The organism is Enterovibrio coralii (genome assembly GCF_001559595.1).
In the GTDB taxonomy this organism is placed as follows: domain Bacteria; phylum Pseudomonadota; class Gammaproteobacteria; order Enterobacterales; family Vibrionaceae; genus Enterovibrio; species Enterovibrio coralii.
This window is the reverse complement of sequence record NZ_LNTY01000029.1, coordinates 1-57,671: the sequence shown is the minus strand read 5'-3', so window position 1 is coordinate 57,671 and position 57,671 is coordinate 1. Positions and strand designations below refer to the sequence as shown.

Annotated in this window: 42 protein-coding genes, 4 tRNA genes, 7 pseudogenes and 1 riboswitch; of the genes and pseudogenes, 28 read left to right on the top strand and 25 right to left on the bottom strand. The window is 48.7% G+C overall.

Features of this window, described 5'->3' with window-relative positions:
- Positions 1-231 precede the first annotated feature (231 nt).
- The 6 genes and pseudogenes from serS to lrp all read right to left on the bottom strand — a co-directional run bounded on the left by serS (position 232) and on the right by lrp (position 7,257).
- Positions 232-1,518 (bottom strand): serine--tRNA ligase, encoded by a 1,287-nt coding sequence (gene serS, locus ATN88_RS09040; RefSeq protein WP_067414439.1) that lies wholly within the window; start codon positions 1,516-1,518, stop codon positions 232-234.
- 166 nt (positions 1,519-1,684) lie between these two features.
- A pseudogene (locus tag ATN88_RS09035) lies at positions 1,685-3,018 on the bottom strand (replication-associated recombination protein A).
- Positions 3,019-3,043: 25 nt separating this feature from the next.
- Positions 3,044-3,640: an outer membrane lipoprotein chaperone LolA gene (gene lolA / locus ATN88_RS09030; protein ID WP_067414437.1), complete on the bottom strand. Its 597-nt coding sequence runs from the start codon at positions 3,638-3,640 to the stop codon at positions 3,044-3,046.
- A gap of 12 nt (positions 3,641-3,652) precedes the next feature.
- Positions 3,653-5,198, bottom strand: a pseudogene (locus tag ATN88_RS28865) (DNA translocase FtsK); the annotation flags it as partial.
- Between the two features lie 485 nt (positions 5,199-5,683).
- Positions 5,684-6,542, bottom strand: a pseudogene (locus ATN88_RS29085) (DNA translocase FtsK 4TM domain-containing protein); the annotation flags it as partial.
- A 220-nt stretch (positions 6,543-6,762) separates the two neighbouring features.
- Entirely contained in the window at positions 6,763-7,257 is a 495-nt protein-coding gene (gene lrp / locus ATN88_RS09020) for a leucine-responsive transcriptional regulator Lrp (RefSeq protein WP_067414434.1), read from the bottom strand.
- A 165-nt stretch (positions 7,258-7,422) separates the two neighbouring features.
- Between lrp and ald the strand changes: the two genes are divergently transcribed.
- From ald to infA, 7 genes and pseudogenes are all read left to right on the top strand, one after another.
- Positions 7,423-8,538: an alanine dehydrogenase gene (gene ald / locus ATN88_RS09015; protein ID WP_067414432.1), complete on the top strand. Its 1,116-nt coding sequence runs from the start codon at positions 7,423-7,425 to the stop codon at positions 8,536-8,538.
- A 121-nt stretch (positions 8,539-8,659) separates the two neighbouring features.
- Positions 8,660-9,616, top strand: coding sequence for a thioredoxin-disulfide reductase (gene trxB, locus ATN88_RS09010; RefSeq protein ID WP_067414429.1), 957 nt, complete (start codon positions 8,660-8,662; stop codon positions 9,614-9,616).
- 134 nt (positions 9,617-9,750) lie between these two features.
- Entirely contained in the window at positions 9,751-11,499 is a 1,749-nt protein-coding gene (cydD, locus tag ATN88_RS09005; RefSeq protein ID WP_083539450.1) for a heme ABC transporter permease/ATP-binding protein CydD, read from the top strand.
- Between the two features lie 11 nt (positions 11,500-11,510).
- Positions 11,511-13,231, top strand: a pseudogene (gene cydC, locus ATN88_RS09000) (heme ABC transporter ATP-binding protein/permease CydC).
- Between the two features lie 88 nt (positions 13,232-13,319).
- Positions 13,320-14,030 carry a leucyl/phenylalanyl-tRNA--protein transferase gene (aat, locus tag ATN88_RS08995; RefSeq protein ID WP_067414424.1) on the top strand — a complete coding sequence of 237 codons (711 nt, stop codon included), beginning with the start codon at positions 13,320-13,322 and terminating at the stop codon, positions 14,028-14,030.
- Positions 14,027-14,728, top strand: a complete 702-nt coding sequence (locus tag ATN88_RS08990; RefSeq protein WP_067414421.1) for an arginyltransferase — start codon at positions 14,027-14,029, stop codon at positions 14,726-14,728. Before aat ends, ATN88_RS08990 begins: the two co-directional genes overlap by 4 nt.
- A 227-nt stretch (positions 14,729-14,955) precedes the next feature.
- Positions 14,956-15,174 carry a translation initiation factor IF-1 gene (gene infA / locus ATN88_RS08985; protein ID WP_016961517.1) on the top strand — a complete coding sequence of 73 codons (219 nt, stop codon included), beginning with the start codon at positions 14,956-14,958 and terminating at the stop codon, positions 15,172-15,174.
- 66 nt (positions 15,175-15,240) lie between these two features.
- Here the strand turns inward: infA and clpA are convergent, their stop codons facing one another.
- Both clpA and clpS read right to left on the bottom strand, forming a co-directional pair.
- Positions 15,241-17,502: an ATP-dependent Clp protease ATP-binding subunit ClpA gene (gene clpA / locus ATN88_RS08980; RefSeq protein ID WP_067414416.1), complete on the bottom strand. Its 2,262-nt coding sequence runs from the start codon at positions 17,500-17,502 to the stop codon at positions 15,241-15,243.
- Between the two features lie 59 nt (positions 17,503-17,561).
- On the bottom strand, positions 17,562-17,882 hold the full coding sequence (gene clpS, locus ATN88_RS08975; protein WP_067414413.1) for an ATP-dependent Clp protease adapter ClpS: 321 nt from the start codon (positions 17,880-17,882) through the stop codon (positions 17,562-17,564).
- Positions 17,883-18,707: 825 nt separating this feature from the next.
- Here clpS and cspD point away from each other — a divergent pair.
- The gene (cspD, locus tag ATN88_RS08970; RefSeq protein WP_002539152.1) at positions 18,708-18,929 is read left to right on the top strand and encodes a cold shock domain-containing protein CspD; all 222 of its coding nucleotides are present in this window, start codon (positions 18,708-18,710) and stop codon (positions 18,927-18,929) included.
- Positions 18,930-19,160: 231 nt separating this feature from the next.
- Here the strand turns inward: cspD and icd are convergent, their stop codons facing one another.
- On the bottom strand, positions 19,161-20,408 hold the full coding sequence (gene icd, locus ATN88_RS08965) for an NADP-dependent isocitrate dehydrogenase (RefSeq protein ID WP_067414408.1): 1,248 nt from the start codon (positions 20,406-20,408) through the stop codon (positions 19,161-19,163).
- Positions 20,409-20,633: 225 nt separating this feature from the next.
- Between icd and ATN88_RS08960 the strand changes: the two genes are divergently transcribed.
- From ATN88_RS08960 to ATN88_RS08930, 7 genes and pseudogenes are all read left to right on the top strand, one after another.
- Positions 20,634-21,293, top strand: coding sequence for a pseudouridine synthase (locus ATN88_RS08960; protein WP_067414405.1), 660 nt, complete (start codon positions 20,634-20,636; stop codon positions 21,291-21,293).
- A 93-nt stretch (positions 21,294-21,386) separates the two neighbouring features.
- Positions 21,387-22,499, top strand: a complete 1,113-nt coding sequence (gene mnmA / locus ATN88_RS08955) for a tRNA 2-thiouridine(34) synthase MnmA (RefSeq protein ID WP_067414402.1) — start codon at positions 21,387-21,389, stop codon at positions 22,497-22,499.
- A gap of 13 nt (positions 22,500-22,512) precedes the next feature.
- Positions 22,513-23,133, top strand: a complete 621-nt coding sequence (gene hflD / locus ATN88_RS08950; RefSeq protein WP_067414399.1) for a high frequency lysogenization protein HflD — start codon at positions 22,513-22,515, stop codon at positions 23,131-23,133.
- Positions 23,134-23,154: 21 nt separating this feature from the next.
- Positions 23,155-24,525, top strand: coding sequence for an adenylosuccinate lyase (gene purB, locus ATN88_RS08945; protein ID WP_067414395.1), 1,371 nt, complete (start codon positions 23,155-23,157; stop codon positions 24,523-24,525).
- Positions 24,526-24,665: 140 nt separating this feature from the next.
- Positions 24,666-25,797: pseudogene (locus tag ATN88_RS08940) on the top strand (ribosomal protein uL16 3-hydroxylase).
- A 200-nt stretch (positions 25,798-25,997) separates the two neighbouring features.
- Positions 25,998-27,062, top strand: a complete 1,065-nt coding sequence (locus tag ATN88_RS08935) for a permease (RefSeq protein WP_067414639.1) — start codon at positions 25,998-26,000, stop codon at positions 27,060-27,062.
- Between the two features lie 170 nt (positions 27,063-27,232).
- Positions 27,233-28,168 carry a permease gene (locus tag ATN88_RS08930; RefSeq protein WP_067414392.1) on the top strand — a complete coding sequence of 312 codons (936 nt, stop codon included), beginning with the start codon at positions 27,233-27,235 and terminating at the stop codon, positions 28,166-28,168.
- A 57-nt stretch (positions 28,169-28,225) separates the two neighbouring features.
- Here ATN88_RS08930 and oppF read toward each other — a convergent pair whose 3' ends face one another.
- The 6 genes from oppF to ATN88_RS26080 form a co-directional block, all read right to left on the bottom strand.
- Positions 28,226-29,221 (bottom strand): murein tripeptide/oligopeptide ABC transporter ATP binding protein OppF, encoded by a 996-nt coding sequence (gene oppF, locus ATN88_RS08925; RefSeq protein WP_067414389.1) that lies wholly within the window; start codon positions 29,219-29,221, stop codon positions 28,226-28,228.
- Positions 29,221-30,186, bottom strand: coding sequence for an ABC transporter ATP-binding protein (gene oppD / locus ATN88_RS08920; RefSeq protein ID WP_067414386.1), 966 nt, complete (start codon positions 30,184-30,186; stop codon positions 29,221-29,223). The genes oppF and oppD overlap by 1 nt, the downstream gene beginning before the upstream one ends.
- A 9-nt stretch (positions 30,187-30,195) precedes the next feature.
- On the bottom strand, positions 30,196-31,110 hold the full coding sequence (oppC, locus tag ATN88_RS08915; RefSeq protein WP_067414383.1) for an oligopeptide ABC transporter permease OppC: 915 nt from the start codon (positions 31,108-31,110) through the stop codon (positions 30,196-30,198).
- Positions 31,111-31,120: 10 nt separating this feature from the next.
- Positions 31,121-32,041, bottom strand: a complete 921-nt coding sequence (gene oppB, locus ATN88_RS08910) for an oligopeptide ABC transporter permease OppB (RefSeq protein ID WP_067414380.1) — start codon at positions 32,039-32,041, stop codon at positions 31,121-31,123.
- Positions 32,042-32,353: 312 nt separating this feature from the next.
- Complete coding sequence (locus ATN88_RS08905; protein WP_067414376.1) at positions 32,354-33,994, bottom strand: ABC transporter substrate-binding protein; 1,641 nt, start codon at positions 33,992-33,994, stop codon at positions 32,354-32,356.
- 714 nt (positions 33,995-34,708) lie between these two features.
- Positions 34,709-34,867 (bottom strand): hypothetical protein, encoded by a 159-nt coding sequence (locus ATN88_RS26080; RefSeq protein ID WP_198158353.1) that lies wholly within the window; start codon positions 34,865-34,867, stop codon positions 34,709-34,711.
- A 907-nt stretch (positions 34,868-35,774) separates the two neighbouring features.
- On the opposite strand from ATN88_RS26080, the gene ATN88_RS08900 reads away from it, so the two are divergent.
- Positions 35,775-38,285 carry a glycosyl hydrolase family 18 protein gene (locus ATN88_RS08900; protein ID WP_067414373.1) on the top strand — a complete coding sequence of 837 codons (2,511 nt, stop codon included), beginning with the start codon at positions 35,775-35,777 and terminating at the stop codon, positions 38,283-38,285.
- An 82-nt stretch (positions 38,286-38,367) separates the two neighbouring features.
- Here the strand turns inward: ATN88_RS08900 and moaE are convergent, their stop codons facing one another.
- The 5 genes from moaE to moaA all read right to left on the bottom strand — a co-directional run bounded on the left by moaE (position 38,368) and on the right by moaA (position 41,074).
- Positions 38,368-38,808: a molybdopterin synthase catalytic subunit MoaE gene (gene moaE, locus ATN88_RS08895; RefSeq protein ID WP_067414370.1), complete on the bottom strand. Its 441-nt coding sequence runs from the start codon at positions 38,806-38,808 to the stop codon at positions 38,368-38,370.
- Between the two features lie 2 nt (positions 38,809-38,810).
- Positions 38,811-39,056: a molybdopterin synthase sulfur carrier subunit gene (gene moaD, locus ATN88_RS08890; RefSeq protein WP_067414366.1), complete on the bottom strand. Its 246-nt coding sequence runs from the start codon at positions 39,054-39,056 to the stop codon at positions 38,811-38,813.
- A complete protein-coding gene (gene moaC, locus ATN88_RS08885; protein ID WP_067414362.1) occupies positions 39,053-39,532 on the bottom strand; it encodes a cyclic pyranopterin monophosphate synthase MoaC in 480 nt (159 codons plus the stop codon). The genes moaD and moaC overlap by 4 nt, the downstream gene beginning before the upstream one ends.
- Before the next feature lie 3 nt (positions 39,533-39,535).
- Entirely contained in the window at positions 39,536-40,048 is a 513-nt protein-coding gene (gene moaB, locus ATN88_RS08880) for a molybdenum cofactor biosynthesis protein B (RefSeq protein ID WP_067414358.1), read from the bottom strand.
- Between the two features lie 39 nt (positions 40,049-40,087).
- A complete protein-coding gene (moaA, locus tag ATN88_RS08875; protein ID WP_067414634.1) occupies positions 40,088-41,074 on the bottom strand; it encodes a GTP 3',8-cyclase MoaA in 987 nt (328 codons plus the stop codon).
- Positions 41,063-41,198, bottom strand: a riboswitch (molybdenum cofactor riboswitch). Its footprint overlaps the gene before it by 12 nt.
- 527 nt (positions 41,199-41,725) lie before the next feature.
- Here moaA and ATN88_RS08870 point away from each other — a divergent pair.
- The 3 genes from ATN88_RS08870 (at position 41,726) to yvcK (ending at position 44,790) form a co-directional block, all read left to right on the top strand.
- The gene (locus ATN88_RS08870) at positions 41,726-42,292 is read left to right on the top strand and encodes an LON peptidase substrate-binding domain-containing protein (protein ID WP_067414355.1); all 567 of its coding nucleotides are present in this window, start codon (positions 41,726-41,728) and stop codon (positions 42,290-42,292) included.
- Positions 42,293-42,526: 234 nt separating this feature from the next.
- Positions 42,527-43,729 carry an enoyl-ACP reductase FabV gene (gene fabV / locus ATN88_RS08865; protein WP_067414352.1) on the top strand — a complete coding sequence of 401 codons (1,203 nt, stop codon included), beginning with the start codon at positions 42,527-42,529 and terminating at the stop codon, positions 43,727-43,729.
- Between the two features lie 173 nt (positions 43,730-43,902).
- Positions 43,903-44,790, top strand: a complete 888-nt coding sequence (gene yvcK / locus ATN88_RS08860; RefSeq protein WP_067414349.1) for a uridine diphosphate-N-acetylglucosamine-binding protein YvcK — start codon at positions 43,903-43,905, stop codon at positions 44,788-44,790.
- On the opposite strand, the gene ATN88_RS08855 is transcribed toward yvcK, so the two are convergent.
- From ATN88_RS08855 to uvrB, 3 genes and pseudogenes are all read right to left on the bottom strand, one after another.
- Complete coding sequence (locus ATN88_RS08855; RefSeq protein WP_232313001.1) at positions 44,752-45,048, bottom strand: Hpt domain-containing protein; 297 nt, start codon at positions 45,046-45,048, stop codon at positions 44,752-44,754. The two genes, yvcK and ATN88_RS08855, sit on opposite strands and share 39 nt — an antisense overlap.
- A 65-nt stretch (positions 45,049-45,113) precedes the next feature.
- Positions 45,114-46,568: a quorum-sensing sigma-54 dependent transcriptional regulator LuxO gene (luxO, locus tag ATN88_RS08850; RefSeq protein WP_067414342.1), complete on the bottom strand. Its 1,455-nt coding sequence runs from the start codon at positions 46,566-46,568 to the stop codon at positions 45,114-45,116.
- 305 nt (positions 46,569-46,873) lie between these two features.
- Positions 46,874-48,896 (bottom strand): annotated as a pseudogene (uvrB, locus tag ATN88_RS08845) (excinuclease ABC subunit UvrB).
- Positions 48,897-49,299: 403 nt separating this feature from the next.
- On the opposite strand from uvrB, the gene ATN88_RS08840 reads away from it, so the two are divergent.
- On the top strand, positions 49,300-50,028 hold the full coding sequence (locus ATN88_RS08840) for an SDR family NAD(P)-dependent oxidoreductase (protein WP_067414631.1): 729 nt from the start codon (positions 49,300-49,302) through the stop codon (positions 50,026-50,028).
- Positions 50,029-50,031: 3 nt separating this feature from the next.
- The gene (locus ATN88_RS08835) at positions 50,032-50,877 is read left to right on the top strand and encodes an amidohydrolase family protein (RefSeq protein WP_067414339.1); all 846 of its coding nucleotides are present in this window, start codon (positions 50,032-50,034) and stop codon (positions 50,875-50,877) included.
- 97 nt (positions 50,878-50,974) lie between these two features.
- On the opposite strand, the gene ATN88_RS08830 is transcribed toward ATN88_RS08835, so the two are convergent.
- Positions 50,975-52,150 (bottom strand): mandelate racemase/muconate lactonizing enzyme family protein, encoded by a 1,176-nt coding sequence (locus tag ATN88_RS08830; protein WP_067414335.1) that lies wholly within the window; start codon positions 52,148-52,150, stop codon positions 50,975-50,977.
- Positions 52,151-52,231: 81 nt separating this feature from the next.
- On the bottom strand, positions 52,232-53,008 hold the full coding sequence (locus tag ATN88_RS08825) for a class II aldolase/adducin family protein (protein ID WP_067414332.1): 777 nt from the start codon (positions 53,006-53,008) through the stop codon (positions 52,232-52,234).
- 669 nt (positions 53,009-53,677) lie between these two features.
- On the opposite strand from ATN88_RS08825, the gene ATN88_RS08820 reads away from it, so the two are divergent.
- From ATN88_RS08820 to rsxC, 7 genes and pseudogenes are all read left to right on the top strand, one after another.
- Positions 53,678-53,753 (top strand) — tRNA-Asn (locus ATN88_RS08820).
- A 143-nt stretch (positions 53,754-53,896) separates the two neighbouring features.
- Positions 53,897-53,972 (top strand) — tRNA-Asn (locus tag ATN88_RS08815).
- Between the two features lie 71 nt (positions 53,973-54,043).
- A tRNA-Asn gene (locus tag ATN88_RS08810) sits at positions 54,044-54,119 on the top strand.
- A 41-nt stretch (positions 54,120-54,160) separates the two neighbouring features.
- A tRNA-Asn gene (locus tag ATN88_RS08805) sits at positions 54,161-54,236 on the top strand.
- Between the two features lie 223 nt (positions 54,237-54,459).
- Complete coding sequence (gene rsxA, locus ATN88_RS08800; protein WP_067414329.1) at positions 54,460-55,041, top strand: electron transport complex subunit RsxA; 582 nt, start codon at positions 54,460-54,462, stop codon at positions 55,039-55,041.
- On the top strand, positions 55,041-55,625 hold the full coding sequence (gene rsxB, locus ATN88_RS08795; protein WP_067414325.1) for an electron transport complex subunit RsxB: 585 nt from the start codon (positions 55,041-55,043) through the stop codon (positions 55,623-55,625). The genes rsxA and rsxB overlap by 1 nt, the downstream gene beginning before the upstream one ends.
- Positions 55,622-57,671 (top strand): annotated as a pseudogene (gene rsxC, locus ATN88_RS08790) (electron transport complex subunit RsxC); the annotation flags it as partial. The gene rsxB and the pseudogene rsxC, both read left to right, overlap by 4 nt.

Sequence of the window (57,671 nt, the reverse complement as noted above, 5' to 3'; positions counted from 1 at the left end):
AGGAAATAACAGAACGCTTTTTAATTAGTGACTTACGTTATAGTTACGACAAATAGTTTGATTTATCAGTAAGATACCCATTGCTGTTATCACGACATTTTTTCTGTCGAGCCCAAAGTATATTGAACAGGTAACTCACTACAATTGGCGCATCCTCTATGGGTAACAGCAATAGAAACACGTATAAAAAAAGCCGGCTCATGAGCCGGCTTTCTTAGATTCTATTTGGCATTAGCCAATGTAGGTAAGGCCACCCATGTATGGACGCAGCACTTCTGGCACTTCGATACGACCGTCAGCTTGCTGGTAGTTTTCCATGATAGCAACCATGGTACGACCAACTGCCAGACCTGAACCGTTCAGCGTGTGCAGCAGCTCAGGCTTCTTCTCGCCTTTACGACGGAAGCGCGCTTGCATGCGACGTGCTTGGAAATCAGTCATGTTAGAACATGAAGAGATTTCACGGTAAGTGTTCTGTGCAGGAACCCAAACTTCCAGATCGTAAGTCTTCGCAGAGCCGAAGCCCATGTCACCTGTACACAGGATAACTTTACGGTAAGGCAGGTTCAGCAGTTGCAGAACTTTCTCAGCGTGGCCAGTCAGTTCTTCCAGAGCCGCCATTGAGTCTTCTGGCTTAACGATTTGTACCAGCTCAACTTTGTCGAATTGGTGCATACGGATCAAACCGCGAGTATCACGACCGTAAGAACCCGCTTCTGAACGGAAACATGGCGTGTGTGCAGTCATGCGAATTGGCAGGTCTGCTTCATCAACGATTTCGTCACGAACCAAGTTGGTCAGAGGAACCTCTGCCGTTGGGATCAGTGACATGCCTACGCCTTCTTCAGTAGCAGGCTTGGTGTGGAACAGATCTTCACCGAACTTAGGCAGCTGACCCGTACCGAACAGGCTGTCTGCGTTAACCAGGTACGGTACGTACATTTCTGTATAACCGTGTTCGGTGGTGTGCAGGTCCAGCATGAACTGAGCGATTGCACGGTGCAAACGCGCCATTTGGCCTTTCATCACGATGAAGCGTGAACCAGACAGTTTAACCGCGCTTGCGAAATCCAGACCGCCAGACATTTCGCCCAGATCAACGTGGTCTTTCACTTCGAAGTCGTAAGACTTAGGCTCACCCCAAACGGTGATTTCAACGTTCTCTGACTCATCTTTACCTACTGGCACAGCGTCGTCAGCGATGTTTGGCACACCCATGATGACATCGTTCAGTTGGTCTTGCAGTTCAGCCAGATCCGCTTTTGCTTTGTTCAGCTCGTCACCCAGATTGTCTACTGCTGCCAGTAGTGGCTGGATGTCTTCACCTTTTGCCTTCGCTTGACCGATGGACTTGGAACGTGCGTTACGCTCAGCTTGCAGCTCTTCGGTGCGAACTTGCAGCGATTTGCGCTTTTCTTCCAGGTTACGGAGAGTGTCAACGTCAAGCTTGAAGCCACGACGTGCCAGTTTTTCAGCTGTATCGTCCAGCTCGGTACGAAGTAGTTTTGAATCCAGCATGTTAATCCTGTGAATCGTTAAACAGTGCCTGAAAAAAGTTGACGTTGCCACGCACTATTATGACAACGTCAATATGATTGGTTTGCCCGGGGGAATATCGTTCGACGCATTACCGCAATAGCAGGGCTTTATGGGTTTAAACAATACCCAAAATACCCTCTGTTTCCTAGCGTTTTTGCGGGCTATTTGCGTCTAACTGTTCAAGAAATGCCAACTTCTCAGCGATTTTGATTTCCATGCCGCGATTTACCGGATTGTAGTAGCGCGTTCCTTTCATTTCTTCAGGGAAATAGCTCTCACCCGCAGCATAAGCATTTGGCTCATCATGGGCATAACGATAGCCACCGCCGTACCCCATTTCTTTCATGAGTGTGGTCGGTGCGTTACGAAGATGGTTAGGGACTTCGTAGTCCGGATGCATACGCGCATCCGACAAGGCTTGTTTCCACGCAGTGTAAACCGCGTTACTTTTTGCCGCACACGCCATGTAAACCGCCGCTTGCGCTATTGCACGCTCGCCTTCTGCTGGACCTACACGGGTGAAACAATCCCACGCATTGATGGCAATTTCCATCGCCCTTGGATCTGCATTACCGATATCTTCAGACGCAATCGCTAACAAACGGCGCGCCACATACAGCGGGTCGCCGCCAGCGGTAATGATACGGGCGTACCAATACAGCGCGGCATCAGGGTCTGAGCCACGTACCGATTTATGGAACGCAGAAATCAAGTCGTACCAAAGGTCGCCTTTGTTATCGAAGCGAGCGATTTTCTCACCCGCCACTTCGGCGAGAAGTTCGAGGGTGATGTGCTTTTGGCCTTTGGCGTCAGCCTCTGCCATGTCGCTAAGAAGCTCAAGGTAGTTGAGCGTCATACGCGCATCGCCGGAGGTGAAGTTCGCCAATTGCTCTTTCACGTCTTGGTCGAACAATAGCGTTTCATTCCCAAGGCCACGCGCCTTGTCAGACAACGCCTGCTCGATAACCTCAAGAATGTCTTCACTGTCGAGAGATTGAGTTTGTATACACGAGCGCGTGACAACAATGCGTTGTTTAGCTCAAACGACGGGTTTTCAGTGGTCGCCCCGATAAAGGTGATGGTGCCGTTTTCGATGTGCGGCAGAAACGCATCTTGCTGGCTTTTGTTGAAGCGATGCACCTCGTCCACGAACAAAATCGTACGACGCCCTACCATCTGGTTTTCTTTCGCTTTGTCTATCGCCAGACGGATGTCTTTTACGCCTGACGTTACCGCAGATACGCGTTCAATCTCTGCGTTGGCATAGCCAGCTGCCACTTCCGCGAGTGTCGTTTTACCCGTTCCTGGTGGTCCCCAAAGGATCATGGAATGTAAGTGACCACTCTCCAAAGCTCGGCGCAGCGGCTTACCTTCAGACAGAAGGTGTTTCTGGCCGATATACTCGGCCAGATTTGTCGGACGCATACGCGCGGCCAATGGGCGGAAATCGTCTGCAAAGTCCAGACTTAAGTTACTCACGCGGATTACTCTCGATAGCGGTTAATTACTGTCGCTGGTCGTCTAACTCGACACCATCTGGAACAGTAAAGCTGAATAGCGAAGCACTTGGCGACACATTCTTGACATTTTCCAGCTCAAATTTGCTGGTTTGTCCGTCCTGCTCAACCACAGAGAATTCAGTAATGTGACCGTTAGGTTCAACATTCACCACAAACTCACCAAGATTTGATGCTTGTTTTGGCGACAGTGTGAATGTGTTGCCCTTTTGGGTGACATCGTAATTGTTCCAATCTTTTGGGTCGTTACGTGTCAGCAACACGAATGGGGTTTGAGATGTTGCGTCGTCCAACCACATCGCCGTCACTTGTTCGATGAACGGGCTGTAATACCAAAGGGTCTTACCGTCAGAGATCAGAATGTTCTCATCCGGTGTGACGGTTTCCCAGTTGAACAGGTTCGGGCGCTTCATCGCGAGCGTGCCCTCGCCTTCACTGATCACATCGCCCTCAGGGCTTGTCACTACTTGGTCGAATTCGGCAGTAAAGCTGTTTAGTTTCGCAAGGCGAGTATTCAATTCCTGCTGCGGAGAAGCCAACACTGCTGGAGCGACCAGCAGCAGGGATAACAACATTTTTTTCATTCTTATTTCCAATCAATCTCGAGGTGGAGGCGGTGGCGCCAACACTTCACGATTTGAGTTATGTCCTGGTGGGCTAACAATGCCCTGCATTTCGAGTTGCTCAACAATACGCGCGGCGCGGTTGTAACCGATTTTGAAGCGACGCTGTACACCAGAGACCGATGCACGACTGACTCTGTCACGAATTCAACAACCTGATCAAACAATGGATCCAGCTCTTCGCCGTCTCCGGCTTCCGGTGCTTCGCCTGGCAACAAGCCATCCGCGCCTTGGTCGCCATTGGTAATCTCTGTAATGTATTGCGGCTTGCCACGTGCTTTCCAGTTACTTACCACGCGATGCACTTCGTCATCGTTAACAAACGCACCGTGAACACGCGCTGGATGGTTTGAACCGTTTGGCATGAACAACATGTCACCCATACCCAGCAGCGATTCAGCACCGCCTTGGTCAAGGATGGTGCGCGAGTCCGTTTTGGTCGAAACGGTAAACGCCATACGCGTCGGAATGTTGGCTTTGATAAGACCGGTAATGACATCTACGGATGGGCGCTGGGTCGCCAGCACCAAGTGAATACCAGCTGCACGGGCTTTCTGCGCCAAACGCGCGATCAGCTCTTCAACCTTCTTACCCACCACCATCATGAGGTCAGCAAATTCGTCAACGATAACGACGATGTAAGGCAGTTTCTCAAGCAATGGTGCCGTTTCATCCATGCTATCACCCGGTTTCCAGAACGGGTCTGGGATTGGGTGGTCAGCTTCGTTCGCTTCTTTGATTTTCTCGTTGTAGCCAGCAATGTTACGCACGCCCAACGCCGACATCAGTTTGTAACGGCGCTCCATTTCCGCCACGCTCCAGCGCAGCGCATTACCGGCGTCTTTCATGTCAGTAACCACTTCTGTCAGCAGATGCGGAATACCTTCATACACTGACAGTTCGAGCATTTTCGGGTCGATCATGATAAAGCGAACGTCTTCAGGACTCGCCTTATAAAGCATACTGACGATCATGACGTTAACGCCGACCGACTTACCCGAGCCCGTGGTACCAGCCACCAGCATGTGCGGGGCTTTAGCAAGGTCTGTCACTACGGCTTCACCCGCAATGTCTTTACCCAACACCACAGACAACGGTGATTTCGATTGCTGGAAGCGCTCGCTGGCCACCACTTCCGACATAAAGACGGTTTCTCGGCTGCTGTTAGGCAGTTCAAGGCTATATACGGTTTGCCTGGAATAACATCAACAACACGCACCGCACTGGTCGACAGCGAACGCGCGATGTCTTTTGACAGACTCATGATGCGGCTAACTTTTACGCCTGGCGCGAGTTCCAGCTCAAAGCGTGTGATAACAGGACCAGGGAAAATACCCTTCACGGTTACTTTGATTTTGTACTCTTCCAAACGAGTTTCAATCAGGCGCGCTTGGTATTGCAATTCTTCGTCTGTCGCACGTGTCGCGGTGTTTCTTGGCGGATCCAACAAGTCTAGCGTTGGCAGCGGCTCTTTAGGTTTCGGTAGATTTGGCTCGTCTTTCACCAAGAATGGATGCACGGCACCCGCCGCATTTTTCTGCGCTTCGCGAATGGTTTCTAAGAACGGGTCTTCATCGGGAATGACAGACTCTGCTTGCACACGATCAAGCTCAGAAACGCCGTCGTTGCTGCCGATTTCGTAATGCCTGTCGTCCGCATCAACGATTGTCTCTTCAACGGCTTGCCCACCAGCAGGTGCAGAAGGCGTAATGTCAAACGGTTCGAATGTGTCTTCAACGACAGGCTGCGCGTCATGGTGTTGATAGGCAGTGGACGTATCAACGTCCGGCAGTTCGTCTTCCCAAGGTGGAAGCTCAGTCGCAGGCTCATCAATCACAGAAGGCTGAACAACGGATGACGGCTCATTGCTGTTGAACGCTGATTCTGGTGCTGACGCTTTCGCAAACTCCGCCACAGGTGCAAGCTCAGGCTCATCGCTTATGATTGCTTTCTCAGCAGACATTGTTTCTTCAACAGAAACAGCTTCTGTTACTGGCGCGAGGTTCATCACAGGCTCTGTGCGTTCAAGCTTCACGGGTGCGGGTTTGTGAATTACCGGTGTCTCACTCGCTTTTTCATTTTCCAAACGCTGCGCTTTTGTCAGTGCCGTGATATCTGCAAGCTCTTGCTTATCAGCACGCTGAGCCGGTTTTGCGAACAAGGGGTCTGATTCATCGATATCTGAGGCATCAATGTCTGACGTATCGATGGTTGCACCTAACGTTTGCGGTTTATCGCCACGGACTTTGTTCACTACCCACGTAATCGCAGACAACGTCTTTTCACCCAACGTATCAACAATGGTTAGCCAAGAAATGCCTGTAAACAGCGTAAAGCCCGCCGCCCACAAGAACATGAATACCAGTGTTGTTCCCAACAGATTGAACATTGGCAGGGATAATTCGGTCAGCACGTCGCCAACCACACCACCCGATGAGAAGAACCAAAAATCGTCGAAGTTGAGGTCGGCCAAACCGCAGCTTGTAAGAAGCAGCAGCACGACACCCAAAATTTTGGTCGCAAGAATGGTGTAATTTAAAGGTTCTGATTCGCCGCGACGACGAAAGAACACCCATCCACCCAACAAAAGGAGAAATGGCAGCGGATAGGCCAAGGTACCCAAAGAAAAGAAAAGTGTGTCTGCAACCCAGGCACCCGCATTGCCGGCAGCATTTTGTACCGGGCCATCCCATGCGGTTTGTGACCAGGAAGGATCGGACGAGTCGTAACTAATGAGGGAAACAAAAATGAAAACAGCAGACAGCAGCGCGAGGATCAGAGCGCTCTCTTTCAATCGTTGAATACCGTTCAATCGATTTGAGGTTTCTGTCTGTTTTCGCTCCTGACGCAAGAAAAACTCCATTATCACCTATCTTCTCAAATACCCTAAAACATGAACTTCCGGCTTTTTTCTTATCCATTCGTCGCCGGCTGCAGTGAACTTAGACCTCACTTGGCCTTCATCTGTTCCCTGCTTTGCAAAAGTGTACACCAAACAAAAAAACAAACCGAGCAGCATGCTACTCGGTTTGCAAAATATACCACTTATTTCACCCCTTTAAGTCCGGGGTGTGTGAAAGAAGTTAGCGCGTTTTAATAACCAGATGGTTAGTTTGCTTCACTTCTTCCATTACCACGTATGTACGCGTGTCGTTTACGCCCGGAAGACGTAGCAGGGTTTCACCCAGCAGCTTACGGTATGCAGACATGTCAGATACACGTGTTTTCAGTAGGTAGTCGAAGTCACCAGATACAAGGTGACACTCTTGGATATCTTCGAGTTGTTGAACGGCCTTGTTGAACTGTTCAAAGACATCTGGCGTGCCACGGTTAAGGGTGATTTCAACGAACACCAGCAGGGATGCATCGAGGAACTGTGGGTTCAACAATGCGGTGTAGCCACTGATATAACCTTGTCTCTCGAGGCGACGAACACGCTCTAAACAAGGGGTTGGCGACAATCCTACTCGCTTAGACAGCTCAACGTTTGAAACGCGTCCGTCCTTCTGGAGTTCGTTAAGGATATTTCTGTCAATGCGGTCCAATTCCTTGGAGGGTTTCTTTTTGGCTTCAACCATTTTTTATTCCACCTTATTACGTCCTTGCAATGTTAAATGCCAATTTTACTAACATAACTTTAATTTTTAGCATCAAATCCGGCTATACGCGAACTATACTAGCCCTAAATACAACAATATTACAAAACAACAGCCAATAACTCTACAACGAAGCGAGGAATCAGGATGATCATTGGTGTACCAAAAGAAATCAAAAACCATGAGTACCGAGTAGGCATGGTCCCTGCCAGCGTTCGAGAGCTAATCTCCCACGGCCACACTGTATACGTCCAGTCACAAGCTGGCGAAGGAATTGGCTTCAGCGACGAAGATTACGTCAAGGCTGGAGCTTCGATTCTTCCATCAGCGGAAGAGGTCTTTGCCATTGCCGAAATGATTGTCAAAGTTAAAGAGCCTCAGGCCGTTGAGCGTGCCATGCTTCGCGAAGGGCAAATATTGTTTACCTATTTGCACCTTGCACCAGATTTTCCACAGACACAAGACCTTATCAAGAGCAAAGCTATCTGTATAGCCTATGAAACCGTAACAGATTCTAGGGGTAGATTGCCACTTTTAGCACCGATGTCAGAGGTCGCAGGTCGTATGTCTATTCAGGCCGGTGCTCAGGCTCTCGAGAAATCACGCGGCGGCGCAGGTATGTTGCTGGGTGGTGTACCGGGCGTAGAGCCCGCTAAAATTGTGGTCTTAGGCGGCGGTGTTGTTGGCTCTAATGCAGCGAGAATGGCAGTTGGAATGCGCGCAGACGTAACGATTCTCGACCGTAACATCGATACCCTAAGAGCACTGGATGAAGAATTTCAGGGACGTGCAAAAGTTTTATATTCAACAGAAGAAATTCTCGAAAAACACGTACTCGCCGCAGATTTGGTCATCGGAGCAGTGCTAATTCCCGGTGCTGCAGCACCAAAATTGGTTACAGCCGATCACATCAAGAAAATGAAACCGGGTGCCGCGGTGGTTGATGTCGCGATTGACCAAGGCGGTTGCTTTGAAACGTCACATGCAACTACGCACGCAGACCCAACCTACATTGTTGACGACGTTGTGCACTACTGCGTGGCCAATATGCCAGGTGCGGTAGCACGGACGTCCACGTTTGCGCTGAATAATGCAACACTGCCGTACATCGTGAAGCTGGCAAACCTAGGTTATCGCGATGCGCTGCTGCAGGATCAAAACCTGCTAAATGGCCTAAATGTAATAAATGGTTTGGTCACCATTAAAGAAGTCGCAGAAGCGTTTGATCTCGATTACGTGGAGCCGCGTGCAGCACTGAGCTAAGCGGTTTGTAATAAGAGATAACAGAAATCAATGAAGGGTGCCGCTGTGCACCCTTTCTTTAGCCTTACATTTTCCCTACAATCTGACCCAATACATAAGACAAAATCCACCCGGAGAAATAATGAGCAACGTAAAGCATGCAAGCCTTCTGATTCTAGGTTCTGGCCCTGCAGGTTACACCGCTGCAGTTTATGCTGCGCGCGCTAACCTGAAACCAGTAATGGTAACGGGTCTGCAACAGGGCGGTCAGCTGACAACAACAACTGAAGTTGAGAACTGGCCGGGTGATGCTGAAGGACTGACTGGTCCTGCGCTGATGGAGCGCATGAAAGAGCACGCAGAAAAATTCGACACTGAAATCCTGTTTGACCACATCAACGAAACGGATCTGTCTCAACGTCCGTTCCGTCTGAAAGGCGATAACGGCGAGTACACCTGTGACGCACTGATCATCGCAACTGGTGCATCTGCTCAGTACCTGGGTATGGAATCTGAAGAAAACTTCAAAGGCCGCGGCGTATCAGCATGTGCGACCTGTGACGGTTTCTTCTACCGCAACCAAAAAGTTGCTGTGATCGGTGGTGGTAACACCGCTGTTGAAGAAGCACTGTACCTGTCTAACATCGCATCAGAAGTTCACCTGATCCACCGCCGTGATACGTTCCGCGCGGAGAAAATTCTGGTTAGCCGTCTGATGGACAAAGTAGAAAACGGCAACATCGTTCTGCACACTGACCATGTTCTAGATGAAGTACTGGGTGACGACATGGGCGTGACCGGTGTTCGCATCAAAGACACTCAATCAGACGCAACCGAAGAACTGGACGTAATGGGTCTGTTCGTGGCAATTGGCCACAAGCCAAACACCAGCATCTTCGAAGGTCAGCTGGACATGCACAATGGTTACATCAAGGTTCAATCTGGCCTGGAAGGTAACGCAACGCAAACCAGCGTTGAAGGTGTATTTGCAGCAGGCGACGTGATGGATCACATCTACCGCCAAGCTATCACTTCTGCAGGTACAGGCTGTATGGCAGCACTGGACGCAGAGCGCTTCCTGGACGCGCAAGCGAAGTAATTCGCCTCAAAGGTCCGCTCACACTGAGCGGACCTTTCTATATTTCTAAGCAGCCTTCCCAAAACCAGACGTGAAAAAGTAGGCCAAATGCCTGTTATTCCACGTACTGAGAACAAAAAATACCAAGAAGTATTATGGATAAAAAGAAACAGCGCGCACTCGCCCAATGGTTAAAAGGGCAAAGCAAGCTTGGGAAAACCTGGCTGATGGCAGCCGTTGGTCTCGCCTTTGCGTCTGGACTACTGCTCTTAGCTCAGGCCGCTTTACTCGCTCATATTCTTCACGAACTTATCGTCGTCAAAGCTGACAAACACGAACTTTGGTTCTCCTTCGTCGCACTCGCGATTGTTGTGCTTATCCGTGCCGTTTGTAGCTGGGGCAAAGAGCAAGCGGGTTATCGCGTTGGCGAAACGGTTCGCACCCATGTTCGTCAGCTCATCATGGACAAGCTTCATGCACTTGGCCCAGCAACCATTCAAGGTAAACCTGCGGGCACTTGGGCCAGTCTGTTATTGGAACAAGTCGAAGAGATGCAGGACTTCTTCGCGCGATATCTGCCTCAAATGGCCATCGCCGTATTGATCCCTTTCATCATTCTTGTTGCTGTCTTTCCGCTTAACTGGGCAGCCGGTTTGATTTTCCTGCTTACTGCCCCACTCGTTCCTTTCTTCATGGCACTTGTAGGCATGGGCGCAGCAGATGCTAACCGCCGAAACTTTAAGGCACTACAGCGTCTTTCCGGTCACTTCTATGACCGACTCAGAGGCTTGCCGACCATTCGTTTGTTCGACCAAGCAGATGCGGAAGCTAAGCATCTAAAAGTCGCTTCCGAAGATTTTCGCAAACGCACGATGGAAGTACTGAGACTGGCGTTTCTCTCTTCTGCGGTGCTTGAATTCTTTACCGCCATTTCTATTGCGATTACGGCGGTTTACTTTGGGTTTGCTTACATTGGTGAGCTGAACTTCGGTCACTACGGCACACAAATCACGCTGTTTATTGGTTTGTTTGTACTGGTCCTTGCACCCGAGTTCTATCAGCCATTGCGCGATTTAGGTTCGTTCTACCATGCCAAGGCTCAGGCTATCGGTGCGGCAGAATCTATCGTGAACTTCTTGGATTCAACGCCAGAACACCAAAGTGAAGGCTCTCAGAAAATCGACGCGGATGCGGTGACCATCAAGGCGGAAAACCTTGAAGTGCTTAGTCCAGACGGTGCCGTGTTGGCGGGCCCTCTGACCTTCACTATCGATGCTGGAAAGAAAGTTGCCCTTGTCGGTCAAAGCGGTGCGGGCAAGACCAGCCTCATCAATGCACTGCTCGGCTTCTTACCGTATCGCGGCAGTTTGCAAATGAACGGTGTTGAGCTTAAAAACGCAGATCTTAGCCATTGGCGCAAACAAATCAGCTGGGTTGGCCAAAACCCACAACTTTTCCACGGCACAGTACGAGACAACATCGCACTCTCGGCGCCAATGGTCACGGACGAAGATATCGAACACGTCGCGAAAGCAGCGTACGCCGATGAATTCATTCAACGTCTTGAGAAAGGCTACCAGCATCCTGTTGGCGACCGCGCTTCTGGACTTTCAGTCGGACAGGCGCAGCGTCTGGCAGTTGCTCGTGCCTTGTTGCAAAACGGCCACTTCTGGCTGCTGGATGAACCGACAGCCAGCTTAGATGCATCAAGTGAGCGTCTGGTTATGTCAAGCCTTGAGCATGCCACCAAAGATACGACGTGTCTGCTGGTGAGCCATCGCATTGATCAGCTCGGTACCAGCGATTTAATCCTCGTCATGGACAAAGGAAAACTGGTGCAAGAAGGCACATTCGAGTCACTCAAACATCAGGCATTTTTGCGAAATGATTCAATCAGTAGATAGGAGTGACCTCGATGCGTGATCTCATTCCGTTTCTGAAACTTTATAAAAAGCATTGGTTCGGGCTGACGCTTGGCATGCTGCTGGCTTTTGCAACCCTCGCGTCTGCCATTGGCCTTCTGGCTCTGTCTGGCTGGTTTATTGCGGCTTCTGCATGGCAGGTTTGTTAGCAATCGCTAACTTCAACTATATGCTGCCAGGGGCAGGCGTACGCGGTCTTTCCATGGCGCGCACTGCTGGCCGATGGGGTGAGCGTGTTGTGAGCCACAATGCCACGTTTAAGCTGCTTGCTGACCTGCGTATCTTCTTCTTTGAGAAACTGACACCGCTTATTCCGGGTAAAGTCGGTAACCTTCGCGACGCCGACGTCCTTAACCGACTGGTGGCAGACGTTGACGCGATGGACCACGTGTACCTTCGTCTTCTGAGTCCGTTGGTTGTTGGCACACTGTGTATTCTCAGTGTCAGTGGTTTCCTTTACTGGTTTGAGCCTGAATTGGGCCTCACCCTTGGTGCCATTCTGTTTGGATTGATGCTGCTGTTGCCGATAGCGTTTTATCGCTTGGGACGTCCACACGGACAAGAAATCACGCAGGCAAAATCTGCACTACGGATTTCTTTGCTGGACTGGCTGCAAGGCCACGCAGAACTGCAAATCTTTGGCGCGTCTGACAGATACCGCGACCGAGCCAAACAAGAAGAGCAGCGTCTTCTGACTGCGCAGCGCGAAATGGCAGGCATCACAGGTCTTGCAAATGGTGTGCTGCTAGCGGCCAACGGCTTAACCCTAGTCTTGATGCTTTGGCTGGCAGCGGACGGTGTGGGTGGTAACTACCCTGACCCATTGATTGCATTGGTTGCTTTCGCCACCATGGCAAGCTTCGAAATCATGATGCCAGTAGCAGGCGCATTCCAATACCTTAGCCAAACCATCACGTCGGCCAAGCGTTTAAACGAAATTATTGAAGCAACACCAGAAACGCAGTTTGACCCTATGGGTTATAACAACACCGCGAAAGGCAAAGTCACCTTCGATAACGTGAGCTTTACTTACCACGACGCTGAGCAACGCGCAGTAGAGAATGTCTCTCTGACCATTGAAGCTGGCCAAAAGGTTGCGTTGTTGGGTCGTACGGGTTGCGGTAAATCAACCCTGCTGCAATTGCTGACACGCTCTTGGGATCCATCAGAAGGCAGGATTGAGATTGACGACGTGCCGCTGACCACGTGGCGTGAGTCTGCGCTTCGCACGTCAATCGCAGTAGTCAGCCAACGCGTTGATATTTTCAACGGCGCATTACGTAACAACCTGACCATGGCGAAACCCAACGCCACTGATGATGAATTGCTGTCTGTGCTGGAAAGTGTTGGCTTGTCAGCATTGCTTGATGGACCAGGCTTAGATACTTGGCTTGGCGACGGCGGGCGTCAGTTGTCAGGCGGCGAACGTCGTCGTCTGGGTATTGCACGCGCCTTACTGCGCGACGCTCCCATTCTGCTGTTGGACGAACCGACAGAAGGCTTGGATGTGAAGACAGAAAAACACATCCTGAATCTGCTGCTAGAACATGCGAAAGACAAGACGGTACTCTTCATTACCCATCGTCTTGTTGGGCTCGGTGAGATGGACGAAATCTGTTTGATGGATGAAGGCCGAATTATCGAAAAAGGCACGCATGACACGCTAAAAGCCGCAGGTGGTCGTTACGCAAACTTGCTGCAACGTATTCAGTAGCCTCATGAACTGCGTATACTAAAGGGAGCATTCGCTCCCTTTTTTCTATTTGGCAGCAAGCAATTTTAGTTAAGGACAAACAGCTTCGATGACGATCTATTTACCGCCATTAGATGACAACCATCCTGACGTCTTTCCTCCTGTCACCTCGGCACTGGACGATCCTGATGGGCTACTTGCGATCGGCGGCGATCTTTCTCCCGATAGATTAAAAGCCGCTTACGAAAACGGCATTTTCCCTTGGTTTGGTGAGGAAGACCCTTACCTCTGGTGGTCGCCATCAGAGCGCGCCATCATCAACCCTTTGACCTACACGCCAAGTAAGAGCCTTAAAAAGTTCGTTCGCAAAAACGGCTACCGTGTTTCGATTAATCAAGGCTTTGATCAGGTCATCCAGCAGTGCGCGCTTATCCGTGGCGAAGACCAAGTGTGGATCACCGAAGAGATGCGAGAAGCGTATCGCCAACTGCACCGTTTAGGCCACGCACACAGTGTGGAAGTTTGGCGAGAAGACACCTTGATAGGTGGGCTTTATGGCGTGAATGTCGGCGGATTGTTTTGCGGCGAATCTATGTTCTCACTCGAAACCAATGCCTCCAAAACCGCGCTTTGGCATTTTTGCGAACATTTCAGCAAACACGGCGGCCAGTTAATTGATTGCCAAATGATGACTGAACATTTGGCATCACTCGGTGCCTATCCCATGACAAGAAACGATTACATCGTCGAAGTTGAACGTCTAAGGCAAATTTACATCGACACCTCTGTGTATCGCTCACAGTGGATTTCTCAACCATGAACAGCCAAACATTTCGAGTAGGTGTCATGCCTCCCTCTTCTTGCAGCTATTTACCCGAGCAAGAAGAAACGATCGCTGTCGTGCTTGAGCCGGACCTTCACAGCGTGACGGGATACGGTTGGCTCATTCAATCGGGTTTTCGTCGTAGTGGAAATACGATTTACCGCCCCCACTGTCTCGCGTGTACTGCGTGTCAGTCACTGCGCGTCGATACCGCTGGCTTTACGCCGAGCAAAAGCCAGAAACGGCAAATCAAACAACTCAACCGTCTTCGCATTGAACTCAAAACAGAATTGGACGATGGCTGGTTTGATTTGTACGACCGCTACATTACAGCCAGACACCAAAACGGTTCAATGTTCCCCGCGAACAAAGATGACTTTCAGTCCTTTGTCGGCAGTGCATGGCAACGAACCTACTACGTCCATATCTATGAAGAACAAACGCTTATCGCGATTGCGGTGACCGATGTCGTTTCAAATGGCTTTTCCGCCATTTACAGCTTTTTTGACCCAGACCACCCTTGGTCTCTGGGGTCACTTTGCGTCCTCGCGCAACTCGAGCTTGCCAAGCAAAACAAGGTGCCTTGGTTATATCTTGGGTTCCAAATCGATGCCTGTCAGGCGATGAACTACAAAGTGAAGTACCGCCCTCACCAACGTTTTGTTGCTGGCACTTGGCAAAGTGCGGAGGAATAACCTCTCCACCACATTGTAAATCCGCCCTTTCTGTTTTCGTGGAGTAGCTCTCGTTATGGTGGATTTAACGCATTAAGATTTAGGCTAAATCTTAATCTAACGCTTATTTTTACTGGTCAGTACGAATACAAAGGGGTAAAATTCCGCCCCTAAACTTTACAGACTTAACGAATCAAGGCATTATCTGCCGGTCAAAATTTGGCTGATAGATAGCCCAAGAGGATTAAATGGCAAAAGAAGACGTAATTGAATTGCAAGGTACCGTTCTGGACACCCTGCCAAACACCATGTTCCGCGTAGAACTGGAGAACGGCCACGTAGTGACTGCACACATCTCTGGTAAGATGCGTAAAAACTACATCCGTATCCTGACTGGTGACAAAGTTACCGTTGAGATGACTCCTTACGACTTGTCGAAAGGTCGCATCATCTTCCGCGCGCGCTAATCCTCACGTCTCGCGAATACAAAAAACCCGGCCAATGCCGGGTTTTGTCGTATTTGTACGTTGAGATTATGCAGGTTCCATCTCGTCGCTGAAGCTGAAGGTAAGCTTGTCGTTTTTCACGCCAACTTTTACCGTGCCGCCATTGACCAGACAGCCGAACAACAACTCGTTCGCCAGATTTTTCTTCACATGATCCTGCATTACGCGCGCCATTGGACGTGCGCCCATTGACTTGTCATAGCCTTTCTCTGACAGCCACAGCTTCGCTTTGTCCGTGACTTCCAAAGACACGCCGCGTGCATCAAGCTGCGCTTGCAGTTCCACAATGAACTTGTCGACAACCTGAAGGATGATGCTCTGATCCAAATGGTTGAACCAAATGATGTTATCAAGACGGTTACGGAACTCTGGCGAGAACACTTTCTTGATTTCAGACATCGCGTCATGGCTGTGGTCTTGTTGGATAAGACCAATCGACTTACGCACGGTTTCAGTCACACCAGCATTGGTCGTCATCACCAGAATCACGTTGCGGAAGTCCGCTTTGCGGCCGTTGTTATCTGTCAGCGTACCGTTGTCCATCACTTGCAGCAGCAGGTTGAAGACATCTGGGTGTGCTTTCTCGATTTCGTCCAACAGCACCACACAGTGCGGATGCTTGATCACTGCGTCTGTCAACAGACCGCCCTGATCGTAACCTACGTAACCTGGAGGCGCGCCAATCAGGCGGCTTACCGTGTGGCGCTCCATGTACTCCGACATGTCAAAGCGTTGCAGTTCAATGCCCATCGCACGAGCCAACTGTACGGTGACTTCGGTTTTACCGACACCCGTTGGACCAGCAAACAGGAATGAACCCACTGGCTTATTCTCTGCCCCCAAGCCTGCACGGCTTAGCTTAATGGCTTCGCACAGTGCACTGATTGCATCGTCTTGACCGAACACCAACATCTTGAGTTTCGACTCAAGCGATTGCAGCACGTCACGGTCAGTCGAAGAGACAGACTTCTCTGGGATACGCGCCATCTTGGCAATCATGGCCTCGATGTCACCTACGCCGACAGTTTTCTTACGCTTGCTTGCTGGAGCCAGACGACAACGCGCACCAGCTTCATCAATCACGTCGATGGCTTTATCAGGCAAATGACGCTCGTTGATGTATTTCGCAGAAAGCTCAACCGCCGCACGAATCGCTTTATTGGTGTAACGTACTTCGTGGTGGGCTTCGTATTTCGGCTTCAGACCCATCAGGATCTTGGTCGTGTCATCCAAAGATGGTTCTACAACGTCGATTTTCTGGAAGCGACGAGCCAGCGCACGCTCTTTCTCAAAGATGCTGCTGTACTCTTGGTAGGTAGTAGAGCCGATACAACGAAGCTTACCGCTCGACAGCAGAGGCTTGATGAGGTTTGCGGCATCTACTTGACCACCAGACGCTGCACCCGCACCGATGATGGTGTGGATTTCATCAATGAATAGTACCGCATGGTCTTCTTTCTCAAGCTGCTTCAGAATGCTCTTGAAGCGTTTTTCAAAGTCACCACGGTATTTGGTACCTGCCAGCAGAGAACCAATGTCCAATGAGTAGATAACGCAGTCTTGGATGATATCTGGTACCTGACCTTCAACGATGCGCCAAGCAAGGCCTTCCGCAATCGCTGTTTTACCTACGCCAGCTTCACCCACCAGCAGCGGGTTGTTCTTACGACGACGGCACAGTACCTGAATAGTACGCTCTAGTTCTTTGTCACGGCCAATCAGCGGGTCGATACCGCCCACTCGCGCCAACTGGTTCAGGTTGGTCGCAAAGTTCTCCAGACGCTCTTCTCCGCCTTCTACAGCGGCTTCTTCTGAAGACATGTCCGAACCTGGCAGTTCTTCGTCAGAGCTAGAGGACTTGGTGGTGCCGTGAGAGATGTAATTAACCACGTCCAGACGGCTGATATCGTTTTTCTTGAGTAGGTAAGCCGCGTGAGATTCTTGTTCGCTGAAAATAGCGACCAGGACGTTTGCACCGCTCACTTCACTGCGACCGGAGGATTGAACGTGGAAAACAGCACGCTGCAACACACGCTGGAAGCTTAGCGTTGGTTGTGTTTCGCGGTTGTCGTCGTCAACAGGAATGAGTGGGGTTGTTTGTTCAATAAAAGCTTCTAGCTCTTTACGAAGAGCGTCGAGGTCCGCGCGGCAGGCCAGCAAAGCCTCTCGGGCTGCCACATTTTCTAGAAGCGCCAATAGCAGATGTTCTACCGTCATAAACTCATGACGTTTTTCTCGTGCTCTTGCGAAAGCCCCGTTGAGGCTGGCTTCGAGTTCTTTATTTAGCATAAGGCACCTCCCTTAAAACCACATTTTGGTGTGCCGGAGAGAAAAACAGAATCTCCTGCTTAAGCTTTCTCCATCGTGCACAATAGTGGGTGTTGATGTTCTTTCGCGTACATCATTACTTGTGCGACCTTCATTTCAGCAACTTCCGCCGTGAAAACGCCGCATATTGCTTTGCCTTCATAGTGGACCGTTAACATCAGTTGCGTTGCCTTCTCCAAATCCATGGAAAAGAACCGCTGTAACACCTCTACAACAAACTCCATGGGGGTGTAATCGTCATTATTCAAGAGTACTTTGTATAACGACGGCGGTTTTACTTTGGTTTCTTCCGCCTCTTTGACATCAGAGTCAGGAACTATCCACTCGTACATTTTGCTCATAACTGTTTACAATACTTAAGGTAGCGCATCTGCTCTTTACGAAACAACTATTTATGTTGTTGTTTTGTGGACTTGAACATCACACACAAAAAACGCTACCACTCCTTAAAACGTAATTCACAGATTGTATTCCAGCAACCGTGACAATGCTACGTTGATACCCTTCCGACGTTCAGACTTTTAGCGCAACAGCCCAAATTCAGTTCGTGAATGTGCGTTTGAACGCCATACCCGACTATCTGCATGTGCATTTCGATGAACTTCCCAGCCAATCACCTGATCAATGTCAAATAATTCAGACACCAAATCAGCCTGTTTATTCAGACATTCAAATCATCATGTGTCTCGAAAAGGAAAAACTTAATTCACCGTGCAAAAGACAAGAGATATATTATTCACAAAAGTAATGTATTGATTTTGGTGTATTAACAAAATAATTCAGTAGTCGGGACTATTTCCCTTACTTACTTATCTATCAGTAAATTATCAGCCCACGCTCCTGTTTAATTACTGATACTGAGATTTTGACTAATCGACAAAAAAGTAGATAGCCCAGTAATTACAATCTCTTACTCCAGATTCATGTGGATAATTTATGAAACAATTTGTCACAAAGTGATACCCACATCATCCTTCTCGCATAACTTAGGTTATTTTTATTAAAATGTTGTTATATGGCCACTCATGGGCTTGACTGCCTAAATCTTTCTACTAGAGTGTGAATTGAAGTAAAAACATACAGTTTAATAATCATTCTATGTGCATACGTAGGCTGTCTGTTTTGCTTGATAGTTATGCAATTTAAATGCAAGAGGGATGTTTCGCATGGCAACTGGTACAGTCAAATGGTTTAACAACGCTAAGGGCTTCGGGTTTATTTGCCCAGACGAAGGTGACGGAGATATCTTCGCTCACTACTCAACGATTCAAATGGACGGTTACCGCACACTGAAAGCAGGTCAGACCGTGAACTATGAAGTGCAGGAAGGTCCAAAGGGCTACCATGCAAGCCAAATTGTTCCAGTAGAAAACGAAGCCCTAAAATAATAGCGTTGCTAGATTAATTTTTTTCGCTGCCGGAAGGTCGACAATCAGAAGAGCGGACATAGAGTTCGCTCTTTTTGTTTGTGTGCGAAATGGCTTCTGTGCCTGTGAGCACTTCACCCACGCACTTTAGGTGACACCTGCGATACGCGGCAGAGAAGACCACGTAATTATCATGAACACACAAACAAAAAGGCCCGGCTTGATAGCCGGGCCTTTTTCAATGAGGTCAGATTACATCTGTTCAATCATGTCTTGTGCGAACTCAGAACACTTACGCAGTGTTGCGCCGTCCATCAGACGCTCAAAGTCATAGGTCACAGTCTTGTTGCTGATCGCTTTTTCCATTGAGCTGATGATGAGGTCAGCCGCTTCGGTCCAACCAAGGTGACGCAGCATCATTTCTGCAGACAGGATCAGTGAACCTGGGTTTACTTTGTCCTGACCCGCGTACTTAGGTGCCGTACCGTGTGTCGCTTCGAACAGCGCAATACCATCACCGATGTTTGCACCCGGTGCGATACCGATACCACCAACTTGTGCCGCAAGTGCATCGGAAACATAGTCACCGTTCAAGTTCATGGTTGCGATTACATCGTACTCTGCTGGACGTAGCAGGATTTGCTGCAAGAATGCGTCAGCGATAACGTCTTTGATGATGATCTCTTTACCCGTGTTAGGGTTTTTCAGCGTCATCCAAGGACCGCCGTCTAGCAGCTCTGCACCAAACTCTTCTTTTGCTACTTCATAGCCCCAATCTTTGAAGGCACCTTCGGTGAACTTCATGATGTTGCCTTTGTGAACCAGCGTCATTGACTCACGATCGTTGTCGATGGTGTATTGGATTGCTGCACGAACAAGGCGTTTTGTACCCTGCTCTGAAACTGGCTTAATACCGATACCACATTCCTCATCGAAACGGATTTTCGTTGCGCCCATTTCTTCTTTCAGGAATTTGATAACTTTATCTGCTTCTGCAGTGCCCGCTTTGAATTCAACACCTGCGTAGATATCTTCTGAGTTTTCACGGTAGATAACCATGTCAGTCAGTTCAGGTTGTTTCAGTGGGCTTGGCACGCCTTCGAAGTAACGAACAGGGCGCGCACAGATGTAGAGGTCAAGCTCTTGACGTAGTGCTACGTTCAGTGAGCGAATACCACCGCCTACTGGCGTGGTCAGAGGGCCTTTGATTGCGACTTTGTAATCACGAATAAAATCCAGTGTTTCTGCTGGCAGCCATTGGTCTTCACCATAGACTTGCGTTGACTTCTCACCGGTGTAGATTTCCATCCAGGAGATCTTACGGTCACCGCCGTAAGCTTTTTCAACTGCCGCATCCACAACCTTGATCATTGCAGGGCTAACATCAACACCGATGCCATCACCTTCAATGTAAGGGATGATTGGATTGTTAGGAACGACCAGTTTGCCGTTTTCTACTGCAATTTTCTCACCGGCCGGTACGACTACTTTACTTTCCATTTAATTCTCCTAGCGTCCATTTCTTATTTTGCGCTTCATCAAACAGAACAATTCTCTGTCACGCTGCGACACAAATAACACTTCGTTGTAGCACGTCAGGTAATTGTTCTGTTTGAGATAACATGCGGGCAAAAGAATACTTTAAATCCCGCAACACGCCAATCACATTATTCCATGTATAATACCAAGGTCTCATTTGTTACCAGACCCGATTGACACGAATTCATGACGTTTAAAACTGCCCCAAAAAGAAGTACTAACAAGACAGCTTCAAAACCGAATTTTCGACGAACTTCACGTCGACGCACGGATAAACCCGCCCGTCCTAAAGGGCCTACCAAGGTTATTCTATTCAACAAACCTTTCAACACCCTGACACAGTTCACAGGTGAGCCAGGTGACTCCACATTAGCGGACTTTATTCCCGTAAAAGATGTGTATCCAGCAGGTCGATTGGACAAAGACAGCGAAGGTCTCTTGGTATTGACCAACGATGGCATTTTGCAAGCCCGTCTGACTCAACCGCAATCGAAGTCAGCCAAGATCTATTGGGTGCAAGTTGAAGGCATTCCAAGCGAGGAAGCCCTGACCAAATTGCGTGACGGTGTCGAACTCAATGACGGTTGGACACTGCCTGCCGGTGCAGAAGTGATGGAAGCACCGGAAGTGTGGGATCGCAACCCGCCTATCCGCCATCGTCCGAGCGTGCCGACCACGTGGATTGCAATTACGCTGATGGAAGGCAGAAACCGCCAAGTTCGCCGTATGACAGCGGCTGTCGGTCACCCAACATTGCGCCTAATTCGTCACAAAATGGCGGATTGGACGGTAGAAGGATTACAGCCGGGTGAATGGCGAGAAGTGCCAGCACCAGAGCGTCGTTGAAACAAACAGTTTGTGACTTACATCTCATCTGTATCAGCGTAAATCTTTCTGTTAAACTCTGCCCCCGATTCATTTGGAACTAGATATTTCGTCATGTCAGATAACAGCAGCAAAAAAGTTATTGTCGGTATGTCCGGCGGCGTCGACTCCTCAGTGTCCGCTTACCTACTGAAGCAACAAGGCTATCAGGTAGAAGGCCTTTTCATGAAAAACTGGGAAGAAGATGATAACAACGAGTACTGTTCGGCAGCGGAAGATCTGGCCGATGCACAGGCCGTTTGTGACAAGTTGGGCATCCACTTGCACACCATCAACTTCGCCGCGGAGTACTGGGACAACGTCTTCGAGCACTTCCTGACCGAGTACAAGGCAGGTCGTACGCCGAACCCGGACATCCTGTGCAACAAAGAAATTAAATTCAAAGCATTCCTTGAGTTTGCGGATGAAGTATTGGACGCAGACTACATTGCGATGGGTCACTACGTGCGTCGTACCTTCCCTACTCAGGAAGGCGAAAAAGCGCAAATGTTGCGCGGCCTTGATAGCAACAAAGATCAGAGCTACTTCCTGTACACCCTGAGCCACGAGCAAGTTGCACGCAGCCTGTTCCCAGTTGGCGATCTGGAAAAACCAGAAGTACGCCGTATTGCTGAAGAGCAAGATCTGATTACGGCTAAGAAGAAAGACTCGACCGGTATTTGTTTTATCGGTGAGCGTAAATTCACTGACTTCCTGTCAAAGTACCTGCCAGCACAACCTGGTGTGATTGAGACAGTAGACGGCGATGCGATTGGCGAACACCAAGGTTTGATGTACCACACGCTGGGTCAGCGTAAAGGTCTTCTTATTGGTGGTCAAAAAGGTGGCAACGGCAACGAAGCACCTTGGTATGTTGTCGACAAAGACGTTGAACGCAATGTACTGATCGTCGCGCAAGGTAGTGATCACCCTCGCCTTTTCTCGAACGGCTTGGTTGCAGGCCAACTGCACTGGGTAGATCGTGAAACAATTACCGAACCATTGAAGTGCACCGTAAAAACGCGATACCGCCAGACCGACATATCATGTACCATCGAGCCAATTGATGGAGACCACATCAAAGTGATCTTTGATGAACCGCAAGCAGCGGTTACCCCTGGTCAATCTGCGGTATTTTACAGCGGTGATGTTTGCCTAGGTGGCGGCATCATCGAGCAGCGTATTTAAGGAGCAATAATCAGTGGCTAATACTTTGTTTGATCGTACTATCGCATTCGCAAGTATCTGTCAGTCCGTCAAATTGGTACAGGACGTTGCCCGTTCAGGAAGCTGTGACTATGACGCACTAAGCGCAAGCCTGAACAGTATTATCGTCACTAACCCTGCTTCTACACTGGAGGTTTTCGGCAATGAAGAAAACCTCACAGTGGGTTTGAATACCCTTATTAATGAGTTAGATAACAGTCCGGGTGGCAGTGAGCTTACCCGTTATCTGATCAACCTTCTGGCGCTGGAGCGCAAGCTTTCTGGTCGTCGTGATAGCCTTGCTCAGCTTGGCGATCGCATTGAGACCGTCCAGCGCCAAATCCAACACTTTGACCTGCTTGATGATCAAATGATCAGCAACCTCGCCAGCATTTATCTGGATACCATCAGCCCATTGGGCCCTCGTATTCAGGTCACTGGTACACCTGCGCAGTTGCAACAGACTGGCGTTCAGCACAAGGTTCGTGCGCTTCTGCTGTCTGGCATTCGCAGTGCTGTGCTTTGGCGCCAAGTTGGCGGCAAACGTCGTCACCTTATCTTCGGCCGCAAGCAAATGATTGAGCAGGCCAAAATTATCCTAGCCCGAAATTCGTAATATTAATTCAGGAGAGAGCCCATGGAACTGTCAGCACTGACAGCTGTTTCACCGGTTGATGGCCGTTACGGGACGAAAACGATTGCGTTGCGTTCTATCTTCAGTGAGTTTGGTCTACTGAAGTACCGCACTATCGTAGAAATCCGTTGGCTGCAGAAACTGGCTGCAACAGATGCCATCAAGGAAGTACCGGCATTCAGCGCAGAAGCCAATGCACTGCTCGACAAAATCGCCGCAGAGTTCAGCGAAGCTGATGCAATGCGTATCAAAGAGATCGAGCGCACTACCAACCACGACGTGAAAGCGGTTGAGTACTTCCTGAAAGAAAAAGTGGCTGACAATGCAGAACTGAACGCGGTAAACGAGTTCATTCACTTTGCATGTACTTCTGAAGACATCAACAACACGTCACACGCGCTGATGCTAAAAGAAGCACGTGAAGACGTTATCCTACCAGAAATTCGCAACGTGATTGATGCGATCAAAAAGCTGGCAGTGGAATACCGCGAAGTACCACTTCTGTCTCGTACCCACGGCCAACCTGCTTCTCCTTCTACTATGGGTAAAGAGATGGCAAACGTGGCGTACCGTATGGAGCGTCAGTACAAGCAAATCGAAAACGTTGAGATTCTGGCGAAAATCAATGGTGCGGTAGGTAACTACAACGCACACATCTCTGCTTACCCAGATGTTGATTGGCACAAGTTCAGCGAAGAGTTCATCACTGAATCTCTGGGCGTTACTTGGAACCCTTACACCACGCAAATCGAACCACACGATTACATCGCTGAATTGTTCGATGCGATTGCACGTTTCAACACCATTCTGATCGACTTCGACCGTGACGTTTGGGGTTACATCGCGCTGGGTCACTTCAAGCAAAAAACCATTGCTGGCGAAATCGGTTCTTCAACCATGCCACACAAAGTGAACCCAATCGACTTCGAAAACTCTGAAGGTAACCTGGGTCTGGCAAACGCCATGTTTACTCACCTGGCGCAAAAACTTCCAATCTCTCGCTGGCAGCGCGACCTGACGGATTCAACCGTACTGCGTAACCTGGGTGTGGGCGTTGGCTATGCAATCATTGCATACACCTCAACACTGAAAGGCATCAGCAAGCTGGAAGTGAACCAAGCAGCACTGGAAGCAGAGCTAGACAAAAACTGGGAAGTACTGGCTGAGCCTGTACAAACCGTTATGCGTCGTTACGGTATCGAGAAGCCATACGAGAAGCTGAAAGAGCTGACCCGTGGTAAACGTGTTGACGGTGAAGGCATGCGCGCATTCATCGACGGTCTGGATCTGCCAGAACATGAGAAAGCACGTCTGAAAGAAATGACACCAGCAAACTACATCGGTGATGCAGTGAAGCTGACTGACCTGCTGTAAGCACGTCGTTCCTTCTTTCAAAAAGCCCGTTTCGACGGGCTTTTTTATTGCCTGTTTACCGCCCTTTCTCGTCGAAAACTGCCTATCTCCGCCGTTTGCGGTTATACTCACCCCCAATTTCAAGTAACCGCGTTACCCCTATGTATCAGTTAAATTTCGATCTGGACGAGTTCCTAACTCGCTTCTGGCACAAAGAGCCTGTCGTGATCAAAAACGGCTTTGTTGATTTTGAAGACCCAATCAGCCTGATGAAGTTGCAGGTCTGGCGATGGAAGAAGAAATCGACTCTCGCTTTGTTTCAAACGTGGATGGCGACTGGCAAGTACAGCACGGTCCCTTCGAGAGCTTTGAAACCTTCCCAGACACACACTCTCAGCTTATCGTTCAAGCGGCTAACCACTGGCACCCGGGACTGCGCGCATTCGCAGAACCCTTCCGTGGTCTGCCAAATTGGCTGTTTGATGATGTGATGATTTGCCTTTCAATGCCAGAAGGTGGCGTGGGTCCACACATCGACCAGTACGACGTGTTTATCTGTCAGGGTATGGGTAAGCGTCGCTGGCGTGTCGGTGACAAAGGCGAATATAAAGATGCCAACCACCACACAGGTCTGCGTCAGATTGAAGGCTTCGACCCTATCATTGATGAGATTCTAGAGCCGGGTGATATTCTTTACATCCCGCCAGGTTTCCCACATGAAGGGAATACCATCGACGTGTCTCTGAGCTACTCGATTGGCTACCGCTCACCGAAGAAGCAAGAGCTACTGAACGGTTACGCAGACTACATCATTGCGAACGACAAAGGCGACGTTCACTACTACAACCCTGAGCTTCAAACCCGTGACCATCACGCATGATCCCGAAAGCGGAATACAATGCCCTGAATGATATGCTGATGAAGCTTATCAACGATGAAGATGCAAAAGCGCGTTGGATGGGTGAGCAATTGAGCACCTCTCGCCACGAGCTAGACATTATGCCAGCTGATCCACCATGGCAATCTGACGAGCTGCAACAATTCTTGGCAGACGGCTTATTCCTTGAAAAAGTGTCAGGTATGAAAGCGCTCTACCACGAGAACAACCCAGGCGTTGTTTTCATTAATGGTGAGACCATCGACCTGCCAGAAGGCTGCGAGACATTCGGTAAAGTGCTGTGTGATTTCGAAGACTTCTCTATTGACGAGTTGGGTCCACTGGCCAATAACCCGGCTGTTTTAGCTCTGCTGCTCGATCTTTGCAACCAAGGTTTGTGGTACCCGCAAGCATAACCGTTGCCCAGATGCACCTTCTCGTGTCACTGACATAAAATTTTCACTAAAAAGCCTTCTTCAAAGAAGGCTTTTTTATCAATGGGATATATCTATCTCGCACATTAATTTCCAATTTTCTGGAAATGTGGTATTGACGGCAACCTCGTTCATCTTTATATTTCGATAAAAATCGAAATGAAGTTTTCTAGAGGTTTATGATGTCACCAGAGTTCATCACCATGTTAAAAGAAGCGGCGAACATGTTTGCCTTTCTCGCAGTCGAGCTGACTATCCTGTTTCTTGCTATTAGCTACCTTGTGGGCATTCTGCAGGAGTACATTACACCAGCAAAAATTCAGTCCATTTTGAGTTCAAGAAACGGCAAAGGCTATTTCGTTGCAGCACTGCTTGGCTCTATCACGCCGTTTTGCTCGTGTTCAACTATCCCATTTTTGAAGGGATTGCTGCGTGCCCGAGCTGGCTTTGGCCCAATGATGGTGTTCTTGTTCGCCAGCCCACTGCTTAACCCAGTCATCATCGGTTTGTTCGTCGTGACCTTTGGTGTCGATGTGGCGGTGTTCTACTTCGCGATTGCCATGTCTGTTTCTGTCATCAGCGGTTATGCACTTGAAAAGTTGGGTTTCGAGAAATACGTGCGTAAAGAGGCGTATGAAACCACAGAGTCTTCGTCTGGTTGCGGCACCTCGTGTGGCGAAAAAGCAGAGAAAGTGGAAAAGACATCTTGCTGCGATGAAAAACCAGCACCCGTCACATCATGCTGTGATGCGAAACCTGAGCCAGTGTCTTGCTGTGCAACCGCAGACGTCGAGGTGAACGCAAATGGTCAAGCAACCATGACAGTAAAAGAAGAAAGCCGTTGGGTACGCGTATGGCGTTCAACGTGGAAAGACTTTAAACAGGTACTGCCTTACTTGTTACTGGGTATCTCTGTGGGTTCATTCATCTATGGATTTATCCCAACAGACTTGATTGCGAAATACGCTGGCAACGCGACCTGGTATGCCATCCCAGTCGCCGCGATTATCGGTATTCCACTGTACATTCGCGCTGAAGCCGTTATTCCACTGAGTGCCGCGCTAGTGAAAAAAGGCATGGCCATGGGTTCGGTGATGGCGTTGATTATCGGCAGTGCAGGGGCAAGTTTGACGGAAGTGATTTTGCTGAAGTCACTGTTTAAAAACCAAATGATTGCAGCGTTCCTCACCGTCATTCTAGGCATGGCGATCGCCGCAGGATTCCTTTACACCTATCTGTTCGGCTAATGCCCAACAGATGTGAAAACAAAGGCAGGGATGTCCCTGCCTTTGGCTACGCCTCAACAATCTAGCAACGAGGCAAACTTAATGTTTCGATATTACCAGTAAATTAGATTAAAGGTCACCGAGAGTCGTGACTGATCACCCATCAACAGACTGTTCTCTGGAGGTTAAGGATGTCACCAGAATTCATTATCATGCTAAAAGACGCCGCAGACATGTTTACCGTCCTTGCGGTGGAGCTCACCATTCTCTTTCTTTCTATCAGCTATTTGGTTGGCGTATTACAGGAATACATTACACCAGCAAAAATCCAATCCATTTTGAGTTCGCGCAATGGTAAGGGCTACGTCATTGCTGCGCTATTGGGTTCCATTACGCCATTTTGCTCGTGCTCAACCATCCCGTTTTTGAAAGGTCTTCTTCGCGCCCGAGCAGGTTTTGGCCCAATGATGGTGTTCCTGTTTGCAAGCCCACTGCTAAACCCTGTCGTGATTGGGCTGTTTGTTGTGACGTTTGGTCTTGATGTTGCCGTGTTCTACTTCTCTGTGGCCATGACTGTGTCTATCGCAAGCGGATATACACTGGAATACTTTGGTTTTGATAAATACGTGCGCGAAGAGGCATTTGAAACACCAAATGCATCCAACTGCAACAAAGACAAAGGCTGTGATTCTGATGCTACGCCGGAGAAAAAGGACAACCGTTGGTTACGTGTGTGGCACTCAACGTGGAAAGATTTTAAACAGGTGCTTCCTTATCTCGTGCTCAGTATTACGCTCGGCTCAGTGATTTACGGTTTTGTTCCAACAGAATTGATCGCGGAATACGCGGGTGCAGACAAATGGTACGCCATCCCAATCGCAGCGGTGATCGGTATTCCTTTGTACATTCGAGCTTCTGCCGTCATCCCGATGAGTGCCGCATTGGTGCAAAAAGGCATGGCGATGGGGTCGGTCATGGCATTGATTATCGGTAGTGCTGGGGCAAGCCTGACCGAGGTGATTTTGCTGAAATCTCTGTTTAAGAATCAGATGATCGCAGCGTTCCTTGTCGTCGTGCTCGGTATGGCCGTATCGGCGGGGTTCCTGTACGGCTACCTCTTTGGCTAAGGGAAACGACAGATAAGTTGGAAAAAGAAAAGGCAGGGTCTCCCCTGCCTTTCTTCTTTATAAAAAGACCTGTGTACAAGAAACGGCGTGGTGATCCGTTCCTTTCAAGCGCGGTTTTTCCTCCGCACAGGATGCGGTTGCCTGCGGACAACGCGTGCGGAACACACACCCCGATGGCGGATTCATTGGCGATGGCAATTCTCCTTCCAAAAGCTGAATCGTCTTTGAACGTTCAAGCTTAGGATCAGGGATAGGAACGGCTGACATCAACGCCTTGGTATAAGGGTGTTTCGGGTTGTCGAACAGTGCTTTACCTTCTGCCAGTTCCACCGCATTACCCAAATACATCACCAACACACGGTCAGAAATGTGCTTAACAACTGACAAGTCGTGGGCGATGAAAATCAAGCTAAGGCCCATTTCTTTCTGAAGCTCTTTCAGAAGATTTACCACCTGCGCTTGGATTGACACGTCCAATGCAGACACGGGTTCATCACAAATCACCAGCTTAGGTTTTAGGATCAGCGCACGAGCAATACCGATACGCTGACACTGACCACCCGAGAATTCATGCGGATAGCGGTTGATCACGTTTGGCAGCAAACCCACACGATTCATCATCAACTGCACTTCTTGCTTCACTTCTTCCTTAGACAATTCTGGATAGAAGGTTTTAAGAGGCTCAGCAATGATGTCACCGACCGTCATACGCGGGTTCAACGACGCAAGCGGGTCTTGGAAAATCATTTGGATTTCTTTGCGTTTTTCACGCATCGACTTCGCATCCAATGTCGTCAGGTCGTTACCTAGCCACACCACATTGCCTTCAGTCGCTTCAACCAAACCAATGACAGCGCGCGCAAACGTGGATTTACCACAACCAGACTCACCCACCACACCCAGTGTTTCGCCTTCATACAGACGGATGTTTACGCCATCAACGGCTTTCAGCACGCCAGGCTTTGCCCACGGCCATGCTGACTTTGATGCGATGTTGAAGTGAACTTTTAAGTCTTTGATATCCAGCAGAAGCTTCTTTTCTACAGCACTCATTACCAAGCCTCCACATTAGAAAAACATGCACGCAAACGGCCATTTTCATATGGCGTCAAAATTGGCGATTCACTCTTACAGCGGTCTGAAACGCGGTGACAACGATCTTGATACGGACAGCCCGGTGGCAATTTCAGCAAGTTTGGCGGGTTACCCGGAATGGTCGGCAACACTTCCCCTTCCGTATCCAGACGCGGGATAGCCTTGAGCAAGCCTTCCGTGTATGGGTGGCTTGGCGTGTAGAAGATTTCATCTACCTTGCCGTATTCCATGGTGCGACCAGCGTACATGACCAGCACCTTGTCACACGAACCTGCTACCACACCCAAGTCGTGCGTTATCATGATGATTGCTGTATTAAATTCCGATTTCAGCTCGTTCAGCAGCTCCATGATCTGGGCTTGAACCGTCACATCAAGTGCCGTTGTTGGCTCATCGGCAATCAAGAGTTTTGGTCTGCAAAGCAGTGCCATCGCAATCATCACACGCTGTCGCATACCACCCGAAAACTCATGCGGGTACATGGTAATACGCTTACGCGCTTCTGGAATTTTTACCGCTTCTAGCATGCGCACAGATTCTTCAAATGCCTGTGCTTTACCCATGCCTTTGTGCAGCATCAAGACTTCCATCAACTGATCGCTGACTTTCATAAATGGGTTTAGCGACGTCATCGGATCTTGGAAGATCATCGCAATCTGCTCAGCGCGGATTTTGTTTAGTTCTTTTTCCGGCAGATTGAGGATTTCACGTCCTTCAAATTTGGCACTGCCTGACACAATGCCGTTTTTCGCCAGAAGACCCATGATGGAAAACACGGTCTGGCTTTTACCTGAACCTGACTCGCCAACAATACCCAGTGTTTCACCACTGTTCAGTGAGAAGTTCAGATCATTTACTGCGGTGACTAACCCGTCTTGGGTTTTAAACTCAACGCGTAGATCGTTCACATCTAATAGGCTCATACTTCCTCCTTATCGATCCTTCGGATCCAGCGCATCACGCAATCCATCGCCCACATAGTTGAAGCACAGCAATGTGGTCACCATAAACAAGGTTGGGAAAGCCAACTGCCAAATAGCCAGTTCCATTGTCTGAGAGCCTTCTTGCAGCAAAGCTCCCCAGCTCGTCATTGGCTCTTGTACACCAAGGCCAAGGAAGCTTAGGAAAGACTCAATCAAAATCATGCTTGGGATAAGAAGCGTTGAGTAAACCGCCACAATACCCAAGACGTTCGGCACAATATGACGAAGAATAATGTTCTTCGTGCTTACGCCACTCACGTGCGCCGCTTCGATAAACTCTTTGTTACGAAGGCTCAGTGTTTGGCCTCGAACGATACGTGCCATATCCAGCCAAGCAATGGCCCCTATCGCGACAAAGATCAGCGCAATGTTTCGACCAAAGAAGGTCACCAATACGATAACCAAGAACATGAATGGGATGGCGTTCAGAATTTCCAGAATACGCATCATCACACGGTCAGTTCGGCCGCCAATGTAGCCAGATGTCGCACCATAGACAGTACCGATAGCCACCGCCACCAGCGCGCCCATTAGACCTACCATCAAAGAAATCTGACCGCCAATCAGGGTACGTACATACAAATCACGACCTAACGCATCGGTGCCAAAGACATGGCCCTCTTCGCCGAATGACGGTGCAGCATGCATTGCGTACCAATCGGTATCATCAAATGCATAGGTTGCAAACATAGGCCCAATGATGACCCAAGCGGTAATACAGATCAGGATAAACAGACTGGTCATCGCCGCTTTGTTGCGCATGAAACGGATACGCGCATCTTGCCAAAGGCTTCGGCCCTCAACCTCTAACTGGGCGGAGAAATTGTCGAGAGCTTCGTTATTTTCTTCTCTTTTCAATAGCATAATTCAAACCTCAATAACGAATCTTCGGATCCAGCCACGCCAACAAGATGTCAACGATAGCGTTGAAGATGATGAACAGTGCACCAATCAAAATGGTGACGCCCATGACCAGCGAGTAATCGCGGTTAAATGCGGCGTTGACAAACAACTTACCGATACCTGGCAAACCAAAGATGGTTTCGATTACAACAGAGCCCGTGATAATGCCGACGAACGCTGGGCCCATGTAGGAAACAACTGGCAGCATGGCAGGACGCAGTGCGTGCTTGATAACGATGTAACGCATGCTCAAGCCTTTCGCTTTGGCGGTACGGATAAAGTTACTGTTCAGGGTTTCAATCATGCTTCCGCGAGTGATACGCGCAAACGTTGCGATATAAAGGAATGACATCGCCACGATCGGCAAAATCATGTATTCAATAGCACCGCCATTCCAGCCACCCGCAGGCAGCCAGCCTAGGCCAATAGAGAAGATGTAGATAAGAACGGGGGCGAGTACGAACGAGGGCAATACGACCCCAAACATGGAGGTCGACATGACCAAATAGTCGAGCCAACTGTTTTGCCGCAGCGCGGCCACCGTACCTATGGTCACACCCAAGATGACGGTGAGGATAAAGGCGTAAAAACCCACTTTTGCTGATACGGGCAGCGCAGCACCAACCAATTCATTGACTGTGTAGTCTTTGTATTTAAACGACGGACCAAAGTCGCCTTGAAGAACATTGCCTAAATAGGTCGTGTACTGTTCGAATAATGGTTTATCCAGACCGTATTTCGCATTGATGTTCTGCATTACCTCTGGCGGCAATGGCTTTTCGGATGAAAAAGGGTTTCCTGGGGCAAATCGCATCAAGAAAAATGAAATCGTAATCAACACCAACAAGGTTGGTATTGCTTCCAGTGTACGAGTAAAAATTAATCTAAACATAAAGCATCCTACTTATACGCAAACCACTTCCAGGTGCGAGCTTCAGCGAAGGTGTTTGGTGTCAGTCAAGGTGCGGGATTGGAGGTTTGCTTGGCAAAGCGGAAAAGCGAACGGGGCTTTCCCAACAGGAGTGATTACTACGTCCATTTCGGCATTAAATAGCATCGAAATGGCAATCCATTCCTTCTCCTATCATCCGTGCTTTGAACATCTGACTACCACTCTGAATCCAACATCTTGAAGTTGTTTGAGTATATGTTCCTGAAACATGCGCTTGCGGCAATGCCACAAGCGCATGGAAATTCCCTGTAATTATTGTGCTTTGATGTACATATCTTTCGAGTAGATATTATCTTGCGGGTTTTTGTCAGGGTAGCCACCTACATCCGTTGCAACCAAGCGTGGCTGAACGTATTGGAAGATAGGTGCGATAGGCATGTCTTTCGCCAGTTGTGCTTCAGCAATTGCGTAGTAGCCGTTGCGCTCTTCGTCAGTTTTCGCCACTTTCGCTGCATCATGCATCGCTTTGTCGAAAATCTCACTTGAGTATTTCTGGTCGTTGTTACCGTTGTTGGTCATGGCAATTGCCAAGAAAGAAGACGCTTCATTGTAGTCCGCACACCAGCCGGCACGACGCACATCAAAGTTGCCCTGCTTACTGTTGTCCAGATACGTTTTCCATTCTTGGTTCTCAAGCGTTACGTTCACGTAACCGCCCAGAGACTTCTTCCACATTGACTGGATAGCAACAGCCGTTTTCTTGTGGTTTTCACTGGTGTTGTACAGTAGCGTGAAATCCAGTGGGTTGCCCGGACCAAAGCCCGCATCCGCTAGCATTTCTTTCGCTTTTGCTACACGTTCTTTTTGCGACAGTTTCGCGTACTCAGGCGCATCTGGAGAGAAACCCGTGATACCACTGTGCGTTAGTGCGTAAGCTGGTGTCTGACCCTGACCCCAGATCGCATTTGAAACGATATCGCGGTCGATAGAGTAAGACAGTGCGTTACGAACGCGCGCATCATCAAACGGGGCTTTTTGCGTGTTGAAACCGTAGTAGTAAGTACACAAGTTCGGCGAAACAACCACGTTTTCTGGGTATTGCTTCTTCAAACGACGGAACTGTTCGTTTGGCACTTCATACGTGATGTCGATTTCACCAGACAGGAAGCGGTTCATTTCCGCATTCTGGTTCTCGATTGGCAGGAAGGTTACTTTTTCGATAACCGTCTTGTCGTTATCCCAGTAGTTTTCGTTACGCTCTAGAACGATTTTTTCGTTCACGATCCAGTCAGACAGCTTGAAGGCACCATTGCTGACGAAGTTGCCAGGCTTGGTCCATGCATCACCGTGTTTTTCGACCGTTGCTTTGTGCACCGGGTACATGGTGGTGTGCGCCATCATTTTCACGAAATATGGTAGAGGTACTTCGGTCTCTACAACCAGCGTATGATCATCCACAGCCTTGACGCCAAGCTCATCGACAGACTTCTTCGCTGAGATAATCTCTTTTGCGCCCTTCATTTGGGTTTTTTCGATATACCACGCGTAAGGAGATGCCGTCGCTGGATCAACCGCGCGCTTGAAGCTGTATTCGAAGTCTTGTGCGGTGACAGGGTCGCCGTTAGACCACTTCGCGTCTTTGCGGATTTTAAAGGTGAAGGTTTGGTTGTCGTCGGTAGACCAAGACTCGGCAATACCTGGGATCGTGTTACCCGCTGCGTCCTGAATAACCAGGCCTTCCATCAGGTCACGAAGAACGTGAGACTCAGGCACGCCCTCTACTTTGTGAGGATCCAATGTTGCCACTTCAGTACCGTTGCCGCGCACCAGTTCTTGTACTGGTGCCAACTTAGTGCCAGCAGGTACTTCTGCCGCAATGGCAGTCATCGAAGCGGAAGCCACCGCCATACCAGCACCCATTAACAGTGCCTGAGTGATTTTGTTCTTATACATGCAGATACTCCAAATTATCTTTTAAATGCATCCATGGCACTCTCCGATCACAGAATGATGTTGCTTTCCTAAGCAGTCATCTCTTCTGAAAAAATGTTTCACTACGGAGAATTATTTGGAACATTACCAATCCTCAAAGCAATTTGCCACAAAACGGAAATAAAAAGTCACAAATATCCAACTTAATGAGACATTGCAGTATTTATATCTATTTGATGGGAAATAATTAGATTTTTCATTCCAAAGATAGGGATTTAAAAGTCAATTATCGCAGAATATGTCATTAGTGATTAATATGTGAGCATTATTTGCTGTTAATTAAGAAAATAGTTTATAAACATTTTGCAAAATCGTGGATCACTAAATATTAACATCCTGCATCCGAAGTGGATTTGCATAAGCGTGCACGGCTTGGATTCGGCATTGAATTACGATTCAGCTCACATTATAAACAGACATTGATACACTAACCTTTTAGGTACACCTCCGTAACTATCAGTAATAAAAAGCAAATTATCGAGCACACGTGTCCGACGGCATAAAAACCGTAAAGCATTCAATACACTTGTCGTTTGAATTATTTCACTGAATTAGTGCGTAGAGTTGCAAGTAATGAAGAGAGCGGTGCGAGGGTGTTTATTCGAAAAACTATGCATTTGTAAGCATAAAAACAAAATCGGCCAGAGAGTACTCTAGCCGAAATCAGTCACAAAATTACTTTTGCTGGTCTTCAAGAGGCAAGCCCGCATCTTGGGATGGCTTGCTTTCTTTTCCTTCAACCAGCGCGTCATCGTTACTTTTTTGGAAATCATCTGGAAGCACTTCTTGCAGCATTTGCTTCATTTTTTTATTGCTAATACGTCTATGTCCCATCTTCATCCTCCTGATAGACAGTAAATTCGAAGGCACAGAATACTCGCTTGCGACTCCTGTAAATGTGACTACACAATTCGACGTTCATGCAAGGGCACAATTGTTCGGTAGGTAATTGGCAGTAGCACATAGGGTGAGTCTTTTGAGTCTAGCAAAGCACACTGTCGAGCATGGTCCACATTTGACACAATGCGAACATGCCCACATATCCGATGAAACAGTGATGAGTCCTCAAAAGTTACAGGGTTTTAATAACCTGTTGTTATAAAAAAAATCTTGGTTAGATTATCTTATTAAGAATCACAAAAATGATTCATTTTCAATTGAGATAAGTTCAATTTTTGCGCAGTATATCTCTTGTGCCGATGTAACGAAGTAGCAAAGCAGTGTCACGCCGCCGCGGACAAAGGCGCAAAAATCCCAAATTTACAAAAACCAATAAATTGAGACGATCATAGAAAATGAGACCTGCAGGTTCCGTATCCAGACCTCTGTGCTCACGAGTCCGACACGGCTTTATTCCCAATGCCGGGAAGAAACACCACCAGGCAAACGAAGAAAAAGCAAAAGGTTAACGTTGAAACACAGTCTATTAGATTAAGTGCCTCTCGGCATCGAGAGGCCACTTTTTTTCTACCGAAAATCACCAATCGCCTTCTGAAAATTTTGGATCACATACTTAATTCTAGAATCGTAATATCTATTGAAATTGTGAAGCATTGTTCAAAAATCAACCGCAATGTAACGCAGTTGTTAACTTTATTCTTCTCTCACTTCAAATTCCAAAGCACAATATTTTGCTTAAATTCCAATTCACTACAAATATCTAGAGAGAGTTAACGCAGATTGACTCACATTCACGCGATGAATAGATAATTCGCGATTTAAATTTTCGAAGGATATTAAGATGAACAATAAGGCTTTTCTCAGAGGGCTCGTCGCAGCCGCTGTGTCTGTAGGGGGTTCGCTTCCTGCTCTCGCAGCTCCTGGGGCTCCCGTTATCTCATGGATGGAGACAAACTTTTCCATTATTGAAGTCAACGACGCCGCTACCGCGTACAAAGATCTCGTTACGGTAAAACCTTATGCCGAGGTACCTGTAACGTGGGACCGTTGGTCAGGTGAACCTGCCGATTCTTGGCGAGTGCTGTTGAATGGAGAAGTGGTACATGAAGCGTCTGTCACACCATCTGCGAGCCAAAAAGAGTCCACCATTTTGCAGGTTGCTAAAGGCGGCCAATACGACATGGTGGTTGAATTGTGTAGTGGTACAGGTGCAGCCCAAGCGTGTACGGCAAGCTCCCCTACCCCAATCGTTGTTGCTGACACAGACGGCAGCCACTTAGACCCACTGCCAATGAACGTTGACCCTAACAACGGTAACTACACCACGCCTGCAAATACAGTTGTTGGTGCGTACTTCGTGGAATGGGGTGTTTACGGACGTAAGTTCCCTGTCGACAAAATCCCTGCACAAAACCTGACGCACATTATTTACGGTTTCGTGCCTATCTGTGGCAACAACCCATCATTGGCAGCGGGCCCACTCGGCGCATTGGAGCGCGCCTGTGCAGGTACCCAAGACTATGAGGTCGTTATTCATGACCCTTGGGCAGCCGTACAGATGCCACACCCACAATCCGGTCAAACCTTCTCATCCTCTTATAAAGGCACTTACGGCCAAATCATGGCCTTGAAACAACGCTACCCTGATTTGAAGATCCTACCTTCAATTGGTGGCTGGACATTGTCTGACCCATTCTATGAGTTTGGTGATAAAGCCAAGCGCGACATTTTCGTCGCGTCTGTGAAGAAATTCCTGCAAACCTGGAAATTCTACGACGGCGTGGATATCGACTGGGAATACCCAGGTGGTCAGGGTGCAAACCCGAATCTCGGTGACCCTTCAACTGATGGCGACACCTACGCAATCTTGATGCAGGATCTTCGCGCCATGCTCGACGAGTTGACCGCGGAAACAGGCCGCACGTACGAGCTGACCTCGGCTGTTGGTGTTGGCTACGACAAGATCGAAGACGTAAATTACGTCGATGCAGTGCCTTACATGGACTATATCTTCGCGATGACTTATGACTTCTATGGCGGCTGGAGCAATGTTGTCGGTCATCAGGCGGCTCTTTACTGCGGTGAACACATGTCAGCGGAGCAATGTGCAGGCACGGGTTTGGATGAAAATGGCGAACCACGCAAAGGCCCTGCGTATACAACGGCGAACGGTGTAGATCTGTTGTTAGCGAAAGGCGTACCACCAGAGAAACTGGTTATCGGTGCTGCAATGTACGGCCGTGGCTGGACTGGCGTAACCGAAGCAAGCATGTCTGACCCAACAAATCCGATGACGGGTGTAGGTAACGGCAAAGTCGCGGGTTCTTGGGAAGACGGTGTTATCGACTACAAAGACATTGTCACTAAGTATGAAAACAACCCAGGCGTTGTGCTTGGCTACGATGCACTTGCAGAAGCACCATGGGCATGGGATCCATCTAACGGTGACCTCGTCACTTATGACAACAAACGCTCTGTCATGGCGAAAGGTGCCTATGTTCGTCAAAATAACTTCGCAGGTCTGTTTGCATGGGAAATCGATGCGGACAACGGCGATATCCTCAATGCAATGCAAGAGTCGTTAGCGGGCGATCAACCACCGCCACCAAACAAAGCACCGATCGCCAATGCGGGTGCCGATGTTACCGTTAACGCAGCAACTGCAGTGGCTCTGAACGGCAGCAACTCTAGTGATACAGACGGACAAGTGGTTGCCTATGCCTGGGCACAAACTAGCGGTCCAAGTGTTGCTCTGACCGGTGCAAATACTGCGACAACGTCTGCTGCAATCCCTGACGTGACGGTTGATACCCAGTATGTCTTCACGCTGACGGTGACCGACAATGAAGGTGCAACAGCGCAAGATTCCGTGACTATCACTGCGAAAGCACCGAGTGCGGGCAATACTGCACCTGTTGCACAGGTATCAGCACCAGCATCGGCAACAGTCGGCACGGTTGTACTGGTTGATGCAAGTGCGTCAAGCGATGCGGACAACGATACGCTCACATATAGCTGGGATGTCCCGGCGGGTGTTACCGCGAACATCAATGGCGCGAGCCTGTCGTTTGAGGCGGGTAGCTACAGCGTCGACACAAACCTGACCTTCACGGTGACAGTGTCTGATGGACAGCTTCAAGATTCGGCTTCTGTAACCGTACTGGTAGAGAAAGATGATCCTGTTGTGACATGTCCTAATGCATGGCAAGCAGGTGAAATCTACAACTCTGGTGACGTCGTGACCCACAATGGCATGGAGTACTCTGCTAAGTGGTGGACAACGAACGAAGAGCCGGGCACAACTGGCCAATGGGGTGTATGGAAAGAACTGGGTGCCGCTGTGTGTCAGTAAGCTAACCAATCACTCATGACAAAAAAGGGATGCGAATCGCATCCCTTTTTGTTCTTTTGTCTGAGCTGAAGTCTTTGAACGATCACCAACGCTTAGCGGCAGTTTCATCGCTTTCGCGAGCTTCAACCCAGCGCTCTTCATCCACCAGCCTTTCTTTTTTCCAGAACGGCGCACGTGTTTTCAGATAGTCCATGACAAACTCACAGGCTTCAAATGCGGCGTTACGGTGTGCACTAGACACGCCGACAAACACGATTTGGTCGCCAATTTCTAGCGCACCAACACGATGAATGACACGAATATGTGTCAACGGCCAACGGGATTTTGCTTGCTCACAGATTTCCGTCAATGACTTTTCAGTCATGCCCGGATAGTGTTCAAGGGTCAAACCGGTGACATTGTCACCAAGGTTCATGTCTCGCACTTTGCCGACAAAAGTGACGATCGCACCATCACCCGCAAAATCGTTCAGTTTTGTGTATTCCTCTGCAACAGAGAAATCGTCGTGCTGAACTGAGATCATGCTTAACCTCCCGTCACTGGCGGGAAGAACGCCACTTCATCGCCTGCTTCTACAGGAGATGACAGCTCAGAGATGGTTTGGTTAATCGCAACCAGCAACTTGCCTGACTCTAAAGCCAGTGCCCACTTGTCACCATTGTTCACAAGGTGAGCGCGAATATCTTCCGCCGTCGCAAAATCACCGTCTAACGTCAGTGACGCTGTCCCAACTAGCTCTTTAACTTGCGCAAAAAAGAGAACCTGAATCATTGTTCCACCTTAAAGTGACCTGATTTGCCGCCCGTTTTTTCAAGCAAACGAACCTGACCAATCACCATGTCTTTTTGCACGGCTTTACACATATCGTAAATGGTCAGCGCAGCAACAGACGCAGCGGTCAGTGCTTCCATTTCAACACCCGTTTTGCCCGTTAGTTTGCACAGTGATTCAATGCGAACTTGTGAGGTTTCAGGTAAGGCTTCCAGTGACACTTCTACTTTAGAGAGCATCAGTGGGTGGCACAGCGGAATAAGATCCCACGTGCGTTTTGCAGCCTGAATACCCGCAATACGTGCCGTTGCAAACACATCACCTTTGTGATGTTTGCCTGAAACGATGAGTTCCAAGGTTTCAGGTGCCATGTCTACATACGCTTCTGCTCTTGCTTCACGCACTGTTTCCGCTTTGCCAGAAACATCGACCATGTTTGCTTCACCAGAAGCATTGATGTGTGTAAAACCGCTCATCAATTAGTTACCCAGGTGTGGCATGAAGTTACATGGGCGGTGGCTTGCATCCAGTTGTTGCTTGATGATGCCGTTCCAGCCAGTGCGACACGCACCAGTTGAGCCAGGCATCGCAAAGATAACGGTATGGTTAGCAAAGCCCGCAATTGCGCGAGATTGAATCGTTGAAGTACCAATTTCTTGGAAAGAAATCGCGCGGAACAATTCACCAAAACCTTCCACTTCTTTGTCAAAAAGTGGTTTCAGTGCTTCTGGCGTGCTGTCACGTGAAGTGAAGCCGGTACCGCCAGTGATCATCACAGCTTGTACGTTCTCATCAGCAATCCACTGAGAAACCACAGCGCGGATTTTGTAAACGTCATCAATTACAATCTGCTTGTCAGCCAGTGTGTGACCCGCTTCGACAAGCGCGTCCACCAGGAACTTGCCCGATGTATCGTTTTCTTCAGTACGAGTGTCAGAAACAGTCAGAACAGCAATTTTAGCTGGCGCGAATTCAGTGACAGCGTGACCCATAAAAGTAAACCTCAGTGAAATTTTGTTTAGTAATCGGTGTTAGCCACCAATAGATGCCAGATGTGGCGTCATACCGGTATGGCCTTGATCTAGGAAATGACTTTGTTTCTTGTCTGCAAGTTGGCCTTGAATTCGCGCCACCAGCGCATCTTCTTGAGCGTCGTCTTGCAGTAAATCGCGTAAGTCCACACCGTAGTCACCAAATAAACACATATGCAGTTTACCCAGTGCTGATACGCGCAGGCGGTTACACGAATCACAGAAATCTTTTTTGTATGGCATGATGAGGCCAATCTCACCCTTGTAATCAGGGTGACAAAACACTTCGGCAGGACCGTCGCTTTTGCCTCGAACCTTCATCAACCAGCCATTTGCAATAAGGTGGTTTCGAATAGACACACCCGACACGTGATGGCGTTCAAACAAGGAATCCATCTCTCCGGTTTGCATCAACTCAATAAAGCGAAGTTGAATCGGCTTGTCTTTGATCCAATTAAGGAAGGCTGGCAATTCCCCACTGTTAAGATCTTTTAACAGTACGGCATTGACTTTGACCTGTTCAAAGCCCGCATCAAACGCAGCATCAATGCCGCGCATCACCAAGTCGAATTTGTTCTCACCGGTGATTTGATGAAACATGCGGGGATCCAAGCTATCAACACTGACATTGATGTTCGTCAGTCCTGCATCTCTCCATGCTTGTGCATTTTTCTCAAGACGGTAGCCATTAGTGGTCATGGCGATTTTCTCAATACCGTCTTGCTCAGCAATCATGGACAGAATGTCAGTGAAGTCTTTTCGAAGCGTGGGCTCGCCACCAGTGATACGTACTTTAGACGTACCACAGTGCGCAAACGCCGAAACGACACGACGCAGCTCATCTACCGAGAGGAAACCGGAGTTTTTATGGGTCGGCTTGTAACCATCCGGCAAACAGTACGTACAGCGGAAGTTACAAACATCTGTAATAGACAAACGCAAGTAATAGAACTTGCGATGATAGGAATCTTCAAATTGCGTTGCCACGAAACACCTTTCCAAATACGGGAGACGACCACATTTCTATGAGCGCCCTGGTGACGGAATGTCACGGCCTATTTCCCGTATTCTTTCGAACTTAGCGAAATAGGCTTCGGAGTTACTAATGCGCGTGTTCGCACAGCATGCATAACACGGAGCACTATTGTGAATTTAGCAAAACTCGCGTGCAACAAACAAGGAATTGTCGGTTATTTTGTGAGGATTAGATATGGGAGCAACTTTTTTATCACTGTCTCAAAACATAAACAGATCTCAAACCCAACATTCAAGCACAATTCGACAGATATCACTAAGTCGGTGACAAACCTGACGGTTGGACACGCACAATTTTATCGGCAAGAGGCTGCAAACCGCTCTATGCTCAGTAAAAGTAGCGATTGTCGTATTTGACAGATTTTCGAAATGACGCGTTTTCGCAAATTCAAAATGCAAATTGCAATGAAAGCGCAAAAAATCCCGCAAATCCGTCATGAAAGTTAGGCATCGTATTTGCAGTAGTGATTGCACAGTAGGGTATCTAAAGCTGTCCCTAAATTTTTCAGGACAATAATAAGGCAGCAGCTCGAAAGGCAAACTATTCCAAATTAACGCCTTTGAAGTCTAGTTACTGCGCTTTACGACAACTGGGAGCTCACTATGACTATGACATTGCCGATTCTGTTCAACAATCGTCATATTCTTCCTTCGGGACGTCTACCACTTAGGGTGGCACCGGGGACGCAACTTACGACAGTGAAGTACGCCATGCGAAACGGACTCGATATTGGTGTATGTATGGACGAAACCAGCCCAATTGGGGCCGGCATCGGAACCCGCGTTTCTATCGAAGACTTCAGCTTAAGCTCAGAAGATGGCTCATTGACGATTACCGTTAGTGGCCACGAGAGCTTCATCATCGACAGTGTTCTCGACAACGATGAAAATATCGTCGTCGCCACCTGTCAAACCTTGCCATCATGGCCGAAACAAGAAGTCAGTATCGATTCAGCACCGCTGGCAGAACGCCTTCAAATCATGTTTGAACGCTATCCAGAGCTTAGCTCTTTGCACGCTAGTCCTCACTTTGACAACCTTACATGGCTTTGTCAGCGTTGGTTGGAACTCCTTCCTCTTCCGGCGAGTGAAAAGCAGGTTCTCATGGCAGCCAACTCATGCAGCAACACGGCGGAGTATCTGTTGAGCCTGATGAAAGACCCGCACTGATTTCAGCAAGAGAAATAACAAAACCCTGCTTAATGCAGGGTTTTTATCGCAAGTTTCCCAAAAGCCTCATAATTCCCCTTTTCACTCCGGTATTCTGGTTGACGGTTTCGAGGTCAAAATCCCCTTCGGTTAAATAGCCTTTGCCACGCCGAACAGGTATTGTTGATTTCGTTTCTTCTTCGTTTTCTCCGCTCTCGTCACAGCGGCAAACATGGTCAGCATGCAAGGATTTTCATGATTATCAAACCCGTCATTCAAGGTGTTGTTGCGCGCTCTGCTCACCCACTAGGCTGCCAGCAAGCCGTGCTGAATCAAATTCGTTATGTACAAGCGGCACCTCAAATCAGTGGTGGCCCGAAAAAGGTTCTCGTCTTGGGTGCTTCATCAGGATTTGGTTTGGCATCACGTATCAGTCTCGCATTTGGTGGCGCAAAGGCAGACACCATCGGGATCTCTTTTGAAAAAGGCCCCAGCGAAAAAGGCGCAGGAACCGCGGGATGGTACAACAATGTCTTCTTTCGTCAGGAGGCGGAAAAGCACGGATTGATCGCCAAGAATTTCGTTGGAGACGCGTTTTCCTCGGAGATGCGAAAGCAGGTTATCGATTACATCAAAAAGGAATTTGGTGGCCATGTCGATCTGGTTGTTTACAGCCTTGCCACTGGCATTCGCCCCAATCCAGAAACTGGCGAGTTGTGGCGTTCTTCCATCAAAACCCTCGATAAACCCTTGTCTGGTCCCACCATCGACTTAGAACGTGATGTCATGTTGCCTTTGGACGTAGGCGTAGCAACGGAAGATGAACTCGACGCTACGGTTAAAGTCATGGGGGGAGAAGATTGGGAGAGCTGGATAGCTGTACTCAGCGATGCCGGAGTTTTAGCCAAGGGATGCAAAACCTTGGCATATTCTTACATTGGCCCGGAATTTACTTATCCAATTTATCACCGTGGCACATTGGGTAAAGCAAAAGACCATTTGCACAAAACAGCAGATGTACTCAATCAAACCCTACAAGACTTAGAAGGCGAAGCCTACGTTGCCGTGTGCAAAGCCTTGGTCACGAAAGCCAGTGTGTTTATCCCAGCCTTCTCGCCTTACATTCTCTCGCTGTTCAAAGTGATGAAAGAAAACGGAACGCACGAGGGCTGCATCGAACAAATGCAACGTTTATTTACCGAGCGTCTCTATCGAAATGGCGACCATGTCCCGGTTGATAATGCTCGCCTTATCCGTATGGATGACTGGGAACTGGCACCAGAAACACAGTCTGCGGTGGCAGCACTGATGGCAGAAATGACAGCAGATAACTTCCAGCACGTCGGTGACTACCAAGGCTACAAACAAGACTTCTTACAGCTAAACGGCTTTGACTTTGCTGGCATTGATTACGATATGCCTGTCGATATGGCGTTCCTTATGTCACTACGCCCATAACGCGTTTTATCGACACCGCCTTAAAAACTGTCTAAAAGACCAGCCACCACTGGTCTTTTTTTCATCTCTGCGTGACCAATTAGCCAGTTTTCCCTACATTTCAGCGGAAGTTTGTGCCCTGTATGTGATTCTTATCTTATTATTTGTGTAGACGAATCCAGTAATGGCACACAATGAAACAAAAAGAACAACGTATCGTCGCAATTGGAGGCGGCCACGGCTTGGGGCGCGTCCTTTCTGCTTTGAGGGACTTCGGTGAAAACGTCACCGGTGTAGTAACAACCACAGATAATGGTGGCTCCACGGGACGCATCCGCGCCTGTCAGGGCGGCATTGCCTGGGGTGACACCCGCAATTGTATTAATCAGCTCATCACTGAACCGTCCATCGGTTCGATGATTTTCGAGTATCGCTTTCGTGGTAACGGCGAGTTGGACGGCCACAACCTCGGCAATTTGATGCTGACGGCACTGGACAACCTTTCCATCCGCCCATTAGAGGCGATCAACCTCATCCGCGATATGCTGAAAGTCGAAACGCATATTGTACCTATGACTGAGCACCCGGCTGATTTGGCGGCGCAAACCCGCGCTGGCGACATTATTTCCGGTGAAACTGACGTTGATGAACTGCCAGAGCCACCTGCGCGATTGCTGCTAGAACCTGTTGTGCCAGCCACAAAAGAAGCCGTTCTGGCTATCCAACAGGCCGATCTCATTGTGCTTGGACCAGGTAGCTTTCTGACCAGCGTAATGCCGCCATTGCTGTTGCCTGAAATTAGCCGTGCATTAAAAACAACGCAGGCGAAAATCATGTTTATCCGCAATCTGGATAAAGAGTCAGGCCCAGCAGGACAAATGTCGCTGAGTACGATGCTGGCGTGGTGTGAGCGTTCGATAGGCGGTCGAAAAGTGGATGTGGTATTAGGGCCGGATGAAGATCTGGAGCTCGAGGGAGAGTATCAGCAAGTGGCTGCAGACCTCGCATCTGCAAACCACCGCTGGAGACATGACCGAGAGAAGTTATCCCTGGCTATTGAACAAGTCTTGCTGACTCGCTAACGCTTTATACTCAATTGCCGTGCCTTGTAACATGTCCGTTAGGCGCGGCAATTGGTCGTGAACCCATGAATCCTGTCCCAGTTTCACTCTTGATTCACACTCTCTCGCCAATTCGGCCAGTTCATCTGCACCGAAGCTAGCTGCACTACTTTTAATTGCATGGCTGATTTCGCGCACTTTAAGCGGGCTTGGCGCGTCTGTCAGTTGATCAGAATAACGACTCAGCTCATCACTAAATACGATCAGTAGTGAAGACACGGTTTCTTCACCTACCTCCACTGCTAGCCGCCGCAATGTTTCATGGTTCACCGTCGACGCATATCCTAGTTCCTTTTTTCTTGTGACTCTTGCCAACTTTGCAGTTTTCGATAGATAGTCGATGGACTCACCTCTAGCAGCCCCGCTGCTTGAGGAATATTTCCATCACATGCATCAATCGCAATTTGTATTGCTCGCTTTTCAACCAACCACAAGGGTTCGATGTCAGCTTTAGTGATTGATCCAGAACTTTCTAACGCAGAACCGACAGCAAAATTATCTTCGCGAGTTTGGGCAATTGTGTTTTGATTTTTATTCTTAATACCGTTTGATGCAATTTTGACACCAGAAACGGTAGACAGCGGCGGCGGAAGCATCATTTCCGTGACTTCTCGCCCATTGTGAAGCACGACAATATTACGAATGACGTTCTGTAACTGTCTGACGTTACCCGGCCAATCGTAATTTATGAGTCGTTGAACCACGTTGTCGTCAAATGAACGAAAATCTTTTCCCTCCTCCATGGCGACATGAAGCAACAAAGATTCTGCAATCTCCAGCACATCTTCACCACGGTCACGCAAAGGCGGTAAGGTGAGAGGAATAACATGCAGACGGTAGTAGAGGTCTTCGCGGAAATTCCCCTTCATGACTTCTTCCCAAGGGTCACGGTTTGTTGCACACACAAAGCGCACATCAACCTGTTTCACCTTCGATGAACCCACTTTTTGGAATGTCCCAGTTTGGATAAAACGCAGTAATTTGGACTGAAGATCCAAGTCCATTTCACAGATTTCGTCGAGGAAAAGCGTCCCGCCATCAGCCATTTCAGCCGCGCCTTCGCGCTCTGAAGCCGCGCCAGTAAAGGCCCCTTTCACATGACCAAACAGTTCGCTTTCAATGAGATCTTTAGGAATGGCAGCACAGTTAATGGCCACAAAGGCGTTTTTCGCCCGCGCACTTGCCGCATGGACAGCTTCTGCACAAACTTCCTTACCAGTACCACTTTCACCGGTAATAAAGACAGTCGCTTTACTCGGTGCCGCAGAGTCAATCACACGATACACCGCTTGCATCGGCACGCTGCGACCGATAAAGCCGTAATATGCCCCTTCCGGTGACTTTTTATTTACAGCACTTTTAGGTTTAAGCGCATTGTTTACCGTGACGCGCAGTAAATCGGCTTCGCACGGTTTGATCAGAAAGTCGCTGGCACCATAGCGCAGTGCTTCTACGGCGGCATCAATCGAGCCGTGCGCCGTCATGATGACAACTGGAATATCAGGTTTTTGCTTACGAATTTCTGCCAGCACGTCAAAGCCAGACACATCTGGCAGACGCAAGTCGAGTAAAATCAACGAGAACGCGCTGTCGGAACTGAACTGTTCCAACGCTTGCTTCCCGTTGCTTGCAATCTCAACATCCACATCAAGTGGGTTGAGATAAGATTTATATAGCGCAGCTACTGATGCAGTATCCTCTACCATCAGTATCCGTTTCTTAGCGCCAGAATCCAGCATTCTTCCCCCTGCTTTGATCCCGAATATTTTCTTCTTTTTGTATAGAAATTGTCTCTAGTATAACGTCGATTTCACACTCACCGAGCACTTTAGATGCGTTTTGCATTGCAAAATGCAAAAGAAATTGCAAATTCTAAAGCTATTACACTGAGAGTTTGGCTATTTAATAACATATGAAAGTTGGCACACTATGTGCTATTACTAATATGACCTTCGGGGTCACCTAGCCAACTGACGTTGTTTGTGAGCACTTCGTTCACTGAAACAAGACAGCCAACCGACTCTTTCCGGTTGGCTTTTTTTTTTTAGCTGTTTTGGATAAACAGCGCACGCAACGATGCAATTTCGTCACGCAGACCTGCAGCCGTTTCAAACTCCAAGTTTTGTGCAGCTTCATACATTTGCGCTTCCAGTTTTTGGATTCGCGCTTCGATTTGTTGCGGTGATTTCGCCACGTAGGCAGCATCTTCTTCCGCAACCGCTTTAAGTGATGGGGCAACCTTAGGTTTGTGCGATTTGCGCTTGCCGCCGATTTCCATCACATCAGCTATCTTCTTGTTCAACTTCTGCGGAACAATGCCTTTCTCTTCATTGTAGCTTCCTGCTTCGCGCGGCGTCGCTCTGTTTCGTCAATCGCACGACGCATCGAGCCGGTAATGGTATCACCGTACAAAATCGCTTTACCGTTGAGGTTACGCGCGGCGCGACCAATTGTCTGAATCAGCGAACGCTCCGAGCGTAGGAAGCCTTCTTTATCCGCATCCAAAATCGCCACCAGCGAGACTTCCGGCATGTCCAAACCTTCTCGCAGCAAGTTGATACCAACAAGTACATCAAACTCACCAAGTCGCAAATCACGGATGATCTCTACACGCTCAACCGTATCAATGTCAGAGTGAAGGTATCGCACGCGAACATCGTGCTCTTCAAGGTATTCGGTCAGGTCTTCCGCCATGCGTTTGGTCAGCGTAGTAACCAGTACGCGTTCATCAATCGCGCTTCTGATGCGAATTTCAGACAGCAAATCATCCACTTGTGTAGCAACAGGACGCACTTCAAGCAGCGGATCCAACAGACCCGTTGGACGCACCACCTGATCTGCGACTTCACCATCAGATTTATCAAGCTCATAGTTACCTGGCGTCGCTGACACATAAATAGTCTGCGGTGCTAGCGATTCAAATTCATCAAACTTGAGCGGTCTGTTATCCAGTGCAGAAGGTAAGCGGAAACCATACTCTACCAGCGTTTCTTTGCGCGAACGGTCACCTTTGAACATGGCGCCAATTTGCGGCACGGTCACATGGGATTCGTCAATAATAAGCAGCCCATCGGCTGGGAGGTAATCGAACAGCGTCGGAGGTGGCTCGCCTTCTGTTCGTCCACTTAGGTAGCGAGAGTAGTTTTCAATGCCCGAGCAGTACCCCAGCTCTTGCATCATCTCCAAATCGAACAAGGTACGCTGAGAAATTCGCTGCTCTTCAATCAGCTTATTGTTCTCAAGTAGCACTTTCTTGCGGTCTGCCAGCTCGACTTTTATATGCTCAATCGCATCGAGGATTTTCTCTCTTGGCGTGACATAGTGTGTTTTCGGGTAGATAGTACAACGCGGTAGGTTTCGTTCTGAGATAGACCCCGTAAGCGGATCGAACACGCTAATAGACTCCACTTCGTCATCAAACAGTTCGACGCGAATCGCATCTCTGTCCGATTCAGCGGGGAAGATATCTATTACTTCACCACGCACGCGGAAGGTACCGCGGGTAAACGCTTGATCGTTTCGGGTGTACTGAAGCTCGGCAAGACGGCGCAAAATGCTTCGCTGTTCAATCACATCACCTCGGCGCAGGTGCAACATCATCTTTAGGTACGAGTCTGGGTCACCCAAGCATATATAGCAGAGACGGACGCAACAATGACAACGTCACGACGCTCCATCAATGCTTTCGTTGCAGACAGACGCATCTGCTCCACATGTTCATTGATAGAGGCATCTTTCTCTATAAAGGTGTCCGATGCGGGAACATAAGCTTCTGGCTGATAGTAGTCGTAGTAAGAGACGAAGTACTCAACGGCATTTTCAGGAAAGAACTCTCGCATTTCGCCGTAAAGCTGCGCTGCTAGGGTCTTATTAGGCGCAAGGATCATGGTAGGCCGTCCCGCCTCGGCAATCACGTTGGCCATGGTGTAGGTTTTACCCGACCCCGTCACGCCCAATAAGGTTTGGTGTGCAAGGCCAGAATCAAGCCCTTCCAACAATTGATTGATCGCGGTAGGTTGATCGCCTGAGGGTTTAAACGGTGACTGTAGTTTGAAAGTCTTACTCATGACGCGTCCGTGACTGAAATACTGAACCCGTCATTTTGCTCGCGTACGGCATTAAGTCAACTGACAATATCCTGACAGTGTGCAGGTGCTTATCTGCGGGTATTTATGCACGATCAATCTGGGCAGAACTGACTGATTGCATCTGGAACATCAGTCACCTTTACTCCGAGAACGTCTTACCCAATAAAACACGGCTGCTGCAATCAAAACGAGGGTTGCGGTAAATATCATTAAAACGTGCATGTGTGTCATAAGGATCTCCCTGTGCAAGCACTAAGTATAGAAATGGGTTCGAGGTTTTGTATGATTGACTTATGGTTTTCCGAACACCATCATCAGCAGCAATAACATTCCTTACAGCGGGTTGCAGAAATTTGCCAGCCGCATAACGTTGAGAGTTAACATGAAAAAGGTCGCTTTGGTAACAGGTGGTTCAGCAGGTATTGGCCTCGCCGTCGTCGAAGGTTTTCTTGCTGAGGGTTACACCGTTTACAGCCTAGATATTCAACAAGGACCAAAAGGCCATTGGCTTGCCTGTGATGTCACTGACGCAAACGCTGTTCAGAATGCCGTTGAAAATGTCATGGAAAAAGAAGCACAAATTGACGCGCTGGTTTGTAATGCAGGCATTCACTTTAGCTCAACGATTGAAAACACCTCTGAAGCTGACTTAGACCGCGTCTTCAGTATCAACGTGAAAGGTGCCTACTACGCGATTCGCGCCTGTCTTCCTGCAATGAAAGCGGCGAACAAAGGAAGCATCGTGCTGTTGGGTTCAGACCAATGCACCATCGGCAAACAAAACTCGTTCGCGTACAACCTGAGTAAGCATGCCATTGCTTCTATGGCAAAAACCACGGCACTGGATTACGCCAAGTACAACATTCGCGCCAATGCTGTTTGCGCAGGCACGACAGAAACACCACTCTACCACAAAGCAATAGACGCCTACTGCGAACGCTCCGGTGCAGATAAAGCCGAAATCCATAAAGAAGAAGGTGCGTTGCAACCTTTGGGTCGCATCGCGCAACCAGAAGAAGTGGCCAACTTGGTGGTTTTCCTTGCCAGTGATAAAGCGAGTTTCATGACTGGCGGACTTCACGCGGTAGATGGCGGCTACACGGCGCAATAATTTATGCAGATTATCGACCCGCATCTTCATTTGTTTTCTCTCAACGAAGGGAATTATGGTTGGCTAAAACCGGCCAATGCGCCGCATTGGCCGGACAAGCACGTCATCTGTCGTGACTTTCATGAACACGATTTGCAACTCGACGTGCCTCTTCAGCTGGCGGGGTTTGTCCACGTTGAAGCGGGGTTTGATAACGAGCAGCCTTGGCGCGAAATTGAATGGTTAGAGTCCACGTGCGCCCTTCCCTTCAAAAGTATCGCTTGTGTTGACCTCACACTCGACAAAGATGCGTTTATAGCTCTCATCAATAAACTGCGGTCGTATCGCAGTGTGGTTGGCGTGCGTCACATCTTGGATGACGACGCTGAGCATTTGTTAAAGCTGGCCTCCGTTCAGAATAACTTAGCGGTCTTGGCAAGCCATTCCCTGATTTTCGAGGCACAGTTTGACGCCAAAGACAGCCGAACTGTCGAGGTGTTTATAAATACTGCAGCTAAGCATTCCGCACTTCGTTTCGTCCTCAACCACGCAGGGTTCCCGCCAGCCGCAGCCAGCAATGACTGGCAGCTGAATATTCAGCGACTCGCGCAATGCGACAACCTTTGGGTGAAGGCATCTGGCTGGGAGATGAGTGACCGCCACTATCCGATGACTGACGTTGTCAGACACGTCTCTACACTTGTTCACTCTTTTGGCGGTCACCGCGTCATGATGGCAAGCAACTTTCCACTGACCTTGTTCCGAACCTCTTATGCCGCCTTGTGGAATGACTATCTCACTATGCCTTTCAGTGACGATTTACTGAAAAAGCTTTGTGTGGATAACGCAACGCAGTGCTACGGTTTCTGAATAACTGAGTACTTAAATAACAGTACCCATATAGAAGTACTTCTATAAAGAAGAGCCCGCGATATGCGGGCTCTCTTATTTGTTTATTCGCTGCCGTTTATTTCACGACGATACGCGGTGAGCGCATCACCACATCATCATTCAGTTCAATACCGATACCCGGAGCCTCTGACACTTCAAAGAAGCCATTTACGGGTTGCGGGTCTTGAATACACAATTCACGGTTCCACGATTTGATCGCATAGGTGTGATGCTCGTGGATCAGGAAGTTAGGGATCGCTGTTTCCAAGTGCAGTGATGCTGCTGTCGCAACAGGACCACCACAGACGTGCGCCTGAATACGCACGTCGAAGATGTCTGCATAGTCACAGACTTTCTTGGTTTCTGTAAAGCCGCCACACAAACCAATGTCTGGCTGCAAGACATCGACGCTTTGATCTTCAAGATACGGTCTGACACCCCAACGGTTATACAAGCGTTCGCCCCCCGCAATCGGCACGTTCACGCGTTCAGCCACTTTCTTGTGCAGAGAATGGTTGAGGTAATTCACTGGCTCTTCATAATACATGCAGTCAAACTCTTCTGCGATCTCGCCAAGCTGAATGGCCGAGGTCGCACCCGGCAGACTGTGGCATTCAAAAATGATGTCCACTTCATCGCCCACCGCTTCGCGGATCGCTCTCATACGTGCACGGTAAAGCTTCATTTCTGCACGAGAGATGATCTTAGTACGCTCGTAGTAAGTGTTACCGTCTTTGTCGTACATGATCGGGTCGACTTTGACAGCATCATAACCTTCGGCAATCGCTTTGAGTGCGGCTTCTGCATACTCTTCTGGTTGAGACAGGGCTTTAAACTCTTTATCCCAGTCAAATTGAAGCTGAGATGCATAAGTACGCAGCTTGTCATTCACTTTGCCACCAAGCAGTTGGTAGACAGGTAGGCCAAGTGCTTTACCTTTAATGTCCCAAAGCGCCGTATCAATAGCACTCATTGCCGCGTAGACGACCGGTCCGCCGCCTAACCCCCAGAAGCTCTCACGCAACATGCGTGACCACAGCATTTCCGTTTGGAACGGGTCATGACCAATCAAGAAGGCTTCCGCCATTTCTTTGATCATATTGGCTGCGGCACTGTGGCCAAGGTCATAGGCCAATCCCGCTTCGCCGACACCGCTTATTCCCTCATCCGTGTGAATACGAACAAACACCGGATTCCATGGTGGTCGCTCTGGGCAATGAATGTCGAAAACTTCAACCGACGTGACTTTCATCCTTGTTCTCCATTTCGTCTTTTATTAAGTGGGCTAACCGCCCCTCTTTAATTCCGTAAACCTATATTCCGTAAAAGCCATCTATTCCATAAAACTCGGGTCTAGACGCCATGCTTTTCTTAACAGCGAAGGCCATGCCTTTTGCCCCCCCGTACTGCCTGAATGCACCACATTTGCCTGAGCATAAATATTATCTTGAATGCTTTGAGGCACAGGAATGACATCCTGCCCTGCCGCTTGCATCATCAACTGCACTTCACAGGCTCGTTGCATGTCGTAAAAGCGCATAAATGCATCACTCACCGTTGGCCCCAACGTCAAGCCGCCGTGGTTCACCAACAACATATGATTGGTTGTACCGAGATCATCCTGAAGGCGTTTTCTTTCATCATCATTAACCGCTAACCCTTCATAGCCATGATAAGAAAGCGATGCCAAAGAAAACATGGAGTACTGACTCAATGGTTTGAGCCCTTCTTTTTGACTCGCCACAGCGATGGTTTCATTGGTGTGTAAATGAATCACGCAATGTGCATCTTCGCGGACTTCATGGATTGCACTGTGAATAGTGAAACCAGCTGGGTTAATAGAGAAAGGCGTGTCGTCGAGGATATTGCCATCGAGATCTACCTTAACCAGATTTGATGCAGTCACTTCATCGAACGCAACACCAAATGCGTTAACAAGGTAGGTATCTGTGTTGGGAATACGCAATGAAATGTGCGTGTAGATAAGGTCATCCCAACCCATGTGAGCCACTAAACGGTAGCAAGCTGCCAAATCGACGCGTCGCTCCCATTCTTCAGGCGAGACTTTGCCTTTCAGCGACGTGTTAGGTAATTCAATCACGGGATCCATCCTCAATAAGTTGTCCTTTTTTCAGCTTGTCTTATTTACGGACGATTCGCAATCATCGTTCGACAAAACCGGATGTTCTTATGATTTACCACTGGCAGTGGCATAAAAAACAAAATTTGCATGAGTAAACTGAGGAAATCCCAATTAATTCGGTGAATATTCTTCCAATTTAAGGATCCAAAATTGTTGATTAACACACTTATCCACAGATTTTGTGGGTAACATTGTGAACCTCAAACCCTGAAAGGCTTTGTAAAAGTCAATTCAATTTTGAAAAAATGTCCATCTAATCGACCGAATACACATCATTTCGCTCAATGAGACCTCCATCACAAAGTTAAAGCCCCAAAATCGCGTGATATAAACCGCTAGAATGCGCTGAAATTCCGAAGCAACACGAAGCACTGGTCACTCTTTGACCAATCTAAGTCGATGGCGATGAAATACGGCTTTTGACAGTCGCTGTCTTGTGACGAAGCGCAGAAATACAAAAAACGGCAAAAGCACGGAGATCCAGAGCCACTTTCGCCTCATATTTAGCCAGTAGCGCAAAAAAGAAACCAAATTTGATCGCACTTTAAACGGATGATTTAAAATCCGCATTTCGTGCTATTTCAATGGTTGACAGCCTGAAAGACGATAGCTAAGATTCGCTCCGCTTTGAGAGATTCCCCCTTAGTTCAGTCGGTAGAACGGCGGACTGTTAATCCGTATGTCGCAAGTTCAAGTCTTGCAGGGGGAGCCACTTTTCGGTGATTGGTTCTAAGAACGAGTCATCCGCTTGAGAATGTCGCTACGCGATATGTCGCAAGCCTAGGCGGCCCCGTTAAGTCATACAGGGCAAGCCACTTTCGATACATCGCCACGGCGGTGAATCATAAAATCTGTTCCCCCTTAGTTCAGTCGGTAGAACGGCGGACTGTTAATCCGTATGTCGCAAGTTCAAGTCTTGCAGGGGGAGCCACTTTTCAGTGATTGGTTTTAAGAACGAGTCACGACGATACATCGCCACGGCGGTGAATCAACAAAATCTGTTCCCCCTTAGTTCAGTCGGTAGAACGGCGGACTGTTAATCCGTATGTCGCAAGTTCAAGTCTTGCAGGGGGAGCCACTTTCGATACATCGCCAAGGCGGTGAATCAACAAAATCTGTTCCCCCTTAGTTCAGTCGGTAGAACGGCGGACTGTTAATCCGTATGTCGCAAGTTCAAGTCTTGCAGGGGGAGCCACTTTTCGAAACCCAGCATCTAGCTGGGTTTTTTGTTATCTGCCATATACATCCTCGGAATGAAGATGTTACCGCCTGTTTGATGTCCTGTGACACCGAATTCAAAATCGGCTAATTTGCATACACTGTTGCAAAATTAGTGAAAAACCCTTCCTGCTATCTGTTGTTATACCCGCCTCAAACGCCGATAATACAAAGATCTCTTTAAAATAATATTGAATGGCATGACTGAGTATTTATTGCTTCTCGTCGGTACCGTCCTCGTCAACAACTTCGTTTTAGTGAAGTTTCTTGGACTCTGCCCGTTTATGGGTGTGTCTAAAAAGCTTGAAACGGCGATTGGCATGGGACTGGCGACAACATTCGTGCTTACCCTTGCATCGGTAAGTGCTTACCTCGTTGAAACCTATATTTTGGCACCTTTAGGCTTGGGTTATTTACGTACCCTAGCCTTTATTCTTGTCATCGCAGTGGTCGTTCAATTCACCGAAATGGTCGTACACAAAACCAGCCCTACGCTGTATCGACTGTTAGGTATCTTTTTACCTCTCATCACCACCAACTGTGCGGTGTTGGGTGTCGCACTGCTAAACATCAATGAACAACACAATTTCATTCAATCCATCATCTATGGATTTGGCGCAGCTGCGGGCTTCTCACTGGTATTGATCCTATTCGCCGCGATGCGTGAGCGCATTGCCGCAGCAGATGTGCCTCAACCTTTTAAAGGCGCATCCATTGCGATGATCACTGCAGGCCTGATGTCTCTGGCATTTATGGGCTTTACTGGATTGGTGAAACTGTAATGAGCGGAATTCTAATTGCGGTCGCAGCTATAGCCATATTGGCTGCCGTATTTGGCGTGTTGTTAGGTTTTGCGTCTATCCGCTTTAAAGTGGAAGCCGACCCAATTGTCGACCAAGTCGATGCGATTTTGCCACAAACCCAATGTGGCCAGTGTGGCTACCCAGGCTGCCGTCCATATGCAGAAGCCATCGCCAATGGTGATGCAATCAACAAGTGTCCTCCAGGTGGTCAAGCGACGATCGAAAAACTCGCAGACCTGATGGGAGTGGAAGCTACAGAGTCTGCTCACGACCAAGAAAAGAGCGCGAAAACCGTCGCGTTTATTCGTGAAGACGACTGTATTGGTTGTACCAAGTGTATTCAGGCGTGCCCTGTAGACGCCATCATTGGTAGTACCAAGGCCATTCATACCGTATTGAAAGATGAATGTACCGGTTGTGACCTTTGTGTCGCGCCGTGTCCGACAGATTGTATTGAGATGATCCCAGTTCAAACAACGCCAGATACATGGAAATGGCAACTTAACCAGATCCCTGTTGTGCAAGTGACCGACCATGAAACTTCCGGGGTGAAACAAGCATGATCACCCTTATCGAACAAATTAAACACGGTCAGATCTGGGATTTCCACGGTGGTGTTCATCCACCTGAGAACAAACGCCAATCTAATCAGAAGGCGATTCAACCCGCTGCAATTCCTGCCGAGATTGTACTGCCACTGAAGCAGCACATAGGTACAACGGGACAGCTTTTGGTCGCCGTTGGCGACAAGGTGTTGAAAGGCCAGCCACTGACAAAATCAGATGCGCTGCAAGCGTGTCCTGTGCATGCGCCGACCTCTGGCGAAGTGGTTGCCATTGAAGCGCGCACCATTGCTCACCCATCAGGCTTAACGGATAACTGCATCGTTATTCGTCCAGATTTTGAAGACACATGGGCAGAAAAGTTATCGATCAACGATTACCTCAGCAAGTCGCCTGAAGATCTTATCGATCATATTCGACTCATGGGTATTGCAGGCATGGGCGGTGCGGGTTTCCCGGCTGCGCGCAAACTGCAAACGGGTCATAACCGTACCGAAATTTTGATTTTGAACGGTGCCGAGTGTGAACCTTACATCACGGCTGATGATCGCCTGATGCAAGAGCGCGCGGACGAAATTGTTCAAGGCGCAGAAATTCTCAAGCACATCGTCAATCCAAAGCTGACTGTACTGGCATTGGAAGATAACAAGCCAGAAGCCATTGAAGCACTGAAAACTGCGGTGATGGGCAAAGACGGTATCCTTGTTCAGGTTGTACCAACCAAATACCCTTCTGGTGGTGAGAAGCAACTGATCAAACTGGTAACGGGTAAAGAAGTCCCAACCAAAGCCATTCCAGCCGCAATTGGCATCATGGTGCAAAACGTGGGTACAGCCTTTGCCGTTAAACGTGCACTGATTGACGGTGAGCCGCTAATCGAACGTGTTGTGACGCTAACGGGTACCACCCTGAAAGAGCAAAGCAACCGTTGGGCGTTGCTCGGCACGCCAATAAGCTTCTTGTTGGATAAGCATGGCTACCAGCCTGACAAAAAACTGGAACGCGTGATCATTGGCGGTCCAATGATGGGCTTTACAGCCCCACACACCCAAATTCCGGTGACCAAAGTCACCAACTGTATTCTGGTACCAAGCAAGCGCGAGATTGAGCCAAGCCACGGCGAAATGGCGTGTATCCGATGCAGCAGCTGCGCAGAAGCCTGCCCGGCTTCATTGTTACCACAACAACTTCAGTGGTACGCGAAGGATCAGAACTACGACAAGTGTGAAGAATACAACCTGTTCGATTGTATCGAGTGTGGTGCGTGCGCTTATGTGTGTCCGAGTGAAATTCCTCTGGTTCAATACTATCGCCAAGCGAAAGCGGAAATTCGTACACGCGATGCAGAGCATCAAGCTGCTGAGCGCGCTCGTGAGCGTTTTGAAGCGAAGAAAGCACGTTTAGAACGCGATAAGAAAGAACGTGAAGCGCGACATAAGCAAGCCGCAGAAAACCGCCGTAAAGCAATGGAAAAATCTGGTGATGGTGATGCCCTTGCAGCTGCTATCGCACGCGTAAAAGCGAAGAACGAACAAGGTTCAGCGGCAACCGCCATGAAGCCAGCCGTTGCAGCAGCGATTGCCAAAGCTAAAGCGAAACAAGCCGAGGCCGCATCTGCTGGCAATGCAGAGCCAGACAACAGCGAGATGAGCAAGCTTCGCGAAGAACGTAAACGTCTCGCTCGCGAACGTAAAGCGCAGAAAGACGCGACAACAGACTCATCAGCATCAGACAGTGCGACTGATAAAAAAGATGCGGTTGCCGCGGCAATTGCTCGTGCGAAGGCGAAAAAAGCGGCCCAACAATCTGAGGTCCCTGCGAGCGAGTCTGATGATGGTGATGCGAAAAAAGCGGCCGTTGCAGCCGCGATCGCACGGGCGAAAGCTCGCAAGGCAGAACAAGCTGAATCCGCAGAGCCAGCAGAAAACGTATCCTCTGAAGGCGACCCGAAAAAAAGCCGCTGTTGCTGCCGCGGTAGCGCGTGCAAAAGCACGCAAAGCCTCACAACAGGCAGAAGTCCAAGAAACCGCAGACGCCGTTGAGCCG

Excerpts from the sequence above, each read along its gene's own strand:
- serS (WP_067414439.1), bottom strand. The coding sequence starts at position 1,518 with ATGCTGGATTCAAAACTACTTCGTACCGAGCTGGACGATACAGCTGAA.
- lolA (WP_067414437.1), bottom strand. The coding sequence starts at position 3,640 with ATGAAAAAAATGTTGTTATCCCTGCTGCTGGTCGCTCCAGCAGTGTTG.
- lrp (WP_067414434.1), bottom strand. The coding sequence starts at position 7,257 with ATGGTTGAAGCCAAAAAGAAACCCTCCAAGGAATTGGACCGCATTGAC.
- ald (WP_067414432.1), top strand. The coding sequence starts at position 7,423 with ATGATCATTGGTGTACCAAAAGAAATCAAAAACCATGAGTACCGAGTA.
- trxB (WP_067414429.1), top strand. The coding sequence starts at position 8,660 with ATGAGCAACGTAAAGCATGCAAGCCTTCTGATTCTAGGTTCTGGCCCT.
- cydD (WP_083539450.1), top strand. The coding sequence starts at position 9,751 with ATGGATAAAAAGAAACAGCGCGCACTCGCCCAATGGTTAAAAGGGCAA.
- aat (WP_067414424.1), top strand. The coding sequence starts at position 13,320 with ATGACGATCTATTTACCGCCATTAGATGACAACCATCCTGACGTCTTT.
- ATN88_RS08990 (WP_067414421.1), top strand. The coding sequence starts at position 14,027 with ATGAACAGCCAAACATTTCGAGTAGGTGTCATGCCTCCCTCTTCTTGC.
- infA (WP_016961517.1), top strand. The coding sequence starts at position 14,956 with ATGGCAAAAGAAGACGTAATTGAATTGCAAGGTACCGTTCTGGACACC.
- clpA (WP_067414416.1), bottom strand. The coding sequence starts at position 17,502 with ATGCTAAATAAAGAACTCGAAGCCAGCCTCAACGGGGCTTTCGCAAGA.
- clpS (WP_067414413.1), bottom strand. The coding sequence starts at position 17,882 with ATGAGCAAAATGTACGAGTGGATAGTTCCTGACTCTGATGTCAAAGAG.
- cspD (WP_002539152.1), top strand. The coding sequence starts at position 18,708 with ATGGCAACTGGTACAGTCAAATGGTTTAACAACGCTAAGGGCTTCGGG.
- icd (WP_067414408.1), bottom strand. The coding sequence starts at position 20,408 with ATGGAAAGTAAAGTAGTCGTACCGGCCGGTGAGAAAATTGCAGTAGAA.
- ATN88_RS08960 (WP_067414405.1), top strand. The coding sequence starts at position 20,634 with ATGACGTTTAAAACTGCCCCAAAAAGAAGTACTAACAAGACAGCTTCA.
- mnmA (WP_067414402.1), top strand. The coding sequence starts at position 21,387 with ATGTCAGATAACAGCAGCAAAAAAGTTATTGTCGGTATGTCCGGCGGC.
- purB (WP_067414395.1), top strand. The coding sequence starts at position 23,155 with ATGGAACTGTCAGCACTGACAGCTGTTTCACCGGTTGATGGCCGTTAC.
- ATN88_RS08935 (WP_067414639.1), top strand. The coding sequence starts at position 25,998 with ATGTCACCAGAGTTCATCACCATGTTAAAAGAAGCGGCGAACATGTTT.
- ATN88_RS08930 (WP_067414392.1), top strand. The coding sequence starts at position 27,233 with ATGTCACCAGAATTCATTATCATGCTAAAAGACGCCGCAGACATGTTT.
- oppF (WP_067414389.1), bottom strand. The coding sequence starts at position 29,221 with ATGAGTGCTGTAGAAAAGAAGCTTCTGCTGGATATCAAAGACTTAAAA.
- oppD (WP_067414386.1), bottom strand. The coding sequence starts at position 30,186 with ATGAGCCTATTAGATGTGAACGATCTACGCGTTGAGTTTAAAACCCAA.
- oppC (WP_067414383.1), bottom strand. The coding sequence starts at position 31,110 with ATGCTATTGAAAAGAGAAGAAAATAACGAAGCTCTCGACAATTTCTCC.
- oppB (WP_067414380.1), bottom strand. The coding sequence starts at position 32,041 with ATGTTTAGATTAATTTTTACTCGTACACTGGAAGCAATACCAACCTTG.
- ATN88_RS08905 (WP_067414376.1), bottom strand. The coding sequence starts at position 33,994 with ATGTATAAGAACAAAATCACTCAGGCACTGTTAATGGGTGCTGGTATG.
- ATN88_RS26080 (WP_198158353.1), bottom strand. The coding sequence starts at position 34,867 with ATGGGACATAGACGTATTAGCAATAAAAAAATGAAGCAAATGCTGCAA.
- ATN88_RS08900 (WP_067414373.1), top strand. The coding sequence starts at position 35,775 with ATGAACAATAAGGCTTTTCTCAGAGGGCTCGTCGCAGCCGCTGTGTCT.
- moaE (WP_067414370.1), bottom strand. The coding sequence starts at position 38,808 with ATGATCTCAGTTCAGCACGACGATTTCTCTGTTGCAGAGGAATACACA.
- moaD (WP_067414366.1), bottom strand. The coding sequence starts at position 39,056 with ATGATTCAGGTTCTCTTTTTTGCGCAAGTTAAAGAGCTAGTTGGGACA.
- moaC (WP_067414362.1), bottom strand. The coding sequence starts at position 39,532 with ATGAGCGGTTTTACACACATCAATGCTTCTGGTGAAGCAAACATGGTC.
- moaB (WP_067414358.1), bottom strand. The coding sequence starts at position 40,048 with ATGGGTCACGCTGTCACTGAATTCGCGCCAGCTAAAATTGCTGTTCTG.
- ATN88_RS08870 (WP_067414355.1), top strand. The coding sequence starts at position 41,726 with ATGACTATGACATTGCCGATTCTGTTCAACAATCGTCATATTCTTCCT.
- fabV (WP_067414352.1), top strand. The coding sequence starts at position 42,527 with ATGATTATCAAACCCGTCATTCAAGGTGTTGTTGCGCGCTCTGCTCAC.
- yvcK (WP_067414349.1), top strand. The coding sequence starts at position 43,903 with ATGAAACAAAAAGAACAACGTATCGTCGCAATTGGAGGCGGCCACGGC.
- luxO (WP_067414342.1), bottom strand. The coding sequence starts at position 46,568 with ATGCTGGATTCTGGCGCTAAGAAACGGATACTGATGGTAGAGGATACT.
- ATN88_RS08840 (WP_067414631.1), top strand. The coding sequence starts at position 49,300 with ATGAAAAAGGTCGCTTTGGTAACAGGTGGTTCAGCAGGTATTGGCCTC.
- ATN88_RS08835 (WP_067414339.1), top strand. The coding sequence starts at position 50,032 with ATGCAGATTATCGACCCGCATCTTCATTTGTTTTCTCTCAACGAAGGG.
- ATN88_RS08830 (WP_067414335.1), bottom strand. The coding sequence starts at position 52,150 with ATGAAAGTCACGTCGGTTGAAGTTTTCGACATTCATTGCCCAGAGCGA.
- ATN88_RS08825 (WP_067414332.1), bottom strand. The coding sequence starts at position 53,008 with ATGGATCCCGTGATTGAATTACCTAACACGTCGCTGAAAGGCAAAGTC.
- rsxA (WP_067414329.1), top strand. The coding sequence starts at position 54,460 with ATGACTGAGTATTTATTGCTTCTCGTCGGTACCGTCCTCGTCAACAAC.
- rsxB (WP_067414325.1), top strand. The coding sequence starts at position 55,041 with ATGAGCGGAATTCTAATTGCGGTCGCAGCTATAGCCATATTGGCTGCC.